Below are 57,132 nucleotides of genomic sequence, written 5' to 3'. Positions count from 1 at the left end.
GAGGGGATTTCCCCTCCTTATTTTAGTAATTGCTGAAATAATGTATTTACTTGTTGGGCAGTGGCAGGGGAAGTTACTTTTGCGATCTGTTTTAAGAGCTCTAGTCGCTCGTTGTTATCGTAAATATTAATATTTTTACCTTTCATAAGTAAAACGATTTGGTCAGCTTGTGCAGTCGTAATAGAAACTTCATATTCTTTGCTATATTTTAATAACTCTTTTGTAGAAATATGATTTAATTTTTTATTAACAATTTGTTTAATGAGGTTCATCTTGTTATCCTCCTTCACGCGTTCTTCTATCGAAATATATGAGCATATAGCTTGTACATATTCGTATAGAGTTTCTTTTTTCATGAGGAAAAGAAGCGTATGTTATAATATAAGGACAAAACTACAGAAAAAGAGTAAAGGGAGGACCTATGGAGCAAAAGCAACATCGAAAAGAAAGTGTTATTCATCTCATTTATCGTTTAGTTATGATTATTTTTGGGGCAGCATGCGCAGCGGTAGCGATTGAACTATTTTTAATGCCAAATAAAATTATTGATGGTGGAATTATTGGTATTTCTCTTATATTAGATTATCTTACTCCTAATATTTGGTGGTTAAGTTTTTCTACTTTAGTCGTTGTTCTCAATATCCCATTTATGTATTCGGGTTATAAGCAAATTGGAAAAACATTTATGTTATCTTCGGCATTTGGTATTGTAGCGTTAGCATTCATTGAGTCAACGTTACATGCGGTGCCACCGTTTACAACAGAGCCTATTTTAGCGACTGTGTTTGGTGGTCTTATTTTAGGTCTTGGTGTAGGACTTGTAATTCGTCATGGTGGATCGTTAGATGGAACTGAAATTATGGGGATTTTATTAACGAAGAAATTACCGTTCTCTGTTGGTGAATTCGTAATGTTTGTGAACTTATTTATTTTTGCATGGGCAGCATTTGTGTTTGGTGTGGAACAAGCGATGTATTCTGTAATGACGTACTATATTGCATTTAAAACGATCGATACAGTAATTCAAGGGCTAGATGAAACGAAAGCAGTTTTAATTGTATCTGATCAATATGAGGAAGTATCAAATGCGATTTTACATCGACTCGGCCGTGGAACTACAAAGCTTGTAGCAAAAGGTGGTTACACAGATAAAGAAAAAGAAGTTATTTATGCAGTTGTAACGCGTCTAGAAGTGACGAAGTTAAAGTCAATTGTGCATGAAATTGATGAAAATGCGTTTGTTACGATTATGAGCACGCAAGAGACAAATGGTGGTAAGTTTAAATCGGCTATTCACTAAACGTATATAGGAATATTTTTCGAAAGCAGAGAATTTTTCTCTGCTTTTTGTTATAATAGTAAGGTTTCTTGAAAAAATAGATATATTTTAGGCAGATTGGTTTACAACTATAATAAGCTGTACTATAATTCAAATAGATATAAATCGGAATCATTCTGAATTAAAATAGGTGAGATGCTATGAATAATATATTAGAGATTGAAGGTTTAACATTCCGATACGAAGATCGGAATGTGTTAGAAAATATTAATTTGCAAGTTCCGAAGGGAGCTTTTTTAGGTTTAGTGGGACCGAATGGTTCAGGTAAATCAACTTTACTTAAGTGTTTATTAGGCGTTTTAAAGCCAAAAGAAGGAAGCATTCGTGTGTTTGGCGTTGATAGTAAGAAGTTTAAGGAATGGAATAAAGTTGGTTATGTATCCCAAAAAGCAAATAGTTTCAATTCTGGTTTTCCAGCAACTGTTTCTGAAGTTGTGTCAATGGGACTTGTTTCGAAAAAAGGGCTTTTTCGCTTTTTCACAAAAGAGGATAAGAAAAAGGTAGAAAAAGCAATTGCTGATGTAGGGATGAGTGAGTTTCAAGGTCGTAATATTGGAGAGCTTTCTGGTGGACAGCAACAGCGTGTATTTATTGCTCGTGCGCTCGTTAGTGATCCTGAATTGCTTATTTTAGACGAGCCTACTGTTGGAATCGATGTAAAAAATGTGGAAAGTTTTTACGAAATATTAGAGGATTTAAACAAAAGGCTCGGGATCACATTAATTCTTGTTACTCATGATATGGGAGCTGTTACCGAAAAAGTAACACATGTTGCATGCCTAAACCAACATCTACATTTCCATGGAAATGTAGAGAAGTTCCGAGAGTTAGAAGATGCAGAAATGTCCGTCTTATATGGACATCATGTTCATCGTTTAGAACACGAACATGAGCATCACGGGAGGATATAATGATACAAGATTTTTTACAATATGACTTTTTACGTAATTCTTTATACGCAGGTATTTTAATTGGACTTGTTGCACCGCTAATAGGTGTGTTTGTTGTTATTCGTCGTTTATCTCTTATTGCGGATGCATTAAGTCACGTGACGTTATCAGGTATTGCAGCAAGTTTATTACTTGAAAAAACCATTTTTACAGGTGGATTTTTAAACCCCTTATATATGGGGATGTTTTTTTCAATTGGTGGAGCGCTATTAATCGAAAAGTTAAGAACTGTATATAAGCACTATCAAGAATTAGCAATTCCGATTATCCTTTCGGCAGGGATGGGAGTTGGAGTTATTTTCATTTCACTTGCAAATGGATTTAACACAGACTTATTTAGTTATTTATTTGGTAGTGTCAGTGCTGTAACAAGTACGGATTTAATTATTATTGGGATTGTAGCAATTGTTGTTGTTGCGACAATTATTTTATTATATAAAGAGCTGTTTCTACTATCATTTGATGAGGAATACGCAGTATCAACTGGTTTAAGAGCGAAATGGATTCACTTTATTTTCATTATATTAGTTGCTCTTGTCATTGCAGTATCAATGCGTGTAGTAGGGGTTCTTCTCGTATCATCATTAATGACGTTACCAGTTGCAGCAAGTATTCGTATTGCTAAAGGATTTAAACAAACAATTTTCTTTTCCATTTTATTTGGTGAAATTGCAGTAATTGGTGGAATGTTTGCTTCGTATCAACTTGATCTAGCACCAGGTGGTACAATTGTTATGATAGCAGTTCTTATTTTAATCGGTGCGATTTTATGGAAGAAGAAAAAAACTGCATAAAGTAGGGATAGGTATGAATCTAACAGAAGCTTTACGCCTAATGAAGGAAAAAGGATACAAACATACTGGAAAAAGAGAAGAGATGCTCAGATTATTTGCAGCACATAATCGTTATTTAACTGCGAAAGACGTTTTAGAGCATATGAAAGACGATTATCCAGGGCTTAGTTTTGATACGATTTATCGTAACTTAACAGTTTTTGCTGAGATTGGTGTTTTAGAACAAACGGAATTAAATGGTGAAAAACATTTTCGTTTCACTTGTTCTATTATGGAACATCATCATCATTTTATTTGTTTGGATTGTGGGGGGACGAAAGAGATTACTTCCTGCCCAATGGATTTTATGAATAAAGATTTTACTGGTTATGAAGTAACGGGTCATAAGTTTGAAATATATGGTCGTTGTCCAAAATGTGCAAAGTAAAAGCTCGTCGGTTATATAACTGACGAGCTTTTTTACGTAGAAAAGAAGGTTGCTCACAAATATTGTGGCAACCTTCTTTTTATTGTTCTTGTGTCTCTTTTTCTTTTTCTCGTTCAGCAGCCATTTCAGCAGCAATTACGTCGATTTCTTTTTTCAGTTCTTCTACCATTGTTTCTTCTGGTACTTTACGAACGACTTGCCCTTTACGGAATAATAATCCCTCTCCACGTGCACCAGCAATACCGATATCAGCTTCACGAGCTTCACCAGGACCATTTACAGCGCAACCAAGTACTGCAACTTTAATTGGTACTTGAAGTGTAGAGATGTATTCTTCCACTTCGTTAGCGATGCTAATTAAATCGATTTCAATACGACCACAAGTTGGACAAGAGATAAGTGTCGCTGCGTTAGAAGCAAGACCGAATGATTTTAATAATTCACGAGCAACTTTTACTTCTTCAACTGGATCAGCACTTAATGAAATACGTAGTGTATTTCCGATGCCTTTACTTAAGATTGCTCCAAGACCAGCGGCACTTTTTACAGTTCCAGCAAACAATGTTCCAGATTCTGTAATACCTAAATGTAATGGGTAATCAAAAGCGCGAGCAGCTTTCTCGTATGCTTCTATTGCTAAGTTAACATCAGAGGCTTTCATAGATACGATAATATCGTGGAAATCTAAGTCCTCTAAAATTTTAATATGATGTAGCGCGCTCTCAACCATACCATCTGCAGTTGGGTACCCGTATTTTTCTAAAATGTGACGCTCTAATGAACCAGCGTTTACACCAATACGGATTGGAATACCGCGCTCTTTTGCTGCATTTACAACAGCTTCTACTTTATGGCGACGACCAATATTACCTGGATTGATACGTACTTTATCGATGCCACCTTCAATTGCTTTTAAAGCAAGGCGATAATCAAAATGAATATCAGCAACAAGTGGAATGTTGATTTGTTTTTTTATATCAGCAATAGCATCTGCTGCGCGTTCATCTGGAACGGCAACACGAACGACTTGACAGCCAGCTTCTTCTAAACGCTTGATTTCAGCAACTGTTGCTTCAACATCATGTGTTTTTGTTGTTGTCATACTTTGTATAATTAATTCATTATTACCGCCGATTGTTAAATTACCGACTTTAACTGGACGTGTTTTTGTACGATGAGTCATTTCATTCACGAATAGATCGCTCTCCTTATAAAAGAAGTTTCTTATTTAGTCCCTCATATCAATAATAGTATACGTGATATAGGGCTATAGAAACCGAAGTGCTCGGTTTCACTTTTACTATTGTATCAGCGCCTTTATGTAATTGACAAGGATTAAGTGATGGCTTATTGATATAACGGGAATTTATAAGACTTTCCAATTTGTATTTTTGTAGCGGATGTACTTTTGTTTAATTGTTTAAAGTCGTCAATGACTTTTTCTATGGAAGGAATTTTTTTCTTGTTAATTTGTTCTGTAATAGAAAGAACTGTCTCGCCAGTTTTTACTTCAATTGTTTTATAAGATGTATCCGTTTCTTTTTCTGTTTTATTCTCTTTATTTTGTTGGCTGTCTGTGTTTTCTTTTTTAATCGTTTGGGCAGCAGTTGTTTTTTTATATGAACTTAACATCGGTAAAGTACCGATTTTTATATCGTAATAAAATATATAACCGAGAACAAGCACGAATAGGAATATACCTAACCTCTTCATATTCTTCACTCCTTTGCTAGGAATATATGCTTGTCCAAAAAAAAAATGCCTATTTAGGCATTTTTTTATTTTTCTTTCGGTTGGGGTACCTCTTTAATCGTTAAGTATAGAACGATTAAAACAACAGCGATATAAATGAATGTTGCCCCAGGTACGACGATTTTGAATAAATCCATAATCATGAAGAAAATGGTTGGGATTGTGTAGCTGTATGCAGTTAGTGTCCAAACTTGTTTATAGGATAGTTTACGTTGACCGCTCATAGCAGAACCGATGAACGCAAGTAAAGTCACGCCTACAAAAGTGATGAATAATTGGAATAGGTACACTAAGAATCCAATAACAAATAATAAAATTGGATAAATATTATCGAATAAAGAAATAAATTCTTGTAGATCTTTTTTCTCAAGAGATGCACCTAACAAATCGTTATAAGAATACGTTTGTGTTTGACCATTTCCCATAGAGACTACTTTATCTTTTAAAACAAATAAACCTGTTTTATTTTGATATTTTTCTAGGTCTGTTGAATTTGGATCAAATACGAAAAGTGCATTTCCTTCTTCTTTTTCAATAGGCTGATCAATATCGGCTTTTAGTTCGCCATTTTCAATTTTAAAATCAGGTAAATCTTTATCGATGACTTGATTTACCATGCCTACACCATCTTGGATAAAACTACCGTACAAAAAAGTTCTTGGAATAGTAGTAATTAAGCAAAGTAGCATAATATACAAAATGGTTTTACCGATTTTTTGAAAACGGAATAGCGCCATATCTTTAGGCGAGTATATGCTTTTTACGAATTGGGTAAATATGGACATAGATTCACTTCCTTTATGTATGTATAAAATCATTGTAACGTAGGAATCTAGAGAATCTCAAGATATATTATATTTACATATAGTGGAGATAACTAAATTTCTTTTTATTAACTTTCTTCTTTTAAATAAGAAAAATACAATTGACACTTTTCTTTTCTATATGGTAAATTTATCTTACATTTCTTAAAGGGCATATCCGATAGGAATTCCTTTATTTGATATGTTGTTACATACATAATTGTGGACCCTTAGCTCAGCTGGTTAGAGCAGACGGCTCATAACCGTCCGGTCGTAGGTTCGAGTCCTACAGGGTCCATATCCATTTCGCATGTTTATTATGTTAGCAGGAAGCTTCCTTGTAGAAGGAAGCTTTTTTTACGGAATATATGAGCATTTTAATTGAAAAGAAGTGGGAATTTTGCTACTTTAATGATAGCAAGACAATGTGATTTATTTGTTTGCACCCTATGGCAATTAGGGTAGAATGAAGTTGTATGTCACTTAAGTGGCAATACATAAACTGGGAGGAATATAACAATGGCAAAACACGAATTACCAAATTTACCTTATGCGTATGATGCTTTAGAGCCTCACTTTGACAAAGAAACAATGAACATCCATCATACAAAACATCACAACACGTACATTACAAACTTAAACGCTGCTTTAGAAGGTCATGCAGAATTAGCTGACAAAAGCGTAGAAGAATTAGTTGCAAACTTAAACGAAGTACCAGAAGCAATCCGTACAGCAGTACGTAACAATGGTGGCGGACATTCTAACCATACATTCTTCTGGACAATCCTATCTCCAAACGGCGGAGGACAACCTGTAGGTGAACTTGCAACTGCAATTGAAGCAAAATTCGGTAGCTTCGATGCATTCAAAGAAGAATTCGCAAAAGCTGGCGCAACTCGCTTCGGTTCTGGTTGGGCTTGGTTAGTAGTAAACAATGGTGAGCTAGAAGTAACAAGCACTCCAAACCAAGATTCTCCTTTAACTGAAGGTAAAACGCCAGTTATCGGTTTAGATGTTTGGGAGCATGCTTACTACTTAAACTACCAAAACCGTCGTCCAGACTACATCGGTGCATTCTGGAACGTTGTAGATTGGAACGCTGCTGAAAAACGTTACCAAGAAGCAAAATAATTGTAATAAATATAGAAAAAAGCTAGGGGAGAACCCCTAGCTTTTTTTCTATGCTTTCCTTTTACATAATTGGGCTTGTCTTTGGAAGACTAGAACATGAAGTAAAGGAGAGTTGTGTATGAAGTGGAAACATATAATTGGTGACGTTGAAGTGAATCGGGATTTAGTGTTATTGCTCCTTATAGGAGGTTTATACACGCTCGCAATTTCTTTATCGAATACGTTTGTAAATATTTATTTATGGAAACAAACACAAAATTATGTGAATCTTGGCTTGTATAATTTGGCCAGCGTTATATTACAGCCTCTCACATTTCTTGTAGGGGGAAAATTAGCGAAACGTATCGATCGCTCGATTTTATTACGAATAGGAGTAGGAACGCTCGCAATTTTTTTTATTGTTGTCTTAGTAGCGGGGAAAAGTGCTTCTCAGTATATTTTATTAATGGGGGCTCTTTTAGGAGTAGGATACGGTTTTTACTGGTTGGCTTTTAACTTATTGACATTTGAAATTACAGAACCAGAAACAAGAGATTTCTTTAATGGGTTTCTTGGACTTCTTACATCCTTCTCTGGGATGATCGGACCAATAGCAGCAGGATACACAATTTCACGTATGGAGAAATGGAGTGGTTATACTGTTATATTCTTTCTTTCATTAGTTCTATTTGCAATTGCTGTCGTCTTAAGCTTCTTTTTATCTAAAAGAGAATGTGAAGGGCGTTATGAAATCGTGCAAGTATTGAAAGAACGACGGATTGATAAAAACTGGGGAAAGATTACACGAGCTCATTTTTTCCAAGGATTGAGAGAAGGAACGTTTATTTTTGTCATTTCAGTATATGTTTATTTAGCAACTAATAGTGAGTTCGCATTAGGGAAATATAGTTTAGTGAACTCTGCTGTATCCTTTGTATGTTATTACTTAGTTGCTCGTATGTTAAAGAAGGAGTGGCGAAAAAAAGCAATTTTACTTGGAGGCATTATTTTATATGCTGTCGTCTTTTTAGTTATTTTCAATGTTACATACACGAAATTACTTATTTATGCGGCATGTATTGCGATTGCATATCCTATTTTACTTGTTCCGTACGGATCAATGACATATGACGTAATTGGTAGAGCGAAAAATGCGAGAGAATGGCGTGTGGAATATGTCGTTGTTCGGGAGCTGTGGTTAAACGCCGGAAGAATCTGTTCCATTTTAAGTTTTTTATGTGCTGTACTATTCTTTCCACCTGAAAAAAGTTTACCTTACTTATTATGTATTTTAGGTGCTGGACATTTTCTTATTTATTTTGCAGTTAAAAATGTCAAATATGATGAGGGAAATGCGAGTAAAACAAGTGTTGTAACGCAAGGAAACGCGCAAAACCAAACTGAACCAGAAGGTTAACTTCTCGTTTGTTTTATGCTAGAATAGAAAAAGATGTAAGACAGCAGTGAGGACACCTGTATGAAGGTGTCCCTTTCACATTACATAGCTGTTGGTAGAGGGGGTTTGTATGAGCAAGAAGCAGAAGCAAAATAAGAAAAAGACCCACGTTCCTTTTCGGTTAAACGTGCTGTTTTTCTGCGTGTTTTTAATGTTCTCCGCGGTTATTGTAAGGCTCGGATATGTACAAATTGTTCGCGGTGAAGAATATAAGAATGAAGTGGAGAAGAAAGAAAACTCAACGATAAGTAATCCTGTACCGCGTGGGAAAATATTTGACCGTTATGGGCGACCTGTAGTAGATAATGCAGCCATTCGTACTATTACATTTACAAAAATGAAAGGATCAACTGCAGAGGATCGCTTAGAAACAGCGAAAAAGCTAGCAGATTTGATTGAAGTACCGACAGATAAATTAACAGATCGCGATAAAAAAGATTATTGGCTTGCTATGCATAAAGAGGAAGCTAAAGAAAAAATTACGAATAAAGATCGTCAAGAGTTTAAAGATAAAAAAATTGATGATAAAGAATTAGACGAGCGTCAGCGCAGTCGTGTAACAGAAGAAGAGATTAATCAATTATCCGCAAAAGATCTAGAAATACTAGCGATTAAGAGTAAGATGGATGGCGGATATGCAATGACACCTCAAGTTCTTAAGAAAAATGCAACAGATGAAGAATATGCGATTATTAGTGAAAATTTAGCACAATTGCCGGGAGTAGATACAAGTGTTGATTGGGAACGAAAATATGCATATGATGGTGATTTGTTCCGAAGTGTACTTGGTGGTGTAACAACTTCTGACGAAGGTTTACCAAGAGAAAGACTAGATTACTATCTTGTTCGTGATTATAATCGAAATGACCGAGTAGGAAAAAGTTATCTTGAACAACAGTATGAAGATAGTCTGCACGGTACGAAAGCAGAAGTTAGAAATGTTACAGATAAAAACGGTAATATTTTAGAAACCATTAATGTATCAAAAGGACAAAGTGGTAATGACCTGAATTTAACGATTGATATGGAATTACAAAAGCGCGTGGAGGATATTCTTACGAAGAATTTAATGAGATTTAAAGGAAGCGAACCTCTTTTAGATCGCGCATTCGTTGTAATGATGAACCCAAAAAATGGTGAAGTTTTATCTATGGCTGGGAAACAATTAGTTAACGAAGATGGTCAAACGAAAGTAAATGACTTTGCATTAGGTACCATGACAAGTTCTTATCCGATGGGATCAACTGTAAAAGGTGCAACAGTACTTACTGGATATCAAACTGGTGCGATTCAACCAGGATCGGTGCAATTGGATGAACCAATTAAATTAAAAGGTACACCTACGAAGTCGTCTTGGAAAACGATGGGATACATTAATGATCTTACAGCTTTAAAAATGTCTTCTAACGTTTATATGTTTAAAACAGCGATGAATATCGCCGGTGTTCAGTATGTGAGAGGTGGTACGTTAGATATACCTCAAAAAGCATTTGATACGATGCGTTATTATTTCGGACAGTTTGGACTTGGTGTAAAAACAGGAATTGATTTACCGAATGAATCTGCTGGTCAGATGGGTAGAAGTAGTCAACCAGGTTTCTTACTAGATTTATCAATTGGACAGTATGATACGTATACACCGCTTCAATTAGCGCAATATATTTCGACGATTGCCAATGGCGGATATCGTATGCAACCACAAGTTGTAAAAGAAATTCGTCAACCGGCAGTGAAACCGGATGAAGTTGGGAAAGTTGTTCAATCTATGGAACCGAAAGTATTAAATCGTGTTGATATGCCAGAATCGCAAATTAAACGTGTTCAAGAAGGATTTAGACAAGTGTATAATGATTCAGGTGGTACAGCTACAAAATACTTTACAGGTGCAAAATATAAAGCGGCAGGGAAGACAGGTACCGCGCAAACTGTGTATGGCGGAGATAAAGAGATTGGTAGAAAGGCAAACGGTGAACGTGTGGAAACATATAACTTAACATTAGTAGGTTATGCGCCACTTGAAGATCCAGAAGTAGCATTCTCTGTTGTCGTTCCGTGGGTACATGATGATAAGACTGGTATTAATGGATATATTGGTCGTGAAATTATGGACGCTTACTTTGATTTGAAAAACAAAGAAGTAAATGGTGAAGCTCCAAAAGATGATAAAGACAATAAAAATAAAGAGCAAGATGATGAATAAAAAAGTTGTAAAAAAGCACACTATCTGAAAAGATAGTGTGCTTTTTTTTATGGTTTATGCATATCGTGTAATAAATGTGGACAAGTATACAACATTGAAAAAACGCGGCCGTATAAATGATACTTGTATATGGTGGGATAGGGGATAAATATTTTATAGGGGAATCATCAGAGGAAATGAATAGCTACTACTGAATTAAAATTGTATCCCGCTATTAACGGGCAGTAAGACTCCCATCTCAAAATTCAGCGAAAGCAAAGAAGTTAGGTGGGGGTCGGGCTGTCCGTAAAAGTCCGATTGGTGAGGGCTGATTAAAGTTTCACTTTATCGTATGTTGATTTTTGTGGAACTTTACAAAACTTTTACAAACAATTAAAACCGAATTAATAGTTTAGCAGTATTCTTATATCTGTAATCCTGTTATTTCCGGTTACTTCTAGGAGGAAGAACACGTGAAATGGATGCGTACACCGATTATAATTTTCGTACTATCGATATGGTTCCTCTGTTTTGAAATGTCTACTGCATTTGCTTTAAATGATATGGGAGAAGTGAGAGTTGATGGATCCTCAACGGTTTTTCCTATTATAGAAGCAGTAGCGGAGGAATATACAAAGGTGCATCCAGACGTGAAAATTTCCATCAGTGTTTCTGGAACTGGAGGAGGATTTAATCGTTTCAGTAAAGGAGAAGTAGATATAAATAATGCTTCGAGAGTAATGAAACAAGTCGAGAAAAATGAGATGAAGAAAAACTCTATTCAGTTCACACCTTTTGAGGTCGCTAACGATGGTCTTACAATTGTTGTGAATCGGCACAATACATGGGTAGACGATATGTCAGTAGACGAGTTACGTTTACTGTGGAGTGAAGATGGAAGAGAGAAGCGATGGTCACAAATTCATTCAACATGGCCACGTGAACAAGTGAAGTTTTATGCACCAGGCGTAGACTCTGGTACTTATGATTATTTTCAAAATGTCATCTTACAAAATCATCGCATTGTAAAAAAAGTCTCTTTGTCTGAAGATGATCAAGTTATTATGCAAGGGGTAATGAATGATAAACATGCCATTGCTTTTGTAGGATATGCTTATTATATGGCTAATCGAGATAAGGTGAAAGCAATAAAAGTGAATGGTGTATTTCCGACGAAAGAGACCATTCAGTCAGGGAAGTATAAGCCGTTATCTAGGCCGCTACTTACTTATGTGAATAATGCATCTATCCGAAATAAAATGAATGTAGCAAACTATGTTGAGTTTATGATTCAGCATGTTGGTAACCTCGCTGAAGAGGTCGGGTATGTAAAATTACGAAAAGAAAAATACAATGAACAGCTGCGTATGTTAACAGAAATAATAAGGTAATGTCAGGGTGGAAAGGGGTTTTCATCTTTGGCTCATAATGACAAAAGTCAAATTACATTTTCTGTACAACATTTGATTGAAAGAAATACAAAACAAAGAAAAAAAACGCAGCGAATCAATCGAATAATGCCTTTGTTACTAAAAATAATTGCTAGCGTTTCTATTGTTACGACACTTGGAATTGTTTTTACGCTCTCTAATGAAACAATCATGTTTTTTCAAAAAATATCATTGTACTCCTTTTTGACGGAGAAAGAATGGTTACCGTTTTTTGAAAATCCTAAATTCGGTATATTACCACTTATATGTGGAACGTTCCTTGTAACAGCAATTGCTATGTTTGTAGCAATTCCTATTGGTTTAGCGTGTGCCGTATTTTTAAGCGAATATGCTTCAAATAGTGCACGGAAAATATTAAAGCCGATGTTAGAGCTATTAGCAGGTATCCCGACAATTGTATATGGTTTTTTTGCATTAACAATTGTTACGCCGCTTTTACAAAGGATTATACCAGATTTACAGTTTTTTAATGCGATTAGCCCAGGAATCGTTATCGGATTTATGATGATGCCTACAGTTGCATCTCTATCTGAAGACGCGATGAGAGCTGTGGCGAAAGGGACGAAAGAAGCTTCATTAGCACTCGGAGCGACGCGGTTTGAAATGGTAAAACAAGTGGTGTTTCCGTCCGCTTTTACAGGGATTATGGCAGCAATTATATTAGCGGCTTCGCGTGCAATTGGTGAAACGATGATTGTTGTAATTGCGGCAGGATCCACACCAAATGTATCGCTTGATCCGACACATTCTATTCAAACGTTAACAGCCTATATTGTGCAAGTAAGTTTAGGTGATGCTCCGCATGGAACGATTACGTATTACAGCATGTATGCTGTAGGTGCAACATTATTTTTGTTTACTTTTATTATGAACATCATTTCGCAGTCAATTATGCGCCGTTTTAGGAGGATGACATAATATGCGGATGTTGAATCATAAAAAAATACAAAAAAATATGGCATCACGCTTTTTAAAAGATCGAATTTACAAATTGTTATTTTATATAGCAATTTTATTTTCAATCGTAATTTTGTTTGTGTTACTGTTTCAAATTGTTGAAAAAGGTATAAGCTATCTTTCAATAGATTTCTTTACAAATTTCGCTTCGCGTAATCCGAAAGAAGCTGGTATTGCTGCAGCTTTGTCAGGGACAATATTATTTATGAGTATTGTTATACCTGTTTCTTTTATATTTGGAGTTGGAAAAGCTCTTTATTTAGAGCAATATGCGAAGGAATCTCTATTTAAAAAAATAGTAGAGATTAATAATCAAACGTTAGCAGGAGTACCATCCGTTGTATTTGGATTGCTTGGTTTAACTATTTTTGTATATGCTCTTCATTTAGGAGAGAGTATAGTTGCAGCAGCACTGACGATGAGTTTACTCGTCTTACCAACAGTTGTTGTGGCGAGTCAAGAAGCAATCCGATCAGTACCAAGTGCATTATTAGAGGGTTCTTACGGATTAGGTGCTACGAAGTGGCAAACGATGTATCAAATTGTATTGCCATATGCTTTCCCGGGGATTATAACGGGCTGTACGTTAGCGATATCAAGAGCAATTGGAGAAGCAGCACCACTATTAGTTATTGGGGCACTTGCGTTTGCAAATTATGTTCCATTTAGTATGTTTGATAGATTTACAGTTTTACCAATTCAAATTTTTAATTGGATGAGTAGGCCACAAGAAGAATTTCAGTATGTAGCAGCAGCTGGGATGATTGTTTTGTTAGGTTTGTTGCTATTTATCAATATATTTGTTTTATGGTTACGAAATCGAAAATAAGTTGGAAGTGGATGAAAGGGGAATTCAAATGGTAGCAACAGTAGTAAATGTACAGGTGAAAAACGAAGAGAAAATCGAGACTGCGCCAAAGAAAGTAGTATTTGATACGAAAAACTTAAATTTATGGTATGGGGAAGACCATGCTTTAAAAGATATTAATTTAAGTATTCATGAGAATGAAGTTACAGCAATTATCGGTCCAAGTGGCTGTGGTAAATCAACGTACTTAAAAACGTTCAATCGCATGGTAGAGTTAGTACCGATCGTTCGAACTACAGGTGTAATTGAATATAGAGAACGCAATATATTTGATAAATCATATCCAGTTGAAGAATTAAGAACGCACGTAGGAATGGTGTTCCAAAAGCCAAATCCATTTCCAAAATCTATTTATGAGAATGTAGCATACGGTCCAAAAATCCATGGTATTCGTGACAAAAAGACATTAGATGAAATTGTTGAGAAAAGTTTACGCGGAGCAGCGATTTGGGATGAGTTAAAAGATCGTTTGCACGATAATGCATACGGTTTATCTGGTGGACAGCAACAGCGTCTATGTATCGCACGTTGCTTAGCTATTGAGCCAGACGTTATTTTAATGGATGAGCCAACATCGGCACTAGATCCAATTTCAACATTAAAAGTAGAAGAATTAATTCAAGAGTTAAAAAAAGACTTTAGTATTGTTATCGTAACGCATAATATGCAACAAGCAGCGCGTATTTCAGACAAAACCGCTTACTTCTTAAGCGGGGAAGTTGTGGAGTATACAGATACAAACAAATTATTTACGACGCCTTCAGATAAGCGTACAGAAGATTATATTACAGGTCGCTTTGGTTGATATCGTTGCAAAGCTAAGAGAAAATGCCCTCTTAACAGAGGGCATTTCTTATTTTTATCTCACTTTAATAGGGAAGTAATACCTTCTCTTTATCTTAAGGTTTATTACAAGCGTAAGAGGTTATGTAGGAGATTTATCCCGCTATTTGCGGGCAGTAAGACCCCACCTCAAAATTCAGCAAAAGCAAAGAAGTTAGGTGGGCGGGTGGCCTGTAAAAGCCCGATTGATGAGGGGTGATTAAAGTTTCACTTTGTATATAATGGCACATAATATTGAGGGGGAAGAAAAAATGGTAAGAGAACAGTTTCAAGGTGATTTAAAAGTGTTACAGCAAAAGGTGATTGAGCTTGGCGAATTAGCGAATGCGGCTTTATTGATTGCTATGGAAGGTCTGCATACAAGGGATGTAGAGAAAGCGTTAGAGGTCATTGATGGTGATTACCGTATGGATAATTTAGAAGAGGAAATAAACGATCTTGCGCTTATGCTCATTACGAAGCAGCAACCTGTAGCAAGTGACTTAAGAAGAATCTTTATTTCAATTAAAACAGCGACAGATTTAGAGCGTATTGCAGATCATGCTGTTAATATTGCAAAGGCTACAATTCGTCTTGGGGAAAAAGAAGTGGCTGTTAGTTTGCACAACCTGGATGAAATGTTTGCGGTTGCAAATAAGATGTTGCATTTAGCGTTAGAAGCATATGAACAAGAAAATTTAACTTTCGCGAAACAAATTGCTGAAATGGATGATTCCGTTGATGAAATATATGGAAAAGCAATTCGTGAGTTTATATCTTCAGTTCCGCAACAACCAGAAGCAATTACGCAAATTACACAATTATCATTTGTGGCGAGATATATTGAGCGTGTAGCAGACCATATTACAAATATTGCTGAAAATGTATTTTATTTAGTAAAAGGAAAGCATTATTTATTGAATGAGTAGGAATGAAAGTAGGTGATGAGAAATCACCTGCTTTTTTTAGTCAAAACATGACAAAAAAAGCTCGTTGTTTCCTTTAGTTTATGATGATAAGATGTATCATAATGTAATGGGAAAATTAGTATATATGTTGTTCGTTAATAAGTATTATTTATCAATTAATAGTAAGCGCTTTCTTGTCGTTTTAAACGTACGTTTTTATAGGTGGGAAATTTAATTATAGGGTCTTTTAAATGAGGATTCGTTTAACTAATCAAGTTTATGCTGCTAGTTCATGTGGGATAGAGAATATACATATGGTATATGGAGCTACTGAACATTATATAAGTGGAGGCTGAAGTATATGAAGGGGGTTATTTTAGCTGGAGGAAAAGGAAGACGCCTTAGACCATTAACATGTAATACTCCAAAGCCGATGTTACCATTATTAGAAAAACCAGTTTTAGAATACAATATTGAGTTATTACGCCAGCATGGTATTCGTGAAATTGCAATTACTGTTCAATATATGAGTACGACGATTAAGCGATATTTTGGTGATGGTAGTAAATGGGGAGTTAACTTGTATTATTTTGAAGACTCTCCTCCGCTTGGTACAGCAGGGAGTATTAAACAAGCAGAACAATTTTTAGATGAAACATTTGTTGTAATAAGTGGGGATGCATTAACTGACTTTCAATTATCAGAAGGAATTAGGTTTCATGAACAAAAGAGAAGAATGGTAACAATGTTTGTGAAAGAAGTAGAAAATCCACTCTCATTTGGATTGGTTGTAATGAATAAAGACCAGGAGGTTACACGATATATAGAAAAGCCGGGCTGGAATGAGGTAGTATCTAATGTTGTGAATACAGGCATATATATTATGGAGCCAGAAATCTTTTCTTACATACCGCCTAGACAATTTTTTGATTTCAGTCATGATGTGTTTCCGTTATTGGCAAACAAAAATGTGTTATTCGCATATTTGTCAGAAGGTTATTGGTTAGATATCGGCACATTTAATCAATATCGACAAGCACAATTTGATTTGTTAACGAAAAAGTTACAAGTACCTATTCCTTATACGGAAGTATTACCGATGGTATGGATGGGAGAAGGGGTGACGATTGGGAAAGGGACAAAAATTCATGGCCCCTCTTTCATTGGAGAAGGAGCAAAGATTGGTACAGGAGCTGTAATTGAGCCATATTCTATTATTGGAAAAAATAGTATCGTTTCAAATTATTCTCATCTTCAAAAAAGTATTGTTTTTGCAAATGCCCATATTGGAAAGTATTGTGAACTATTAGAAACGACAATAGGAGAGCGTACAATAGTTGAAGATGACGTTACACTGTTTCAAAAAAGCATTGTAGCGGATCACTGTCATATCGGGAGAAGTACGATAATTAAGCAAAAAGGAAAACTATGGCCTTATAAGGCGATTGATAGTCATTCGATAGTAGGAGCGGCTGGTATTCAAGAGAGTGAAATGAGTGCAGGGTGGTTACAAAAAAGCCGCATTGTAGGAAGAGGGAATGTTGAAATTACTCCCCAGTTTATCGTGAAGATTGCGATGGCGTATGGCTCTCTTTTTACAAAAGGAGAAAGTATATTAATTGGAAGTCAAGAAAATATAGAAACAACCTCTTATAAAAATTTATTTTTACATGCTATTCATGGTATAGGGATTCATACGATGGAATGCAAAGAAATGAACGAGTCACTTTTTCAATATAGTGTTCATCATTTGCAATGTGCAGGTGGGGTTTTCATTCAAGTGGAGAATGAGAATGAGATTGTTATAAAGTTGTATGGTCAAGCTGGCATGCCGTTAACGTATAAGCAGCAAAAAGAGATAGAACAAGTATATATGTCCGAATTGTTTTATTACGTGCATGAGAAAGAGATGGGGCGAAATAAGCTGGTTCATGTTTCTATGAATGAGTATATAGAAGTTATATTGGGGCATATTGATATCGAGAAAATACAGATGCAGAAGTTTCATCTTCTTATTAATAAGAGAAATGATACGTTGCAACATTTACTTATGCTCTTTCTACAAAGACTTGGTTGTACAGTTACATGGATTTATGCAAGCGAACAAAAAGATCATGTGAAAGCTTTGATGAAATCAAGTAAAGCGAATATGGCTCTTATGTTTTCTGAGCAAGGAAATCATTTCGAGTTATACGATAAACATAGTAATATTTACCAGGGTACAGATTTGGAAGAGGTAGATATTCCAGATTTCTTACTCGAATCTACAGGAAATATTTACCCAATGTCTTTGAAATTAGGAGAATGTTATCTTCTGTTTTATACGCAGGATGAAAGGAAGTCGTTTCAAGTAAGGTGGAAGCGAGATATTTTATATCGAATTGGAAAATTATTTGAGCTAATAGCATTGCAAGGAAAAACGTTTCTGAGCATAGTAGAGCAATCACCTCCGCTCTATTTACTTTATGATGAAGTGGTATGTTCATGGAATGAAAAAGGGAAAATTATGAGGAAATTATTGGATGATATTGAAAGGAAGGGAGAAGGTATATTTGAAGGAGTACAGTTCAAATATACTGAAAAAGAGTGGTCTTATATCGTTTCTGACACAAAACAACCAAAATTTTTAGTGTATTCACATGCTAGAAACCCAGTAATAGCAAGGGAAAACATGAAAAATCTTATAGAAAAAATTAGACAATATCAAAAGGTGTAGAATTTTTATTTTAAAAGTGGTATTATAGTATAGTCTGATTTAAGTTATTAGTACTGGAGGGAAATAAGAATGCGTGTGAATATTACTCTAGCATGTACAGAATGCGGAGATCGTAACTATATCTCAAAGAAAAATAAACGTAACAACGCTGAGCGTATCGAGCTTAAAAAGTATTGCAAGCGTGACAAGAAGTCTACGTTACACCGTGAAACAAAGTAAGCAGTAGGAATATTTTCCTACTGTTTCTTTTTTTATTCGATTCCTATGTTAAAAGTGATACACTATCATCATAGAGTAAAGTGTCACTGTAAGGAGGAGAATGTGTGAAAGAAGAGAAAGTGCGTTTGCGTAAACAAATAATAGAACACATGAATTCTTTATCAGAAGAACAATATACAACTTTATCAGAACAGATTGCATTTTCGTTGTATGCGGAAAAAGAGTGGGTTGAAGCTAAAACAATTGGAATTACTCTCTCAATGGAAAATGAAGTGAATACATATCCTATTATCGAAAAAGCTTGGGAAGAAGGAAAGAAAGTTGTAGTTCCTAAGTGTAATAAAGGAACAAGAACGATGTCCTTCCGGAAAATTAGTGGTTTTGATCAATTAGAAACGGTGTACATGAATTTACGTGAACCGATTCCTGGACTTACGGAAGAAGTGAGTGCGGATGACATTGATCTTCAAATTGTGCCAGGCGTAGCTTATACAGAGCGAGGAGAACGGATTGGATACGGCGGGGGCTATTATGATCGTTATCTCGTGCATTATAAAGGGAAAACGCTATCATTAGCATATGATTTTCAAATGGTAAAACACATTCCGGTAGAGTCATTTGATAAAAATATAGAAAAAATTATTACAGAAAAAGGAACAATGCTTATAAATGAGCTTGTATAGACAAATAAAAATTGACGAGACTTTTTCTTCTTGATTATAATAAAATATGTGAACGTTTTCTTATTATAATTTTTATAGTAAGTGAGCATAGAGGGTGATGAAATGGTATCTATTTATGATATTCAGCAATTGCTAAAGAAATTTGGTACGATTATTTATACGGGAGATCGAATTGCAGATTTACAATTAATGCAAGATGAATTGCGTGAATTAAATCAATCACAGCTAATCGATCCACAAGACTATCAAACAGCTTTATTTTTATTGAAGCAAGAAATTCAAAAAGAGCTAAATAAGAATTAGATAAAGGTAGGTAAGCAACATGGAAGAGAAATGGTTAGTTGGTGTTGACCTTGGTGGTACAACGATTAAATTAGCATTTATTAATGTATACGGCGAAATTTTACATAAGTGGGAAATCCCTACAAATACAGGTGAGCAAGGAAAACATATTACACTTGATGTTGCGAAAGCAATTGATAAAAAGCTAGAAGAATTAGGCGAATTGAAGAGCAAGTTAATTGGTATTGGTATGGGAGCTCCTGGCCCTGTACATGTGGCATCTGGAATGATTTATGAAGCGGTTAATTTAGGGTGGAAAAACTATCCGCTAAAAGATTTATTAGAAGTAGAAACAGGATTACCTGTTGTTATTGATAATGATGCAAACTTAGCAGCGCTTGGTGAAATGTGGAAAGGTGCTGGTGAAGGTGCAAAAGATTTAATCTGCATGACACTTGGTACGGGCGTTGGTGGTGGTGTAATCGCCAATGGTGAGATTGTACACGGCGTGAGTGGTGCTGCTGGTGAGATTGGACATATTACAGTAGTTACAGAAAATGCTTTCCCATGTAATTGCGGGAAGTCTGGTTGCTTAGAAACAGTAGCATCTGCGACAGGTATTGTACGTGTTGCTATGCAAAAAATACAAGAGACTAATAAAGAAAGCATGTTGCGTTCTATGTTAGCTGAAGAAGGACGTATTACATCAAAAGATGTCTTTGAAGCACTTGGACAAGGTGATGAATTAGCAGGCGAAGTAGTAGAAAAAGTAGCTTCTTATTTAGGGTTAGCTGTAGCGAACCTATCTAGTACGTTGAACCCAGAGAAAATTGTTATTGGTGGAGGCGTGTCTAAAGCTGGAGATGCGCTATTAGAACCAATTCAACGCTATTTCGAGCAATACGCTTTCTCACGTGCTGTAAAGAGCACGAAGTTAGCTATTGCAACACTTGGTAATGATGCAGGTGTTATCGGAGGAGCTTGGCTTGTAAAAAAGCACAAATACGAAGCGAAGATGATATAAGTTTTGAAATATGAAAAGAGGAAGGGGGAACCCTTCCTCTTTTTGTGTGAAATCTCGATGAAGAATAAAGTGTAAACGAATTAAGCTGCTGGTGGATACCCGTTATATAGAACAGTCATGATCGTAAACCATCCGAAAACGAGTACAGTTGCAATTGCAAAGCCGCTCGCGAAAAAGTTTTTTTCACGAAGTGTTCTAAGCGTAGCAAATACAGCTAACAGAGTGACAAGTGTAAAAATAATAACAAGGCCCATGCAATATCCTCCTCTGTCTACCCATTTCTTATTATGAGTTTTTGGAATATTTACTCTTTTATATTGTACATGTTTTAAAAATGATTGTCGAGATAGCATCCTTTCTTTTCCTAAGAGAAAGAAATGTTGTATCATTAAAAGTAAGTTTAATAACTGGAGGAGATTTTCATATGAAATGGATACAAATGCCGTTAGGCCCATTACAAACAAATGCTTATATTTTAATGAACGATCAAAAAGAGTGCATTATCTTTGACCCTGGTCACGAAGGTGAAAAGCTCGTTACATATTTACAAGAAGAACAATTAAAACCATTGGCTGTTTTATTAACGCATGCTCACTTTGATCATATCGGTGCTGTTGATGCGGTAAGAGACGCTTTTCATATTCCTGTATACGTACATAAAGAAGAAGCAGATTGGTTAGGAGATGCAACTGTAAACGGCTCTCAAATTTTTATGATGAACCGCAGTATTACAGCAAAACCAGCGGATCATATTATTGATGCAGAAGGTACATTAACAATTGGATCATTTAATTTTGAAATTTTTGAGACGCCAGGACATTCTCCAGGAAGTATTTCTTATTATAGTAAAGAGGCAAATGCTGTATTCTCAGGAGATGTATTGTTCCAAATGAGCATTGGAAGAACAGATTTGCCTGGTGGAAGTTTTGCTGAATTAATTGGAAGTATTGAAGAGAAATTATTTGTATTACCAGATGAGACAGCGGTGTTATGTGGACATGGTCCAGAAACAAGCATTGGTTTTGAAAAAGAAAATAATCCGTTTTTACAATAAGGAATCATTATGGGAATGGAGCTCATTTTAAGAGAATGGATGAGGAAAGAAAAGGATTATTCAATTTCATATAGTACGTATATGAACCTTGTATTGTATACAGAAGGTCATGGATATTATATGAAAGAACGTGAAAAGATTGGAAGACAAGGGGATTTTTTTACAAGTAGCAATGTATCCTCTGTTTTTGCAAAAACTTTTGCTAAACTTTTTATTCGTCTTGTTGAAAATGGTGAAGTTGCTTCGAATATTTGTGAGGTTGGTGGGGGAACTGGAAAGTTCGCCTATGATGTTTTACAAGAATGGAAGCAATTATCTCCAAAAACCTTTATTGATTTAAACTATTCAATGATTGAAGTGAGCCCTTTTCATAGGAAATTACAGCAGGAGCACCTTGGCTCATTTTCTAATGTATCGTACTATACCTCTTATAGTGAAATGGGAGATTCTTTCGAGGGAATTCTTTTTTCGAATGAGTTGTTTGATGCATTTCCTGTTGAAATAATTGAGAAAAGAAATGGTATGTTGTATGAAGTGCGTATTACATATACAGAGGAAGGAAGTCTTTCAGAAATATGTAGGCCGTTAGATAAAAGAATTGGTCGATATTTATTGAAATATAATATTCATATTGCTGAAGGGCAACGTTTTGAAGTACCACTTGTGATGGAGGAGTATATAAAAGAAATTGCGAAATGGTTTCAAAAAGGTATATGTATTACAGTTGATTACGGATACACAAAAGAAGAATGGATGCATCCAGCACACCGTGAAGGAAGTTTGCGAGGTTATTATCAGCATAAGCTAATACGTAACCCACTAGCGCATCCAGGTGAAATGGATCTTACTACTCATATTCATTGGGACGAGCTAAAGGAGATGTTTAGTCTGCAAGGAATGAGTGCAGTATGGCATAAGAAACAATCTGAGTTCTTGTTAGCTGCAGGGATATTAGAACAGCTTACGAGCCATCAAGATATGAATCCTTTTTCTGAAACGCAAAAACAAAATCGAGCAGTTCGTTCTATGATTTTGAATGGAGGAGTAGGGAGTGCGTTTGATGTTGTTATACATACAAAAGATATGCAACATTTACATTTGGAGCGGTATGTAACAATATAAAAAACAAGACACAGTATATACTGTGTCTTGTTTTTTAATACGACTTATGTAGTATTATATATTTCCTCTCATGATATATATTTATATTAAAGATATGAGATAAAAAATATAGAATACGTTCTTTTTCTTCGATTATTAGTCCCTAACCTAATAATACGCGAACGAGTTGAATTATTGTTTCGTTCTCTACTTTGTAATAAATTTCTAATCCTTTTCTTTCACTAGAAACGATTTTAGCGCTTTTTAATTTTGCTAAATGCTGTGAAATTGTAGATTGTGGCATGTTTAAGCCAGTGTACATTGTAGAAACGTTGCTTGGACCGCGCTCAATTAATCCTTTTACGATACATAAACGAACAGGATGAGCCAGCACTTTTAATAATTCTGCATTACTTTCATATAGTTCTAATTCTTTTTGAAAGGTTTCTAACATGTTCTTTTCCACCTCCGTGTGAGCTATTATACCAAACTATACATACCAAAAATTTAAAGAAAAGAAAATAGTTGTTGCAGAAAAAAAGTCCTAAAGTAAAGAAATTGTAAGAAAAGAGACCATGATGTAAATAAAATAGGTAAATTAGCACGTTTTTGTAAAATGACATTTTTGGGTGAAAATTTCGATGCGTTTTAAAAATTGAAAGATATAGATATATTTGTAACACAATTTTATCATGATTTTCTTATTCTTTCAAATGAATATACGAAATTTTTAAAATAATATGACAAAGGAATTATAATGATATATATAGAATATAAAACAGGTTAAAAGAAAAGAAGCTGAATGTAATTCGCTTCTTTATGGTGATCATGAAATATTTGATTACGGCTGATAAATCTTAGGATAATCAAGTCATTAGTCATTTATTCTAAAATTCATCTTTTAGCAACGTTAAAAATCTGTGATTCCATATGTTCTCGTAAAAATCAATTGTCTCTTTTGCGGACATAAAAGGATTATTCAACGTAGAGGTTGTTTTCTGTACCATAAAGTTTTCGTATCCCAGTCCGTGGGCAAACTTAATCGTAGCATCCATACAGTACTCTGTTTGGGCACCGCAAAATTCAATGCGATTTACAGATAATTGATCTAAAATTTCTTTTAAGTTTGTTTTATAAAATGAATTTGCATGTGTTTTTCTTACAAAAAAATCTTGTTCTTGAACATCAAGATCGGTATGAATAGCCCAAAGTTCTTTCTCGGGTACTAAATCATCATCACAATGTTGAACAAAAAGGATTGGTTTATTTAATTTTCTGTATGAAGAAATTCTTTTATTTACTTTTGTTAGTAAGTTCTGTAAATCAAATAAATGCTCTCCGCCATAACATACGCCATTTTGTAAATCGATAACGATTAAAATATCTGCACAAGTATCCATTATTTTTACCCCTTTTTTATTTCTTAATATATCAATTAATCCATTATTTAGAAATAGATGATATACTTTTATTTTTTATGGACTATAAGAAAAATTTCAAATGACTATAACTAAATCGCATAAAAAGAAGATATGAAAACCTATTCTCATATCTTCTTTTTTCTCTATGCATTTACAGGTTCTTCTACATAAGAAAGGGCATTTTCAAAATCGGATATTAAATCGTTAACATTTTCAAGACCGACTGATAACCGAAGTAATGAATTAGAGATTCCTCTTTCATCACGAGCTTCTTGCGACAGTGCTGCATGTGACATTTTTGCTGGATAAGAAAGAATTGACTCTACAGCTCCTAAACTAACTGCAAAAACAGGTAATTTTACTTTTGATAAAAATTGGCGGAGTGCATCTTCTGACTGCAAAGTAAATGATAAGACTGCTCCAGCTGATGTTGCTTGAGATTGTTGAATATCAAATCCGAGATGTGTTTGTAATCCCGGATAATAGACATTTTGTACTTTAGCGTGCTCTTGTAAATAATGTGCAATTTTATTGGCATTTTTAGCTGAATGCTCGAGGCGTACATGTAATGTTTTTAGACCGCGAAGTACGAGAGAACAATCTTGAGGTCCTAAAATAGCGCCGAATGCATTTTGTAAAAATCCAAGCTTTTGAGCGAGTTCTGCATCTTTTACTACTGCTAATCCGGCAGTAACATCACTATGCCCAGCAATAAATTTTGTGGCACTATGAAGAACAACATCAGCTCCAAGTTCAAGTGGTTTTTGGAATAGTGGTGTCAAAAATGTATTATCAACAAAAGTAAGAGCCCCAATAGATTTTGCAAGTTTAGAAACCTCGCGAATATCTGTCACCTTTAAAAGTGGATTAGAAGGTGTTTCTACATAAAAGAGCTTTGTATTTGGTTTAATGCTTTGTTTTATTTCTTCTAAATTGGTCATATCAACAAATGTATGTGAAACACCGTAACGGGAGAGTACCTCAGTTATCACTCGGTAAGTGCCTCCGTATACATCTTCTGAAATGAGTACGTGATCACCTTGTGAAAGAAGGAGGAATGCAGTGGAAATCGCTGCAATGCCTGATGCAAAGGCGAATCCCTTTGTTCCACCTTCTAATAAAGCAATGATATCTTCAAGAGCTTCACGAGTTGGATTTCCTGACCTGCTATAGTCATATTTTCCGAACGTATCTACATCAAACTGGTGAAAAGTTGATGTGTTATAGATAGGAACGTTCACAGCTCCTGTTTGCGAGTCATGTTTATATTGGTTGTGTAGTAAGAGTGTATCTATAGAATAACTCATATTCTTACACCTTCTTTTACAAGTTTAATGGCTTGCTTTAAGTCTTGAATTAAATCGTTACTATTTTCAATGCCAACGGAGAATCGAAGAAGACGATTACATACACCGTTTGCTGTTCTAATTTCTTCAGGAATATCAGCATGTGTTTGCGTTGCTGGATAAGTCATTAAACTTTCTACACCACCAAGACTTTCGGCAAATGTAATTAAGGATAAAGATTGTAAGAATGGATTAATCCAAGCTTCATCTTTAAGGCGAAATGAAATCATGCCGCCTCTTCCAGGATAAAATACATCTGTCACCCCGTCTTCATCATTTAAATATGCAACAACTGCTTTCGCATTTTCTTCATGCTGTCTCATGCGAAGCGCTAACGTTTTCATACCGCGAATTAATAACCATGAGTCAAATGGGCTTAAAACTGCACCTGATGCATTATGATAATGAGCGATTTCTTCACAAAGTTCCTTTCCTTTTGCAACGACAAGTCCGCTTAGTACATCGTTATGTCCCCCTAAATATTTCGTTGCGCTGTGAAGTACAATGTCAGCACCTTCTGTTAATGGTTGCTGTATATAAGGTGTGTAGAATGTGTTGTCTACAATAAGAAGTAGTCCGTGCCTTTTCGCTACAGTTGCGACAGCAGCAATATCAGTAACTTGCATTAATGGATTAGTTGGAGTTTCTATGAAAATAGCCTTCGTTTCAGTTGTGATAGCTTGCTCAATTTGTTTAATAGATTGTGTATTTACGTATCTACATCGAACATTCCACTTTTTTTCATGTTCAGAAAATAATCGATACGTTCCACCGTATAAATCTTCAGATACAATAAGTTCGTCTCCAGAGCGGAATAGAGAAAGGACGAGGAGAACAGCCGCCATCCCTGAACTACAGGCATAACCTTGTTCGCCATATTCTAAGTCTGCGATTGCCTGTTCTAAAAGACCTCGAGTTGGATTGCCAGTTCGTGAATAGTCAAAGCCAGTAGATTTACCAATTCCTTCATGACGATAAGCGGTTGATAAATAAATTGGTGGATTAACCGTTCCAGTTGTAGTTTCACTGCGATTGCCGATTTGTGCTAGTTTTGTTTCGATTGTTGACATGTGAAAATTCCTCCTTTTTAAATTGAAACATTAAGTGAATATAAAATAAAAAAAGCCTTCTAAGAAGAAGGCTTTCGGTTTGAATAGAGTCTTCTTCTCATCTGTCAAATCTTTCACAATTTGCTGGAATTAGCACCTTATTAACAAAATGTTAATGGTTGCTGAGGCGTCACAGGGCCAGTCCCTCTACCTCTCTAGATAAGAATGTTCGTATGAAATTTTTATTATGTTTTTAACTTTACAACAAAAGATAATCGAATTGCAACTTTATTTTAAATATTTTTTATTTTTCCGCAAGTGTCATTGACTTTTACTTTTGTGCATGCTAAATTTATTAAAAAATTAACAAACATTGTTAAAAGGGGAACGCATTTCCTTTTAGCTACATAAATAAAATAATAAAGACAACTCTTATTGAGAGCGGTGGAGGGAAAGGCCCTGTGAAACCCGGCAACCTTCAAACGAAATGTTTGAAACGGTGCTAATACCTGCAAAACGAATGTTTTGCATAATAAGAGGAGGAACGATTATGTCCCCCTCTTCAAAGTGAAGAGGGGGTTTTTATATTGATAGAAATGAGGGAGATTCGTGAAATTACTAGATTTATTATCAAAAGGAATTGTAATAGGTGATGGTGCGGTTGGGACGTTATTGCATTCACATGGCTTGCAAAGTAGCTTTGAAGAATTGAATGTATCTGATCCAGACTTAATTATATCGATTCATAAACAATATGTAGCTGCTGGAGCAGATGTAATTCAAACGAATACGTATGGAGCAAATGAGGCGAAATTACGTATGTACGGCTTAGAAAATCAAGTTACAGAAATTAATAGAGCGGCAGTAAAACTGGCGAAAGCATCTGTTACAGATAAAAATGCAATTTTAGGAACAATTGGTGGTATGAAACATATCGGAGCCGTTACAACGACTGATATGGAAAGGGAGTTTATGCTACTTGAACAGGCAGGGGCTTTACTAGAAGAACAGGTTGATGGATTACTATTAGAAACTTTTTACGATGAATTTGAATTACTTCATGCTGTTAAAGTATTGCGTAAGCAAACGAACATTCCAATTGTTGCTCAATTAGCGTTACATGAAGCAGGTACGACTCAAAATGGAAATGATGTCAATGAAATATTAAAGCAACTTATAGATTACGGTGCAAATGTTGTTGGATTAAATTGTCAACTAGGGCCGCTTCATATGACGGAGGCTTTCAAAATGATATCGATTCCGCAAAATGGCTATTTATCAGCATACCCAAATGCAGGTCTCCCGAATTATGTGGAGGGACGTTACGTATATGAGGGAAGCCCAGCTTATTTTGAGGCGATGACGCCGAGATTTATTGAGCAAGGTATTCGGTTATTAGGTGGTTGTTGTGGTACGACTCCAGAACATATTCAAAGTATGAAGCACGCTGTTGCGAATGTTACACCTGTAATAGAAAAAGACACCATTCAAAGGCCGAAAGTTGTTCATACGCATGAGAAACGTTCGAAGGCTCACGTCACTCTAGCAGAGAAAGCGAAAAAACAAACGACAGTTGTAGTGGAATTAGATCCACCGAAAACGTTAGATACACAGCGGTTTTTTGAAGGAGCAAGAGCTTTAAAAAGAGCGGGAGCAGATGCTATTACTCTAGCAGATAATTCATTAGCATCGCCTCGTATTTCTAATATGGCAATGGGTGCGTTATTAACGAAGCATGATATCCCGGTATTGACACATTTAACGTGTAGGGATCATAACGTCATTGGACTACAATCTCATTTGTTAGGTTTATCGGCGTTAGGGATGGAAGAAGTGTTAGCTTTAACTGGTGATCCAGCGCGCGTTGGTGATTTTCCTGGTGCAACTTCTGTATACGATTTGTCCTCTATTGAGCTCATTAAAATGATTAAAGAAATGAACGATGGACGTTCAATTTTAGGGAAATCAATTGGATCGGCGACAAGGTTTTCTGTAGGCGGCGCATTTAATCCTCACGTGAGGCACTTAAAAGCAGCGGTTAAGCGAATGGAACGAAAAATAGATGCTGGAGCGGAATATTTTTTAACTCAGCCAATTTACGATATCGCGTTAATTGAAGAAGTGTATGAAGCGACAAAGCATTTGGAACAACCTATTTTTATTGGAATTATGCCGTTAGTAAGTAAGCGGAATTCAGATTTTCTTCATTTTGAGGTACCGGGTATTACTCTTCCAGAAGAAATAAGAGAGAGAATGGATGGACACGAAACGAAAGAGGCGGCAATTGAGGAAGGGATTCGCATTTCGCAAGAATTGATCGACGCAGCGATGAAATATTTTAATGGTATTTATCTTATTACACCATTTTTAAAATATGAAATTACAGAACATCTTGTTAAATATGTAAGAGAAAAGCAAGAAGTGAAAGAAGGTATTAATTGATGAAGTGTATAGAAGAAAAATTACAAAATAGCATTTTAATATTAGATGGTGCAATGGGAACAATGATTCAGCAAGAGGATTTAACTGCTGAAGATTTCGGAGGAGAAGAGTACGAGGGCTGTAATGAATATTTAGTAGAAACAAGACCAGACGTTATTTTAAAGATTCATAAAGCTTATATTGAAGCTGGAGCGGATATTATTGAAACAAATACATTTGGGGCAACGAATATTGTACTAAGTGATTATGAGCTGTCTCATTTAGATGAAGAACTAAATGAAAAGGCAGCACTTTTGGCGAAGCAAGCTGTTAAAGAAAGCGGTAAGGAAGTATATGTTGCGGGAGCGATGGGACCAACAACGAAAGCAATTAGTGTTACTGGTGGTGTGACTTTTGAAGAATTGATTGAGGCTTATACAAGGCAGGCACGAGGATTATTAAAAGGAGAAGTTGATGTATTACTCGTTGAGACGAGTCAAGATATGCGTAACGTGAAAGCAGCTTATATTGGAATTCAAGCTGCTTTTGAAGAACTGAAAAAAACGGTTCCTATTATGATTTCAGGAACGATTGAGCCAATGGGAACGACTCTGGCTGGGCAAACAATTGAAGCTTTTTATTTATCAGTAGAACATATGAAACCATTATCTGTTGGGTTAAATTGTGCGACTGGTCCGGAGTTTATGAGGGACCATATTCGTTCACTATCTGATTTATCGGAGTGTTACATTTCTTGTTATCCAAATGCAGGTCTTCCTGATGAAGATGGACATTACCATGAGTCTCCATCTTCTCTCGCTGAAAAGGTGAAGCGATTTGCTGAAGAAGGATGGGTTAATATTATCGGTGGTTGTTGTGGCACGACACCAGAACATATAAAAGCAATGAAAGAAGCACTAGCATCTTTTAAGCCTCGTGACCATCATGAGAGAGAAGGACATGGAATTAGTGGATTAGAGGCACTGCAATATGATGAGTCTATGAGACCGTTATTTGTAGGTGAAAGAACGAATGTTATTGGATCACGTAAATTTAAACGATTAGTAGCAGAAGGGAAATTTGAAGAGGCTGCTGAAGTGGCAAGAGCGCAAGTGAAGAAAAATGCTCATATTATTGATATTTGTATGGCAGATCCTGATCGTGATGAAATAGAAGATATGGAGAAATTTTTGACAGAAGTTACGAAAGTGTTAAAAGTACCGATTATGATTGATTCAACGGATGAAAATGTTATGGCAAGAGCACTTACTTATATTCAAGGAAAAGCTGTTATCAACTCTATTAATTTAGAAGATGGAGAAGAGCGTTTTGAAAAGGTAACACCGCTTCTTCGTAAGTATGGTGCTGCAATTGTAGTTGGTACAATCGATGAAGATGGTATGGCAGTAAGTGCTGAAAGAAAATTAGAAATTGCAAAAAGAAGTTACGAATTATTAACGACGAAATATGGGATACGCCCGTCAGATATTATTTTTGATGCACTTGTGTTTCCAGTAGGGACAGGTGATGAAGAATATATTGGTTCAGCGGCAGCGACTATAGAGGGCATTCGCCTTATTAAAGAAGCGTTACCAGAGTGTTTAACGATTTTAGGTGTAAGTAACATATCATTTGGTTTACCACCGGCTGGACGTGAAGTATTGAATTCCGTCTTTTTATATCATGCTACGAAGGCTGGATTAGATTACGCGATTGTTAATACGGAAAAATTAGAACGCTATGCGTCGATTCCAGAGGAAGAAAAACACCTTGCAGATGCATTACTGTTTGAAACGACGAAAGAGACGTTAGAAGAATTTACAAACTTTTACCGAGTCGCTAAAAAGAAAGATGTCGTTGTGCAAGAAACGTTAACGCTAGATGAACGACTAGCAAATTATATTGTAGAAGGTACGAAACAAGGATTACACGAGGATTTAAGTCTTGCACTTGAAGAAGGAAGAAAACCTCTTGATATTATTAACGGTCCGCTTATGACAGGGATGGATGAGGTAGGACGACTATTTAATAATAATGAACTTATTGTTGCTGAAGTATTGCAAAGTGCCGAAAGTATGAAAGCTGCTGTAAGTTATTTAGAGCCACATATGGAATCTAGCGATAGTGCAAAAAAAGGGAAAGTATTATTAGCAACTGTAAAAGGTGATGTGCATGATATTGGGAAAAATCTCGTTGAAATTATTTTAGCGAATAACGGATATGAGATTATTAATTTAGGAATTAATGTACGTTCGGATCGAATTGTTCAAGAAGTACAAGAAAAGAAGCCGGACATTATAGGCCTTTCAGGTTTATTAGTAAAATCAGCGCAACAAATGGTAACGACTGCTGAAGATTTAAAAGCAGCAAATATTGATGTGCCCATTGTTGTAGGTGGTGCAGCGTTAACGAGAAAGTTTACAGATAATCGAATTTCACCATCATATAAAGGGCTCGTTTGTTATGCGAGTGATGCGATGACGGGGCTCGATATTATTAATAAGCTTCAAAAAGAAGAAGAGCGTGAGAAGATGAAACAGGATAAAAAAGAACGTCATCTTCATATCGTAAAAAAAGAGGAGAAGAAAGTAGAAATTCCAGCAGTAATTGAGCCATTACCGAAGGCTGAGGTTATGGTGCCTGATTCAACAAAACGAATTGTATTACGCGATATTCCGGCTCTTCATCTCGCTCCATTTTTAAATAGACAAATGTTACTGGGGCATCACCTTGGATTAAAAGGAAATGTGAAGAAGCTTTTGAAAGAGGGAGATAAGAGAGCACATGAATTAAATGATTTAATAGATGAATTATTGCAGGAAGGACAATCTTGGTTAAAGCCGAAAGCAGTGTATCAATTTTTCCCAGCGCAAAGCGACGGACAAAACATTGTAATATATGATCCAGAAGATCATACGCGTGTTATAGAGCGTTTCACATTCCCTAGACAAGGAAAGGCTCCCTATCGTACTTTAGGCGATTATTTGCGCCCAATTGGAGATGAGATGGACTATGTTGCTTTCTTATCTGTTACGGTTGGGGAAGGAGTTCGGGACATTGCTGAAGAGTGGAAGGCGAAAGGTGATTACTTACGTAGTCATGCCATTCAATCGTTAGCGCTTGAATTAGCAGAAGGACTTGCTGAAAAAACACATATGCTCATTCGTGACCGCTGGGGCATTCCAGACTCACCTGAACTGACGATGGAAGAACGTTTCCGTACGAAATATAGAGGAATACGCGTGTCATTTGGTTATCCGGCGTGTCCAGAACTTGCAGATCAAGAAAAGCTATTTCGCTTAATTCATCCAGAGGAAATAGGTATTTCATTAACAGAAGGATTCATGATGGAGCCAGAAGCGTCCGTAACGGCTATGGTATTTTCTCACCCTGAGGCAAGATATTTTAGTGTATTATAGTCTAGAAGGGGGAGACGTATGAAGAAAATAGTCTTTACAGGTGGCGGTTCGGCAGGACATGTAACACCTAATTTAGCCATTATCCCATATTTACAAGAAGACAACTGGGATATCTCTTACATTGGTTCTCATCAAGGTATTGAGAAAACGATTATAGAAAAGGAAGGCATTCCCTACTATAGTATTTCGAGTGGAAAGCTACGTCGTTATTTTGATTTGAAAAATATAAAAGATCCTTTTCTTGTAATAAAGGGTAACTAACTGTTACGATTTATTTAACCAATTATAACGAAAGTTAATTAAATATATCAGTAAGCCCTGCTAGTCAAGTGATTGGCTAGTAGTGAGGGTTAACTGCGGGCAATCCCTAAAGCTGATTGAACTACAACGTGGCTAGAAATGGCGAGCGTGAATGTTGCGAAAGCAGAAAAAATCAATCAGATCGTGCAAGGTTAAATCCTAAACACTAGAACAATGGGTCTTCCGCCTCGAATCATCTAAGTCAAAAGCGATAAGATGAACGTTCAACGACTATCTCGTATAATTGACGAGAGTACATCACAAGCCTATGGTGATGGAAAAATCCTCTATCTCTAAAGAGATAAACATATAGTCTGCGCTCATGTGAAAACATGAGAAGTTCATAAGAGAACTGGCTAAGGAATTGCGCCCTTAGTTGAACGAGATACATTTAATTAAATCTATCAAACCTCATTGAATCTATCGAACGCATGTGCTATTGTGGGTTCAATGAGGTAAGAATAATAATGAAATTTTCACGAGTTAGTCAAGTATCAGAATTAACAGGTTTGCATCCGAGTAGTCTTACGAGAATGCTGGTGGAACACGCTACGATTCAGAAGAACAAATCTTTCATTAAAGGAGTTACATTCTGATGATATTAGCGAAGAAAGTCAGAATGATTCCAACGCCTGAACAAGAAAAAGTGCTTAGAAACCATGCTGGTGCTGCAAGATTCGCTTATAACTATTGTAAAAGAATGAGTGATAGGTATTATAAGCTATTTGGAAAATCTGTTTCACAGTTAGCTTTACAGAAACGATTTACAAAGATCAAGAAGCGAAAGAGATATGAGTGGTTAAATGACATCAACGCACAAGTTCCCAAACAGGCTTCAAAAGATTTTGATACGGCGAGAAAACATTCGTTCAAAAAGTACAAAAATGGTTATCACACTTCTTATAAATCCAAAAAAGATTTAATCCAAGGATTTTATGCCAATTATGAAAGACTGGTTATAGGAAAGAAAGTAGTTCATATTCAGTCTATTGGAGAAGTGAAAACAAGCCAACAACTACCAAGGAATAAAAAACCATCCAATCCAAGAGTTACCTTTGACGGTCGTCACTGGTGGATGAGTGTAGGGTTCCAAGAAGACTTTGAATCACAAGAATTAACCGATGAGTCGATTGGTGTGGATGTTGGTTTAAAAGAGCTTTTTGTAGCTTCTAATGGTACGAAAGAACGAAATATAAACAAAGATGCCAAGGTTAAAAAATTTTTGAAAAGGAAAAAGTCAGCGCAAAGAGATATGTCTAGGAGATTTAAAAAAGGTGTGAAAATTCAATCTGCTGGATATGAAAAAGCGAAAGCTGAGCACCTGCGGTTATCTAGGAAAATTATGAATATCCGAAATAACCATATCCATCAAGCAACAGCTAAATTGGTGAAAACCAAACCAATGAGGATTGTTGTGGAAGACTTATCTATTTCAAACCTGTTAAAAAACAAAAAACTATCGAAAGCATTTTCATTTCAAAAATTAAACTTCTTCTTTCAATGTTTGTCATACAAGTGCGAGAAGTACGGCATTGCGTATGTAAAAGCTGATAAATGGTTCGCTTCAAGCAAGATTTGCTCATGTTGCGGAGTGAAATACGACCATTCAGTTCAACCAGAAGGACAGTGGAGTTTAAAGATTCGTGAATGGCGTTGTGCTTCATGCAATAGCTATCACGATAGGGATGTAAATGCTGCGATAAATTTATCAAGATGGGTAAAATAAATGCTTGATAATAGGAGGTAACGATACTGCCTCGTGTGGAGTGTTATACCCCTCGTCCCTTTGGGGCTGCGAGAACACGATGAAGCACTAACTCGTGTAAATTTGATTGAATTGTATAGATTTAGTTAAGTTTATCGTATCGGTGTTATGGATGCGTATGTAAGGATTCGAAAACTAAAACCAGATGTGATTTTTTCAAAAGGCGGTTTCGTATCTGTACCAGTCGTAATTGGAGGATGGCTAAATAGAGTACCAGTTTTATTACATGAATCTGATATGACGCCAGGACTAGCAAATAAAATTGCGCTTCGTTTTGCTTCGAAAATATTTGTTACATTTGAAGAAGCAGCGAAACATTTACCGAAAGAAAAAGTAATATATACGGGATCTCCTGTACGTGAAGAAGTGCTGAAGGGAAATCGAGAAACAGGTTTAGCATTTTTAGGTTTTTCACGTAAAAAGCCAGTTATTACGATTATGGGAGGTAGCTTGGGCGCGAAAAAAATTAATGATACGGCTCGAGAAGCATTACCAGAACTTCTTAAAAAGTATCAAATTGTTCACCTTTGCGGAAAAGGTAACCTTGATGAAAGTTTACAAAATAAAGAAGGATATAGACAATTTGAATATGTACATGGAGAACTGCCAGATATATTAGGGGTAACAGATTTTGTTATTTCACGCGCGGGTTCCAACGCAATTTTTGAATTTTTAACATTACAAAAGCCGATGGTTTTAATTCCATTATCGAAATTTGCAAGCCGTGGAGATCAAATATTAAATGCAGAGTCCTTTGAAAGGCAAGGGTATGCCTCCGTATTATATGAAGAAGATGTAACTGTAAAATCTCTTATAAAGTATGTCGAAGAATTGAATCAAAATAATGAGAAGTATAAAACAGCACTAAAAAAATACAATGGAAAAGAAGCAATTAAAACAATTATTCAAAATATTTCAGAGGCATGATGAAACAATCATGCCTCTTTTAGTAGGGTGAAAGATTCCAAGAATTGATATTTTTATGTTACAATAAAGTGAAACTTTAATCAGTTGGGGGCATCCTCCATCTAACTTCTTTGCTTTCACTGGAATTTGAGGAGGGGGTTTTACTGCCCTCAAATAGCGGGATAACAAATGGGTTAATAGGGAAATTCCAATTAATGAAGCGTGAAAATACGAATGGATTAGGAGTGACTGTGTTGGAGCTAAGTCTCTATGAAAATACTGCACTTATTATATGCTTTGTGTTGTACGTTGGTAGTGTTATTGTTTATATTTCAAGGAAATTTTCGCAAGAAAGAGAGCTTGAAAAATCAGAGATAACAGCTGAACTAGAAATGTTAGCTGATGAAAGTTATAAAAAACAAAAAATAAAAGAAGACCATGAAGCATCCCATCATTTAAACGCAAATAAGTTTTAAAGATGGGGATTTTTTTTGAAGTTGTTATTTATTATAGCTATAACAAATAACGCTAAAAAGGAGTTTCCCTATACATAATGAAGGAGTGTATATAAATGAATTTTTATATCGCCTCAGGTTTCCAAAATAAACATCTAGTATGTTCCGTAGCAAATGAACTGAAACATGCAGGATGGCACCATACATATGATTGGACCAAAAACGAAAGAGCAGTGAATCAAGAACAATTAAGAGAAATTGGTCAGGCAGAAAAAAATGCTGTAAAAGAAGCGGATGTGTTTTTACTTATATTAGATGGCGGAAACGGGAGCCATACAGAGTTTGGAATGGCGATTGCACTAGAGAAAACGATATATGTATATCATGCAGGAAACCCGCTCCAAACAACGTTCTATCACTTGCCAGAAATAAATATTTTTGAAGGAGATGTAGCTGAGTTTGCATCTTATGTTATGAATCATGTGAAATAATAGTAACTACCTAAAAGGTTATAAAAGTGATCTTTTGGGTACAGTGATGATAAGAAACGTATATAAAGGAGTACATAATATGAAATTAGAAAATGGATGGGAAACGAGCTTTTTAGAAGTCGTACAAAATAGTGAATTTAAGAAAGAGGCACTTCTTAGTCAATTGCTTTGTCAGGATAGTGAAGAAGTAGAAGAGCTTGTGGATGATTACGGCTACGAAGAACTTGTTGAACGTGAACATGATGATGAGTTAGCTGAAATCTTAGGAGAAGAACTTTTTAGTGAGATGGAACGCCAAGTATTCTTATCTTCAAACCCAGAAGAAAAACTTATTGCATTCGTCAATGGATTAGGTTTTCATGTGTTAGATTGGATCGTTCTTCTTGAAACAGAATTTGGCATTGATAGTGCAAACTTTACATCAGATGCTGTAAAGGTGTTAGAAAAGCGTTTCAGACAGTTTCCGTACATAGAGGACAATACAATTTTTGATATGACATTTGGAGAATCGATGGATGTATTAGAATCTGTTACAGGATTACAACTAAAGGAAAAGATGAACATATAATGAAAAAAGAACGTGATTCAATCACGTTCTTTTTTTACATAATAATAATTTTATCATCTAGTTTTGTCTGCCCGGTAAGAAGTGCGTTTAAATATTCCACTTTTCTTATACAAGCTTGTATATGTCTTTCAACCTCTTGTAACTCTGCTTGGTGATGTGTTTCAATTGGATGAATTTGTACGTTGAATTTTTCAAATTGACTACTATATGTTATTTCTGCATAGCCGCTCATAATATCGGTTTCGTTATGAAATAAAAATTGCCTCGTTTTGTCACAGAATGATACATCCTGAAAGCCATATACTTTTAATGCTTCAATTACTTTTTTAATCATTTTTGTATTCATTTTTTTAACCCTCTTTACGAAGTTCTACTTTTATATTATAACATAAAAAATTACATAGAAAGCGCTTCCAAGTGTATTTTATTATAAACTTTACGTTTCAATCACAAAAATGAAACAAAGAAAAAATAATTGTAAAGAAGGAAGGACTCTTTTATTGTTTCGTCATATATATAGAGAAATAGTGCAATGAAAGGAAATTTTCCGAGGTGGAGATCGTATTTCCAATTTGAGCGCAGTAAAAGAGGTGAGAATCTTGAACTTTGATATTGTAGGACAAAAAGCATATATAAAAGATGGACCGCATCGGAACCGAATTGGAATTGTAAAGAAAAACGAGACAAAATTAGCATCGCAGTTTGCTATTGTAATTGGAGAACAAATTATTGATGTAGAGCTAAAGGATATCGTGTTAGTTGGAGTAGACGTAGGACAATTTCATAAATGGTGCGAACAAAATGGTTATTTGTGAAAAGGACGGGCTGTGAGATAATGAAATATATTTGAGGAAAGAGAATATATTATTGTATTCTCTTTTTCTATGTTTAAGGAGGCGAAAATGAAATATAAAGAACAGGAGTTTACGTTGGAGTTAAAAGAGAACATTCAATGTATGGAGAAGGAAATAGAGCGAATGTCACTTAAATTGTATAAAGAGTATTCGCATTTATACATAGAAAAAAACATGGAATTAGATATGGGATTTGCAAGAGAAAAAGAGAATCCCTTTGAGGTGGGTTATTATTCAACAGTTGCTATAGCTATATTAGATGAAGAAAAAGAGATGATTAAATTTCACAATATTCCAATTTAGGAATGTGAAAGAATCTTTTTAGGAATGCCAATTCAATCAAACATTTTGGGTAGTAAGAAAGTAGGAGAACTCGCTGATGAATCTTGTTATGAGATTGAGGAAGAGTTAAAAGAGCAATTAGAAGAATACTTGGAGTGATAATTCTCAAGATAAGATTTATAAAGAGGGAACGGAATAAAAAAGACGCTAACAATTGTATGTTAGCGTCTTTTTTTCATTATGAAGCAATTTCACCAGTTTTTGTATCATCTTGATTGTACGTATCTTGATCTAATTCACCAAGCCATTTACTTGAAATAAGACCTGCTGTCATAGAACCACTTACGTTAAGAGCTGTACGACCCATATCGATTAATGGCTCAACCGAGATAACTAGAGCAACAATACCGATTGGTAAGTTCATTGTAGATAGTACGATTAAAGCTGCGAATGTTGCACCGCCACCAACTCCGGCAACACCGAATGAGCTAATAGCAACAACAGCGATTAAAGTTAAAATAAATTGTGGTTGTAATGGATCAATTCCTACAGTTGGAGCGACCATCATTGCAAGCATTGCTGGATAAATACCTGCGCAACCGTTTTGTCCGATAGATACCCCAAATGAAGCTGCGAAGTTTGCAATTCCTTCGGAGATACCAAGCTTTTCTTTTTGAGCTTCAATATTTAATGGCATCGCACCAGCACTAGAGCGAGATGTGAATGCAAAAGTTAGTACAGGGAACACTTTTTTCAAATATTGAATTGGATTTAAACCAGACAATGCAATTAATAATAAGTGAATGATAAACATTACGATAAGTGCTACATAAGAGGCTAACACAAAGTTACCAAGCTTTAAAATAGCATTTATATCGCTACCAGCAACTGTTTTTGCCATAAGAGCTAATACGCCGTATGGAGTAAGGCGTAAAATTAATGTTACCATACGCATTACGATTGCATATACAGCATCAAGCATTTTCTTAAATAGCTCTGCTTGTTCTGGATATTTTCGTTTTACACCTATAAAGGCAATGCCGATAAAGGCTGCAAATATTACGACAGAAATTGTTGATGTTGGACGAGCGCCTGTTAAATCAAGAAACGGATTTGTAGGCAATAGCTCTAATAATTTATCTGGAATTGTTGTCTTTTCAATAGAAGTAAATCTTTCTTCAACTAGTTTCAGACGAGCAGATTCTGCATCACCTTGTTGCAAGCCTGTTGCAGATACATCAAATCCTGCACTTGCAGCGATACCGACAGCTGCAGCGATACCTGTAGTAAGAATTAAAATTCCTATAATAAGACCACTAATTTTACCAAGGTTTTTCGTTAACTGTAATTTTGTAAATGCTGAAATAATAGATACTAAAATAAGTGGCATAACGATCATTTGAAGTAATTTCACATAACCGTTACCAATTAAGCCAAACCAAGTATTTGATTCAATAATTACTTTAGAAGTTGGCTCATAAATGAATTGTAATATAAGACCGAATAAAATTCCGACTCCTAAAGCGGTAAATACACGTTTATTAAAAGATACATGCTTACGTTGCATATAATATAATACGCCAACTAAGATGAGCATGACTGCAACGTTAATTCCGACAAGCAGTGTATTCATGTTGATTCCCCCTAATTCCAATCTGTTATATAGAATATAAGGTAATAAAACCTATAAGTCAACTAGGAAATTCCGGGATTAAAAAAAAGATGGCAAAATGCCATCTTTTAATGTCCAGCCCCAGGGACAAGTAAAAATGTCGTGTAGTATGTAAATCCTATGAAGAAAACAGTTAAATATGCCCCGAATACGTATATATACATACGCTCTGTTAATTTTAAATAGCTTAAAAGTACGAAGAAACCTGTTTGTCCTAAAAATAGTAGTGCAGCCTGTTGCATATCTCCTACGTAAAACATAACCGAGAAAATTCCAGTCCAAAAGCCGAGAACGCGAAACATGCGATCCATGCTATTTCCCTCCTTTTCTAGAAAAAGTAAAACCTCTTTTCATTATAGTTTATTTTTCTTACTATTGTAAATATTCGTTCATATAAAAAGAAGCCAATTATTATTGGCTTCTTTTTATATGATAAATTAAATTGTTAGTTTATAATTACAAGATTTACATCCATCTAATAGACTATCATGTCGAGTTAATTCCATGTTAGGGAATAGGATTTCAAAAATGCCTTTCATCATATCTCCGTGCATGTTACAAATTTCAGTTGGATGATGAACAGCAACTTCTTTAAATGGACAATTGTGTACATCATAGAAAATTTTTGTTCCATCTGCACTTAATTCAAATGCAGGTGATAAGCCGGCTGTTGAGAAAGCTTCTTTTGCAATTTGAACTTTTTGCTCTACTGTTAAAGCATCTTCACTCACATTTAAACGTTGCATATGTTGTTGCATTAATTCGGCCCCGAATTGTTTTCCTGTTTCGTATAGCGCTTTTTCACCAGCAGCGCCAAGGCTAAGTAAAGAATTAAATGCGATTCTTGCTAACAATTGATAATCACGGAATGGAAATTGTAATTGGATAACATCTTCAGATAAGACATACAATCTGCTCGGTCGTCCGCCTTTTCCAGTTTTCTTCGTTTCCGATTTTAGCATATGAACATCTTCTAGTTTAGATAAATGTAAACGCGCTACGTTTGGATGAATGTCAAACTCATCTGCAATTTCTTGTACCGTTACGTAACTATGTTTTTGCGAAATATATTTATAAATGTAATAACGAGTTGGGTCAGATAATACACCTGTAATTTTTAAAGCTTGTTCCATGAGGATCTCCACCTTTATCACTTTATCCAAGATAATAACATTATAATACAGATAAACATGAGTATAGGTAATTTCAGACAATAATTCGGAAATTGTTCATAATTTCACAAACATATTTTTCCTTTTTGTTCTAGTCAAAATACAAAATTCCAAATTTTTATTGTGCATGTTTTCATGCTATATACATAGTGAGGAGGGAAAAGTGATGAATGGGATTGAAATTTTTGCGAATACAATTTTAAAAGAAGCGTGTAGGGTACAAGCGTCAGATTTACATATTGTGCCCCGGCAGAAGGATGTAGCGGTGCAACTACGTATAGGAAAAGATTTAATGACGAGACATTGTATTAAAAAGGAGTTTGGAGAAAAACTTGTCTCACATTTTAAATTTTTAGCATCTATGGACATAGGAGAGAAACGGAAGCCACAGAATGGTTCGTTGTATTTGCAAATTGATGGACAAGAAGTGTATTTACGCCTTTCAACACTTCCAACAGTATATCAAGAAAGTCTCGTTATTCGCCTTCATTTACAAGCATCTGTGCAGCCCTTATCACATCTTTCGTTATTTCCAAGTACGGCAGCAAAACTACTCTCGTTTTTACGCTATTCACAGGGGCTACTCGTGTTTACTGGACCGACTGGTTCTGGGAAGACAACGACAATGTATGCATTATTAGAGGTAATTAGAAAAAAGAAAACACGTCGCATCATTACACTTGAAGATCCGGTTGAAAAAAGAAGTGACGATGTATTACAAATTCAAATAAATGAAAAAGCGGGTCTCACATATGAAACAGGATTAAAGGCTATTTTACGTCATGATCCAGATATTATTTTAGTCGGTGAAATCCGTGATGAAGAAACAGCAAAAATAGCTATAAGAGCAAGTTTGACAGGACATTTAGTCATGACAACGCTGCATACGAATGATGCGAAAGGAGCAATCATTCGTTTCATGGATTATGGTATAACGAGGCAAGAGATTGAACAGTCTTTATTGGCTGTAGCTGCACAGCGACTTGTCGAATTGAAGTGTCCGTTTTGCAGAGGAAAGTGCTCAACTTTATGTAAATCAATGAGGCAAGTAAGGCAAGCAAGCATTTATGAGCTGCTATATGGATATGAGTTAAAACAAGCGCTTAAAGAAGCAGATGGAGAATGTGTTACTTACAAACATGAGACTTTAGAATCGTCAATAAGAAAAGGATATGCTTTAGGTTTTTTAGAAGATGATGTTTATGTTTAAGAAAACTTGGAGTTTAAGTGATCAAGTAGTATTGTTGAAACGTTTAGGAGAATTACTAGAAAAAGGCTACTCTCTTTTACAAGCATTAGAATTTTTACAGTTTCAATTACCTGTAGAAAAGAAAGTACAATTGCAGCACATGATTGAGGGGTTAAAAGATGGGAAAAGTCTACACGATTCTTTTCATCAGTTAAAGTTTCATCAGGACATGTTAAGTTATTTATTTTATGCCGAGCAACATGGTGATATTTCTTTTGCTTTGCAACAAGGAAGTGCACTTCTTTATAAGAAAGATAAGTATAGGAGAGACATGATGAAAATCATGCAGTATCCTATGTTTTTAATGTTTTTTCTACTAATCATGCTTTTTATTTTCAACCTCATTTTATTACCTCAGGTTGAAATGGTTTATAGTTCGTTCGGTTCTAATACACCACTACTTACAGAACAAATTTTAAGTGCAATAAAACTGCTACCTTACATTATTTTAACCGTTATTTTAACTGTTATTATTGGATGTAGTTTGTATATGTTGTATTTTAGGAAACTTCCACATATTAGCCAGGTAAAAATCATGCTTCGTATGCCCCTCATCAAAACATTTCTTATTTTAAAGCATTCACATTATTTTGCTACTCAGTTGAGTGGTTTATTAAATGGTGGACTATCAGTATGCGAAGCTTTAACAATAATGATGGAGCAAAGATATCATCCGTTCTTTCAATATGAAGCGAGCCGGATTGAAAGACAATTAATTGGAGGAGAACGGTTACAATCTATCATTGCTAAAAGTGGGTATTACGAGAAAGAACTTTCTTATGTTATTACGCATGGACAAGCAAACGGCAATTTAGCGATTGAATTAGGTGACTATAGCGATCTTATTATGGAAAAGATGGAACGGAAAATTAAACATATGTTAGTTATCATTCAGCCTATTTTATTTACATGTATTGGAGGAATCGTTGTCCTTATGTATTTAGCGATGATTATGCCAATGTTTCAAATGATGAATTCTATTTAGGGGGCATTTGTATGCAGAATGAGGAAGGATTTACTCTGTTAGAGATGCTATTAGTAATGGTTGTCATAACTATATTATTACTATTAATTATTCCAAATGTAGTTACACAGCGTTCATCGGTCCAAGGAAAAGGGTGTGCAGCTTACGTGAAATCTATAGAAGCACAAATACAAGTATATCAATTACAACATAATAAAATTCCATCGTTAAAAGAACTGACAGATGAAAAGTATATTACAACTGATAAGTGCCCGAATGGCGAATCTATTCATATTTCAGATGATGGCGCAGTATCAATTAGGGCATTGTGAAACAACAGGGGTTTACTTTTTTAGAAATGTTACTCGTTTTATTTGCTATTTCTGTATTAAGTGTAGTTACGTATTTTAGTGTTCATTCCTTATACGAGCGACAAAAAGTTGAACAATTTTTGAGACAGTTTTCAAATGATATTTTGTATATGCAGCAATTAGCGATAAATCGTCAAAAGCACTATACATTACGTTGGCATAAAGATAGAAATATGTATGCTATAAAAGAGTCAGGTACAAAGTATTATATCGTCAAGCGGGAGTATGAAGAAGATATACAAATTGATTTGCATACGTTTCCAAATCCGATGACATATAATCCAAGTGGAAATATTAATAGAGGTGGTACGATTATAATTTCATATCGAAATTATAAATATGAAATTGTATTTCAGCTTGGAAGAGGGAGATTTACGTATCGTGAAATGTCAAAAAGGATCCATAATGGCTGAAATGATTGTATCGTTAAGTATTTTAATGATGGCTGTATCGTTACTACTACCGCAAACAGTATTAGTTATGCAAGAAAGAAAAAATATACAAATTCGTTATAAGGCATCTGGATTATTAAAAAAGGAAGCAATTATATATATGTATGGAAATGAAGAAAAGCGAATAATAGAAAAGAATATAAATGGAATTGTGTATTACACATATTGGGGAGGCAATGAAGTTTGTACCATGTGGAGAGATGTGAAAGACAGAGTGATGGAACAATGCTTTTATGTAGGAGAAAAAATAAATTAGAATTTGGTTTTTCATTAATAGAAATGATTGTATGTCTGTTTCTATTATCAATATTTTTTTGCTCTTTCCCCGCCTACATTTCATTGAAATGGAAAATAAACAGTCAAAAGGATTAAATGATTGGGAGTGGGATGTATTTTTAGGTCAAATGCAATTGGAGTTTCGTGAAGTATCATCTGGAGAACAGCTAGCATTTGAAAATGGAGAAAGTATTTTACGATTTCGATCGCGTAATGGGAGTGAAGTATCGTATGAAAAAGAGAATAGTCGTCTTATAAGAAAGGTAAATAGGCGCGGGAGGGAAGTTGTTTTACAAAATATTGGAACGGTTTCTTACAAACTAACACCTCATGTACTCATTATAAATGTGAAAGATACTAGCGGAAAAATATATGAAGGTGTAGTTATGCGATATAGTGAAATGGAAATGAATGTATGAGAGGGCAAAATGGGTTTACAATGCCTGGAACACTCATCTTTCTTATTTTATTAACTTCTTTTTTTATATACGAAACAAATATGTTGTTTACAGATAAAAATTTTTATATAGAAATAGAACAAAAGTTTTTACTGGATGAACTACTTAACCGATCTATTACAGATATAAAAAAAGACTTACAGCAAAAAGAAAAAGAAGGTGCATTTTTCTTTCAGTATGAAAAGGGAGAAGTGAGTGGAAATTATATCTTTGAAAATGATTTAATTCTCGTTGCGTTGCATTGTACACTCAAACAGGAAGCTTTCTATACGGTGAGCTTTCGGTATAGAAAGAAGGATGGAAAAATAGTCGATTGGATAGAAGGATAATATGTAAAAATAAGAAGAAAAACCAGGGATTTCTATTGTAAATTGAATTGATTTTTTAGAAGAAATGGATAAATATAACGATTAAAAGTTTAAATTTTCTCAAAAAAGAGAAAGGTAGAAAGAATGTGATATATTCATGCTATCCAATCATTATTTTTAGGGAGAATAGGGAAATGACAAACAACAATCAAATAGGTGAAAATAAGGAACAAACTATTTTTGATCATAAAGGAAATAAGATTATGACAGAGGATAGAGAAATACACATTATTTCAAAATTCGAAGAACCTCTTATTGTCGTATTAGCAAATGTACTAAGTGATGAAGAGTGTGGTGAATTGATTGAAATGTCTAAAAATAAAATGAAGCGGTCTAAAGTTGGTTCATCACGTGATGTAAATGATATTCGAACAAGTAGCGGTGCATTTTTGGAAGACAATGAACTTACTTCAAAGATTGAAAAACGAATTTCATCTATCATGAATGTTCCTGCGTCGCATGGTGAAGGATTACACATTTTAAATTATGAAGTGGATCAACAATATAAAGCACACTATGATTATTTTGCGGAACATAGTAGATCAGCTGCTAACAATCGTATTAGTACGCTTGTAATGTACTTAAATGATGTAGAAGAAGGCGGGGAAACGTACTTCCCGAAATTAAATCTTTCTGTACATCCTAGAAAGGGAATGGCAGTATACTTTGAGTATTTTTATCAAGATCAATCACTAAATGAGCTTACGTTACACGGAGGGGCACCTGTAACGAAAGGCGAGAAATGGATTGCAACGCAGTGGGTGAGAAGAGGTACTTATAAGTAAAAGCGAGTGTTACGTTTTGTTCTTCATAGTATAAGAACAAAACGTTTTTTTATTAAACAAAGTAGCATCTTTCGTTATAATAACAATTAATAAATGACGATTGAGAGGACAGAAAATGAAATCTATATACATAACCGGCTACATGGGAGCAGGGAAAACAACAATTGGAAAAGCGTTAAGTAAAGAACTTCAAATGGATGTTGTAGATACTGATCAAAAAATCGAAGAGAAGCAAGAGAAGGCAATTCGTGATATTTTTGCCGAAGAAGGCGAAACGGCTTTTCGGGAATATGAAAGCGAAATGTTACGTTCGCTACCAGTCCATAATGTCATTATTACAACTGGTGGGGGAATTATTGAACGAGCGGAAAATCGCAAGTGGATGAAAGAGAACGGAACTGTCGTGTATTTATATTGTGATCCGCATGTAATTGCAGAAAGGCTTCGTGAAGATACGAAACGTCCATTATTTCAAAAGAAAGATATAGATGCATTTGTAACGAAATTTGAATTACGCCGAGCTTATTATGAAGAGGCTCATATTCATATCGATACGACAAATAAGTCTGTAAAGCAAATTATGAATGAATTAAAGGAAAAGATTAATGTATAAAAAAGTGGACATACTAATCAAGTAGAGGTGATGATAATATGTCTACTAATGATTATGTTCGCTTTGTGACGCAGCAGTTTGTGTCGTATATGGATGCTCCAAAAGAAGATCGAAAACAAAAGAAAGAACAACGCCGTGCTGAAAAAGAGCCATTTATGAATAAGTGGTTTGGTGTTATGCCGCTGAGTGCTGCTTTGTTTTATCGAAATGTAAAAAGTAAAAGAAAAAAATCAAGTTAAATTTTAGTTATATGTCTAGCAAAATAAAGATGCCCTAGTGTCGTAATACACTAGGGCATCTTTGTTTACTGCACGGATTCTTGTTCTTCCGTAACGGCATGTATTTTATTGTTCACCCATACGAACCCTATTCCGATACAAATAGAAATGCCCCAGCCGACAGCGGTCATAATCGCTCTCATTTCACCATAGCCATCTACACCAAAAACAGAGATGAAATAAATTTTTAAAAAGCTTTTTAATATAAATTGTAGCCCGAAAAATAACGTTAAATATTGCAGTGCTGGATAGATACGACTATCACGATAAAGCTCACGACTTTTATCACGGTCATGACCTTGAAGTGCGGCAATATCTGCTGCGAAATATAACATAAGTGGTTTTTTTATAAAAATTGTACATATGACGATAATACCGAGTACGATGTGATAATACGCATCGTTCCATAACATTCGTTCAGCTGACCCAGATAATAGATCTACCGTTGTATTAGAAATGAGTGTAATTAAAATAAAGAACCCTGTCACGTTAAACTGTTTTTCTTTTTTAAAGGTATACAGTGTATAAATAATCCCCGGAACAGAGGAAAGTAACATCGCGTAATAAGGATCGATATAAGGTTTTGCAAATTTCCAAATGAGGAATGGGATTACGAGATAAAAGACAAGATCTAATATAGCTTTTTTATTTTGATTCATACAAAGCCTCCTTAAGTCATACATATATTTTATAATATAATTTCTGAAAATTGTATAAGGTTTAATGGGAAAAGAAAAAATATATCAATTTTTGAGGGATTAGTAGATTGAAAAAAATTGCCCCTAGCGTAGTAAGTTTTTTTAGTATATAATAAAGGAAACGCTTTCATTTTTAGTTTGTTCACAAAATGGACGGAAAATCACATATTTACTATCGATATGTTGCTTTATAATGAAACTAATTAAATATACATGCATACAATATTGTGAAATAAATAACATAAATAATCTATATAAATGTAAACGTTATCAAAAGAGAGAGGTGGAGACAATGAGTAAATTTTTCTTCAATCATAATCCAGCAACAGTAGAGGATGGAAGGCTTGTTAAATATGCTGAAATTATTTATGGAGAAGGTGGCCGTTCTGTATTAGAAAATTTAATGGTGAAGGCATCTATCAGATTGCGTGATCGTTATCCGAATAAATCTGACGAGCAGATCTCGAACCTAGTAAATAAAGGCATCCATGATATGTTTCAAAAATATGTGAGCGAGTAAGAGTAGCCAATGGCTGCTCTTATTTTTTTGTATAAGGATTGTAACTCTAGCTGAAAATAAACATGTATTTTGAAAAACGCAAAAAGGAGTGGGAAAGATGAGCAATGGAATTGGACGTTCGAAAGAAAATCTTCCAACTGATGCAAATCATGTGAGCGCAAAGGATCGTGCACAGCAGAAACGTATGGCACAGAAAAAACAGCAAGAGCGTAGTGGCGATAGCGAGTAGGGTAGAAAATAGCTCAAAAGAAGCTCCTTCTAAAGCAGAAGGAGCTTCTTCAAGATAGAAAATGATTCGCGGTAACATAAAAAAGGCCACCGTTAATAATTTGCACTGTAATACGTGGTTCATACTGTTCTTGCAGAGCTTGTTTTTCAATTTCATAGCTCTCAGGAAGTTCGTCACTTTCTTCATAAAAACGGTTTAAAAGGTCTAGATCATGATTCCAACGCACTCTTGCTTCTTTTGCCCACGTATGGTCATCTTCTGCAATTATATTTTTTAAAGCGTCTTCTATGCGTTGTAAACCACTTTGAGGTTTAATGATGGGCGAGAGCGTAAAACAAAAATCAGGTATTTTTGGTGTAAGTTTAATGTTTGTTAATGTTTCATGAAAGTTTGCCATCATTGTTCCAGAAATGAGATGAATGCCAATCGAGTGAAGGATGTCTTTTTTTCGATCACATTGATAGGAAACTTTTATATTAATACCGAGCCAAGGGTGGAGCGGTGTATGTGTTGCCCCATTATGTCTTACATCCTCATATAAACGTATGTAAGAGCCTAATTCTTTTGTCGTTTGGAAAATTTGATGTAGACGTGGTGAACCGTAGTGAATAAGCTCACCATCATTTTCTTCATTTTCTGGATTTGTAATAAGAGTAAGGCGCATCGGATTCGGTACGCCTCCTGTTTTCTCAAGATAGTGCCAATAAAAAGGGCGATTCATTAATAATTTATCCATCTCAATTGTTAACTGTACATCTAATAAATGAGGAGAACGTTCTAAAATTTCACAGTTATTCGCCTCAAAGAAATTGTATAAGTAATTATGAATTTCATGTTGCTGCATAGCCTTGCACCTCAGCTTCATTTCGTTTCGCAAAGTCGATAATAGATGTTAAGTTTTCCATCTTAATTCTAATTTCACCTTCGCTTTTTGATTGCGCGAAAATTTCTTGAATGTGCGCGTCGATGTTTTTCATATTAATTCTCGTTAAAATTTCATCGAGTTCACCGATAACACGCTCGAATAAGTTGATTTTTTCATATAACAGTTTCAGAATATGTTCTTCAACAGTATGCTTTGTAGCTAAGTTATAAATATGAACATCATTCTTTTGACCGAGACGGTGAATACGTCCGATTCTTTGCTCAAGACGCATTGGATTCCATGGCAAATCATAATTGATCATATGGCTACAAAACTGTAAGTTAATGCCTTCTCCGCCAGCTTCCGTTGCAATTAACACTTGGGCACGATTTTGGAAAAGTTCCTTCATCCAATCTTTCTTCCCGCGTTTAAATCCGCCGCGGAATGGGACAGAAGAAATACCGTGTTGTTGTAAAAACCATTGTAAGTACATCTGTGATGCTCGGTATTCCGTGAAAATGACGACTTTATCGTCAATTTCTTTTATAAGCTCTAGAGCTTTAGTTGCTTTCGAGTTGAAAGGAATATGATTAATTTTGTCCATTAGCACATCGATATGTGGATCTTTTATATAATGTTCATTTTCTTTCTGTCTTTTTTCTACATGCTTTTTCAATGAATAGTAAACAGCCTCACGACTACTGCACGCTTCCCGTTTTAAAGTTAACGATGAGAAAGCAGATGTGAAGGCGTCTTGCCCTCGCCAATTTTCGATATCATTATATAGAGCTTGTTCTTGTTCATTAAACTCAACAAAAATTGTACGTACATGTCTCTTCGGCCAATCGATACCGGTATTATGTCGTCTATTTCGCACCATTACTTTGTTAATGAGAGCTTTTAAGTCTTCATCTGATTCGGCTGAACGATTTTTGGAAGCGTAATATTCTTCAAAGTTGGATTGATTGCCTAGATGTCCTGGTTTTAATAAAGAAACAAGGTTAAAAATTTCATCAATTTTATTTTGAACAGGAGTAGCGGTTAGTAATAAACAAAACTTCTTTTTTAATCGTTGTGCAAATTCATAGTTTTTTGTTTTATTATTTTTCAGTTTATGTGCTTCATCGATAATAATAAGGTCATATTCTAAGTTCAACACGATATCGCGATGTGGTGAACGTTTCGCAGTATCAATTGATGATACGATTACGTCAGCTTGTTCCCACGAGTAGCTTTTCTTTTGTGCTACAGCGGGAATGAAAAACTTTGTATTCAGCTCGTATGCCCATTGTGATACGAGAGAAGCTGGGACAAGTATAAGTACCTTTTTCACAAGCCCGCGGACCATGTATTCTTTCAAAATAAGTCCAGCTTCGATTGTTTTTCCAAGACCTACTTCATCTGCTAGAATCGCTTTACCATTCATTTGTTCAATCACATTTTGAGCGACTTCTAATTGATGCGGAAGCGGTGTGAAATGGGATAAATGTTTCGGTGCTTGTAGTCCATCAAAAGTAGGAACAAGTAACGATTTTTCTGTTTCATAAGCTAAGTGATATAAATCCCAGTTTGTCCAAGGACCATCTTCATCAATTCTATTTAAAAAATTGTTTTGCCACGTCCGATCTACGGAAATATCGACATTCATTACGACTCTCCCACCTTTTATAAACTAAAGTAATTATTTTTTAATGTATGATGATTTGCCTTAAAAGAAGGCATAATTATCGTTATTAAAGGCTATATGATAGACAATAATAAAGTATTAAATCTCAAAAGCTGTATTTATTGTGTTTTAACATAAAAAATTCTAAATTATTTTTTATGCTAGAATATTGATGAAATATAGCGAATGATGTTAGGATAATGGTGTGAAATGTGTGGAATCTTTCGTATTTTATCCAAGAAAGTGATTTTTTATTTACGCTTTCATAAAAAAATATAATGAGATTCCGTATATCCTATCTTTTCAGAATGAAAATGTTTAGAAAAGGGAAGCAACTTTTATTGATTTGTCAAAGCATAAGGGGGAGAGAGCATGATTACATTACAACGTACACCGTTATTTGATGTATACGCGAAGTATGGTGGGAAAACAATCGACTTCGGTGGTTGGGAATTACCAGTTCAATTTTCAAGCATTAAAGAAGAACACGAAGCTGTACGTACAGCTGCAGGTTTGTTCGATGTGTCTCATATGGGAGAAGTTGAAGTAAAAGGTGTAGATAGTTTAGCATTTTTACAACGTGTTGTTACAAATGACGTATCTACCTTAAAGGTAGGGGGCGCACAATATACAGCTATGTGCTACGAAAATGGTGGTACAGTAGATGATTTATTAATCTACAAACGTGGTGAAGAAGACTATTTATTAGTAATCAATGCATCAAATATCGAGAAAGATTACGAATGGTTAGCAAGTCATGTAATTGGCGATGCGACAGTAGTCAATGTTTCTAGTGAAGTTGCACAGCTTGCAATTCAAGGACCAAAAGCAGAAGGCATTTTACAAAAAGTTGTGTCAGAAGATTTGAAAGAAATTAAGTTCTTTAAATTTAAAAACGATATTCTTGTAGATGGAATTCCAGCACTTGTATCTCGTACAGGTTATACAGGTGAAGATGGATTCGAAATTTACTGTAAGAGTGAAGATGCTGCAAAACTTTGGGAGAAACTTCTTGAAGTTGGAGCAGAAGAGGGCTTAAAAGCATGTGGTTTAGGTGCTCGTGATACACTTCGATTCGAAGCAACATTACCACTTTATGGACAAGAATTATCAAAAGATATTACACCGATTGAGGCTGGAATTGGCTTTGCGGTAAAAACAAATAAAGAAGCAGACTTCTTTGGAAAAGCAACGTTAAAAGAGCAAAAAGAAAACGGTGCGCCTCGTAAATTAGTCGGCATCGAAGTAATCGAACGTGGAATTCCTCGTACGCATTACCCTGTATTTATTGGTGAAGAAAAAATTGGGGAAGTAACGAGTGGTACACAATCTCCAACGTTAAAGAAAAGCATTGGTTTAGCACTAATTGATGTAAAATACGCAGCAGTTGATACAGAAGTAGAAATTGAAATTCGTAATAAACGCGTCAAAGCAGTAGTTGTTCCAACACCATTTTACAAACGTTCAAAGTAACGGGGAGAGGGGTAGATTTCATGTTGCATCGTTATCTTCCAATGACAGAAGAAGACAAAAAAGAAATGTTACAAACGATCGGCGTTCAAACGATCGATGAATTATTCTCTGATATTCCAGAGAGTGTTCGTTTTAAAGGGGATTTAAAAATTAAAGAAGCAAAATCAGAGCCAGAGCTTTTAAAAGAGCTATCTCAAATGGCTAGTAAAAATGCTAACTTAAAAGAATACGCTTCTTTCTTAGGAGCAGGCGTATACGATCATTATGCTCCAGTAATTGTAGATCATGTTATTTCTCGCTCAGAATTTTATACAGCTTACACACCATACCAACCGGAAATTTCACAAGGGGAATTACAAGCAATCTTTGAATTCCAAACAATGATTTGTGAATTAACAGGAATGGATGTAGCAAACTCTTCTATGTATGACGGGGGTACAGCTTTAGCTGAAGCGGCAATGTTAGCAGCTGGCCATACTCGCAAAAAGAAAATTCTTGTATCTAGCGCGGTTCATCCAGAATCAAGAGCAGTACTTGAAACGTATGCAAAAGGTCAAAATCTTGAAGTTGTTGAAATTAATCATAAAGATGGTGTAACAGATTTAGACGTATTACAAAGTGAAGTAGATGATACAGTTGCTTGTGTAATCGTTCAATATCCAAACTTCTTCGGACAAGTTGAAAAATTAGCTGATATTGAAAAAATCGTTCATCAACAAAAATCATTATTTATCGTTTCTTCAAATCCATTATCATTAGGCGCATTAACACCACCAGGGAAATTTGGTGCTGATATTGTAATCGGTGATGCACAACCATTCGGTATTCCAACGCAGTTTGGTGGACCGCACTGTGGTTACTTTGCAACAACGAAAGCATTTATGCGTAAAATTCCAGGACGTCTTGTTGGACAAACTGTAGATTCAGATGGTAAACGTGGATTTGTATTAACGTTACAAGCACGTGAACAGCATATTCGCCGTGATAAAGCGACGTCTAATATTTGTTCAAACCAAGCGTTAAATGCATTAGCAGCTTCTGTTGCAATGACGGCACTTGGCAAACAAGGTGTGAAAGAAATGGCACGTCAAAACATTTCTAAAGCACAGTATGCAAAACGTCAATTTGAGGCGAAAGGCTTCACAGTAACATTTGCTGGACCATTCTTCAATGAGTTTGTTGTAGATTGCAAACGTCCAGTGAAAGAAGTAAACGATGCATTATTACAAAAGAATATTATCGGTGGTTACGATCTAGGCCGTGATTATAAAGAGCATGAAAACCATATGCTTGTAGCAGTAACTGAGCTTCGTACAAAAGAGGAAATTGACACACTTGTAAACGAAATGGGGGCTATCCAATGAAGAATCAAGACCAAGCACTTATCTTTGAAGTGAGTAAAGAAGGACGCATAGGATATAGCTTACCCAAATTAGATGTAGAAGAAGTGAAACTAGAAGATGTGTTTGAGAGCGATTATATTCGAGTAGAAGATGCAGAGCTACCAGAAGTATCTGAACTTGATATTATGCGCCACTATACAGCACTTTCAAACCGTAACCACGGTGTTGATTCTGGATTCTATCCACTTGGATCTTGTACGATGAAATATAATCCGAAAATTAATGAGAGTGTAGCTCGTTTCGCAGGATTTGCAAATATTCATCCACTGCAAGATGAAAAGACAGTACAAGGTGCAATGGAATTAATGTATGACTTACAAGAGCATTTAATTGAAATTACAGGTATGGATACTGTTACTTTACAACCAGCAGCTGGTGCACACGGAGAATGGACAGGTTTAATGTTAATTCGTGCATACCATGAAGCGAATGGTGACTTTAACCGTACGAAAGTAATTGTACCTGACTCTGCTCACGGAACGAACCCGGCATCTGCAACTGTAGCTGGTTTTGAAACAATTACAGTAAAATCAAATGAAAATGGCCTTGTTGACTTAGAAGACTTAAAACGTGTTGTAAACGAAGAAACAGCAGCGCTTATGTTAACAAATCCTAATACATTAGGTCTATTCGAAGAAAATATTTTAGAAATGGCAGAAATCGTCCATAATGCAGGCGGTAAGTTATACTATGATGGTGCAAACTTAAATGCGGTATTAAGCCAAGCACGCCCAGGAGATATGGGATTTGACGTTGTGCATTTAAACCTTCATAAAACATTTACAGGTCCTCACGGCGGTGGTGGCCCAGGTTCTGGTCCAGTAGGTGTGAAAGCGGATTTAATTCCGTACTTACCAAAACCGATTTTAGAAAAAACGGAAAATGGTTATCACTTCAACTACGACCGTCCAGAAGCAATTGGTCGTGTGAAGCCATTCTATGGTAACTTCGGAATTAACGTTCGTGCATACACGTATATTCGCTCTATGGGTCCAGATGGCTTGCGTGCAGTAACTGAGTATGCTGTATTAAATGCGAACTATATGATGAGAAGATTAGCGCCATTCTACGATCTTCCATTCGATAGACATTGTAAGCATGAATTTGTATTATCAGGTCGTCGTCAAAAGAAACTTGGCGTACGTACATTAGATATTGCAAAACGTCTGCTTGATTTCGGTTACCATCCACCAACAATTTACTTCCCATTAAATGTGGAAGAATGTATTATGATTGAGCCGACAGAAACAGAATCAAAAGAAACATTAGATGGTTTCATTGATAAGATGATTCAAATCGCTAAAGAAGTAGAAGAAAATCCAGAAGTTGTACAAGAAGCACCGCATACGACAGTCATTAAACGTTTAGACGAAACGATGGCTGCACGTAAACCAGTGTTACGTTATGCAAAGCCAGCTCCTGTACAAGTTTGATTAGAATAACAAAAGAAGAACTCGCTGCGGCGGGTTCTTTTTTTGTATGGAGAATTTGTGCAGAAATAGTGAAGAAAATGTTAAAAAATTATATTTTTTGTTTCCTAATGGTGTAAAGGTGTAGTTTTATAGGTAGTTTTGTTGAAAAAGTCGGTTTGATAAAAGTATTTATTTTTGTTAGAATTTTATTGAAATTAAGAAGATGTGATGAGGCAAAAATTACTCATTTTTATGTATATGTGAAAAAACGAGCAAGACGGGGGTGAAAGTGTGGGATATCGATGTTATAGAATGGTATACCATTTAGAAAATGGAGAAACAATTAAAGATGTAAAAGAATTTTGCTATCGAGACCAAGGGAAAGTGTTAGAAAGAGTAGCAAATCGTGTAATGGATAATAGAGAAGTGACGGCGATTGATAAACAAGGAACAATCATTTCAATAGCATGTGAGGACATTGTAAAGGTGGAACTTGATTACATAACAGAAAGTTAACCTTGAGTCATATCGAATTATTCGATAAAATAAACTGTTGAATGGTGAAGTGAGAAGAGAGGAGTTTATCATGGGTAGTACAAGACACTTTTATATGTTTATCTTAGCGTTTGTTCTTGTTGTGGCATTAACGATTTACTTAATCGTTGACAGCAGCTGGTACAACACGGTTCATCCGGCATTCCTTCTGTTTATGTATATAGGAATTGCAGTAGTAAGTTTCGGAATGAGAGACGAGATGTTAGATCGCTTTGAAAAGTGATACATATACGAAAGACCAACAGGAAAATGTTGGTCTTTTTTTCTTGCCAAAAATAGGATGCTGTGTATATACTGTATATATAAGGTATATACAGTATATACACACACTGGAGGAAAACATGAATATTATTATTTCGAATTTTTCCCAAGACCCTATTTATGTGCAAATAAGAAAACAATTAAGCCAGCTTATTTTAAATGGTGGTTTAAAGGGTGGAGACCAATTACCGTCTATTCGTAGCTTAGCGAAGGAATTGCAAATTAGTGTAATTACAACGAAGCGTGCGTACGAGGAGCTTGAAAAAGAAGGATATATAGAAACTGTTGCTGGGAAGGGGACTTATGTTTCACGTAAAAATAATGAACTATTAAAAGAACAGCGGCTACGTCTATTGGAAAGTAAGGCTGAAGAAATCGTAAAAGAAAGTAAAGTTTTGCAGCTTTCACTTGAAGAATTGCAGCAGATGATTGCGTTTTTATATAAGGGGGAATGAGAGAGATGTTAGAGTTAAAAAACGTTTGTAAAAGTTATGAAGATTTTGCAGTGAAAAATATAAGTTTTGCATTATCACGAGGATATATTATGGGGTTTGTCGGACCAAATGGTGCTGGGAAAAGTACAACGATCAAAATGATTATGAATTTAATTAGAAAAGATAGCGGCGATATAAAAATTTTTGGTAAAGACAATAAGAAAGCCGAAAAGGACATAAAACAAAATATTGGTTTTGTATACGATGAAAATCATTATTACGAAGATTTAACGTGTGAACAAATGAAACGTATTATTGCACCGTTATATAAAAAGTGGAACGAAAATCAATACCAATCGTATATGCAAAGATTGCAAGTTCCAAAGTATAAAAAAATTAAAGAGCTATCTAAAGGGATGAAAATGAAGTTTGCGATTGCAATCGCGCTTTCACATCATGCCGAATTTATTATTATGGATGAACCGACAGCAGGATTAGATCCAGTTGTTCGGAGCGAATTACTTGATATGTTGCAAGAAATTGTAATGGAAGATGAAGTATCTGTATTATTCTCAACCCACATTACAACGGATTTAGAACGTATTGCAGATTATATTACGTTTATCAACGATGGAGAAATTATATTTACTGGTGAAAAAGATGAATTAATGGAGAACTACGTAATCGTAAAGGGAAGCAATGATTTATTAGAACCTGTTTAGAATCTATGGTATAATCTGTACAAAAAAGGATATTTTCTATGATACATAATTATACAAGTAACGT

General features: G+C 35.4%; 61 protein-coding genes, 1 tRNA gene, 5 pseudogenes and 2 riboswitches. Of the genes and pseudogenes, 50 read left to right on the top strand and 17 right to left on the bottom strand.

From position 1 onward, the window contains the following. Positions 1-17: 17 nt before the first annotated feature. Positions 18-272, bottom strand: coding sequence for a DUF2624 domain-containing protein (locus tag ACQRBL_RS21345; protein ID WP_001048958.1), 255 nt, complete (start codon positions 270-272; stop codon positions 18-20). A gap of 149 nt (positions 273-421) precedes the next feature. On the opposite strand from ACQRBL_RS21345, the gene ACQRBL_RS21340 reads away from it, so the two are divergent. The 4 genes from ACQRBL_RS21340 to ACQRBL_RS21325 all read left to right on the top strand — a co-directional run bounded on the left by ACQRBL_RS21340 (position 422) and on the right by ACQRBL_RS21325 (position 3,510). Then, entirely contained in the window at positions 422-1,300 is an 879-nt protein-coding gene (locus ACQRBL_RS21340; protein WP_000435960.1) for a YitT family protein, read from the top strand. A 179-nt stretch (positions 1,301-1,479) separates the two neighbouring features. Beyond that, the gene (locus ACQRBL_RS21335; RefSeq protein ID WP_001059662.1) at positions 1,480-2,250 is read left to right on the top strand and encodes a metal ABC transporter ATP-binding protein; all 771 of its coding nucleotides are present in this window, start codon (positions 1,480-1,482) and stop codon (positions 2,248-2,250) included. Beyond that, positions 2,250-3,083 (top strand): metal ABC transporter permease, encoded by an 834-nt coding sequence (locus ACQRBL_RS21330; protein WP_023523063.1) that lies wholly within the window; start codon positions 2,250-2,252, stop codon positions 3,081-3,083. Before ACQRBL_RS21335 ends, ACQRBL_RS21330 begins: the two co-directional genes overlap by 1 nt. A 13-nt stretch (positions 3,084-3,096) precedes the next feature. Then, complete coding sequence (locus tag ACQRBL_RS21325) at positions 3,097-3,510, top strand: Fur family transcriptional regulator (RefSeq protein ID WP_001054516.1); 414 nt, start codon at positions 3,097-3,099, stop codon at positions 3,508-3,510. A gap of 79 nt (positions 3,511-3,589) precedes the next feature. On the opposite strand, the gene ispG is transcribed toward ACQRBL_RS21325, so the two are convergent. From ispG to yqgB, 3 genes are all read right to left on the bottom strand, one after another. Beyond that, positions 3,590-4,693, bottom strand: coding sequence for a flavodoxin-dependent (E)-4-hydroxy-3-methylbut-2-enyl-diphosphate synthase (gene ispG / locus ACQRBL_RS21320; protein WP_153578351.1), 1,104 nt, complete (start codon positions 4,691-4,693; stop codon positions 3,590-3,592). Between the two features lie 164 nt (positions 4,694-4,857). Further along, entirely contained in the window at positions 4,858-5,223 is a 366-nt protein-coding gene (gene yqfZ, locus ACQRBL_RS21315) for a protein YqfZ (protein ID WP_000825415.1), read from the bottom strand. 65 nt (positions 5,224-5,288) lie between these two features. Beyond that, positions 5,289-6,047 (bottom strand): protein YqgB, encoded by a 759-nt coding sequence (gene yqgB / locus ACQRBL_RS21310; RefSeq protein ID WP_000021895.1) that lies wholly within the window; start codon positions 6,045-6,047, stop codon positions 5,289-5,291. A gap of 242 nt (positions 6,048-6,289) precedes the next feature. Between yqgB and ACQRBL_RS21305 the strand changes: the two genes are divergently transcribed. The 14 genes from ACQRBL_RS21305 (at position 6,290) to glcK (ending at position 20,740) form a co-directional block, all read left to right on the top strand. Then, positions 6,290-6,363: transfer RNA gene (locus ACQRBL_RS21305), tRNA-Ile, on the top strand. Between the two features lie 221 nt (positions 6,364-6,584). Next, complete coding sequence (gene sodA, locus ACQRBL_RS21300; protein ID WP_411995633.1) at positions 6,585-7,196, top strand: superoxide dismutase [Mn]; 612 nt, start codon at positions 6,585-6,587, stop codon at positions 7,194-7,196. Between the two features lie 118 nt (positions 7,197-7,314). Continuing rightward, complete coding sequence (locus ACQRBL_RS21295) at positions 7,315-8,592, top strand: MFS transporter (RefSeq protein ID WP_023523062.1); 1,278 nt, start codon at positions 7,315-7,317, stop codon at positions 8,590-8,592. Between the two features lie 109 nt (positions 8,593-8,701). Continuing rightward, a complete protein-coding gene (locus ACQRBL_RS21290) occupies positions 8,702-10,831 on the top strand; it encodes a peptidoglycan D,D-transpeptidase FtsI family protein (RefSeq protein WP_023523028.1) in 2,130 nt (709 codons plus the stop codon). 461 nt (positions 10,832-11,292) lie between these two features. Further along, positions 11,293-12,201, top strand: a complete 909-nt coding sequence (locus ACQRBL_RS21285) for a PstS family phosphate ABC transporter substrate-binding protein (RefSeq protein ID WP_153596372.1) — start codon at positions 11,293-11,295, stop codon at positions 12,199-12,201. Between the two features lie 27 nt (positions 12,202-12,228). After that, a complete protein-coding gene (gene pstC, locus ACQRBL_RS21280) occupies positions 12,229-13,179 on the top strand; it encodes a phosphate ABC transporter permease subunit PstC (protein WP_000940904.1) in 951 nt (316 codons plus the stop codon). 1 nt (position 13,180) lies between these two features. Then, positions 13,181-14,047: a phosphate ABC transporter permease PstA gene (pstA, locus tag ACQRBL_RS21275; protein ID WP_411995632.1), complete on the top strand. Its 867-nt coding sequence runs from the start codon at positions 13,181-13,183 to the stop codon at positions 14,045-14,047. A gap of 28 nt (positions 14,048-14,075) precedes the next feature. Continuing rightward, the gene (pstB, locus tag ACQRBL_RS21270) at positions 14,076-14,891 is read left to right on the top strand and encodes a phosphate ABC transporter ATP-binding protein (RefSeq protein WP_411995631.1); all 816 of its coding nucleotides are present in this window, start codon (positions 14,076-14,078) and stop codon (positions 14,889-14,891) included. Positions 14,892-15,180: 289 nt separating this feature from the next. Then, positions 15,181-15,837: a phosphate signaling complex protein PhoU gene (phoU, locus tag ACQRBL_RS21265; RefSeq protein WP_411995630.1), complete on the top strand. Its 657-nt coding sequence runs from the start codon at positions 15,181-15,183 to the stop codon at positions 15,835-15,837. A 340-nt stretch (positions 15,838-16,177) separates the two neighbouring features. Further along, on the top strand, positions 16,178-18,532 hold the full coding sequence (locus tag ACQRBL_RS21260) for a sugar phosphate nucleotidyltransferase (RefSeq protein WP_000679345.1): 2,355 nt from the start codon (positions 16,178-16,180) through the stop codon (positions 18,530-18,532). 69 nt (positions 18,533-18,601) lie between these two features. Continuing rightward, entirely contained in the window at positions 18,602-18,751 is a 150-nt protein-coding gene (gene rpmG, locus ACQRBL_RS21255; protein WP_001265616.1) for a 50S ribosomal protein L33, read from the top strand. Between the two features lie 104 nt (positions 18,752-18,855). After that, complete coding sequence (locus ACQRBL_RS21250) at positions 18,856-19,434, top strand: 5-formyltetrahydrofolate cyclo-ligase (protein ID WP_023523022.1); 579 nt, start codon at positions 18,856-18,858, stop codon at positions 19,432-19,434. 102 nt (positions 19,435-19,536) lie between these two features. Next, entirely contained in the window at positions 19,537-19,737 is a 201-nt protein-coding gene (locus ACQRBL_RS21245) for a YqgQ family protein (RefSeq protein ID WP_000253699.1), read from the top strand. A gap of 19 nt (positions 19,738-19,756) precedes the next feature. After that, complete coding sequence (gene glcK / locus ACQRBL_RS21240) at positions 19,757-20,740, top strand: glucokinase (RefSeq protein WP_000391701.1); 984 nt, start codon at positions 19,757-19,759, stop codon at positions 20,738-20,740. Between the two features lie 80 nt (positions 20,741-20,820). Here glcK and ACQRBL_RS21235 read toward each other — a convergent pair whose 3' ends face one another. Next, entirely contained in the window at positions 20,821-20,994 is a 174-nt protein-coding gene (locus tag ACQRBL_RS21235; RefSeq protein ID WP_000524852.1) for a DUF2759 domain-containing protein, read from the bottom strand. 170 nt (positions 20,995-21,164) lie between these two features. Here ACQRBL_RS21235 and ACQRBL_RS21230 point away from each other — a divergent pair, with 170 nt between their 5' ends. Together ACQRBL_RS21230 and ACQRBL_RS21225 are read left to right on the top strand one after the other, a co-directional pair. Next, positions 21,165-21,794 (top strand): MBL fold metallo-hydrolase, encoded by a 630-nt coding sequence (locus ACQRBL_RS21230; RefSeq protein WP_000871225.1) that lies wholly within the window; start codon positions 21,165-21,167, stop codon positions 21,792-21,794. Positions 21,795-21,803: 9 nt separating this feature from the next. Continuing rightward, on the top strand, positions 21,804-22,916 hold the full coding sequence (locus tag ACQRBL_RS21225; protein WP_023523021.1) for a class I SAM-dependent methyltransferase: 1,113 nt from the start codon (positions 21,804-21,806) through the stop codon (positions 22,914-22,916). 142 nt (positions 22,917-23,058) lie between these two features. On the opposite strand, the gene ACQRBL_RS21220 is transcribed toward ACQRBL_RS21225, so the two are convergent. The 4 genes from ACQRBL_RS21220 to metI all read right to left on the bottom strand — a co-directional run bounded on the left by ACQRBL_RS21220 (position 23,059) and on the right by metI (position 26,732). Then, positions 23,059-23,349: an ArsR/SmtB family transcription factor gene (locus ACQRBL_RS21220; RefSeq protein WP_000894377.1), complete on the bottom strand. Its 291-nt coding sequence runs from the start codon at positions 23,347-23,349 to the stop codon at positions 23,059-23,061. Between the two features lie 433 nt (positions 23,350-23,782). Further along, positions 23,783-24,295, bottom strand: a complete 513-nt coding sequence (locus ACQRBL_RS21215) for a cysteine hydrolase family protein (protein ID WP_000379154.1) — start codon at positions 24,293-24,295, stop codon at positions 23,783-23,785. A 164-nt stretch (positions 24,296-24,459) separates the two neighbouring features. Then, positions 24,460-25,623, bottom strand: a complete 1,164-nt coding sequence (gene metC, locus ACQRBL_RS21210; protein WP_023523020.1) for a cystathionine beta-lyase — start codon at positions 25,621-25,623, stop codon at positions 24,460-24,462. Then, entirely contained in the window at positions 25,620-26,732 is a 1,113-nt protein-coding gene (metI, locus tag ACQRBL_RS21205) for a cystathionine gamma-synthase/O-acetylhomoserine thiolyase (RefSeq protein WP_411995629.1), read from the bottom strand. The genes metC and metI overlap by 4 nt, the downstream gene beginning before the upstream one ends. A 94-nt stretch (positions 26,733-26,826) precedes the next feature. Continuing rightward, a riboswitch (SAM riboswitch) is annotated at positions 26,827-26,937 on the bottom strand. Positions 26,938-27,140: 203 nt separating this feature from the next. Next, positions 27,141-27,250, top strand: a riboswitch (SAM riboswitch). Positions 27,251-27,320: 70 nt separating this feature from the next. On the opposite strand from metI, the gene ACQRBL_RS21200 reads away from it, so the two are divergent. The 9 genes and pseudogenes from ACQRBL_RS21200 to ACQRBL_RS21160 all read left to right on the top strand — a co-directional run bounded on the left by ACQRBL_RS21200 (position 27,321) and on the right by ACQRBL_RS21160 (position 37,036). Then, positions 27,321-29,153, top strand: a complete 1,833-nt coding sequence (locus tag ACQRBL_RS21200) for a bifunctional homocysteine S-methyltransferase/methylenetetrahydrofolate reductase (RefSeq protein ID WP_411995628.1) — start codon at positions 27,321-27,323, stop codon at positions 29,151-29,153. Next, entirely contained in the window at positions 29,153-32,551 is a 3,399-nt protein-coding gene (gene metH / locus ACQRBL_RS21195; RefSeq protein ID WP_411995627.1) for a methionine synthase, read from the top strand. The genes ACQRBL_RS21200 and metH overlap by 1 nt, the downstream gene beginning before the upstream one ends. 18 nt (positions 32,552-32,569) lie before the next feature. Next, positions 32,570-32,806: pseudogene (locus tag ACQRBL_RS21190) on the top strand (glycosyltransferase); the annotation flags it as partial. Positions 32,807-33,318: 512 nt separating this feature from the next. Next, a complete protein-coding gene (locus ACQRBL_RS21185; protein ID WP_000672787.1) occupies positions 33,319-33,447 on the top strand; it encodes a hypothetical protein in 129 nt (42 codons plus the stop codon). Next, positions 33,447-34,577, top strand: a complete 1,131-nt coding sequence (locus ACQRBL_RS21180) for an RNA-guided endonuclease InsQ/TnpB family protein (protein ID WP_023523017.1) — start codon at positions 33,447-33,449, stop codon at positions 34,575-34,577. The genes ACQRBL_RS21185 and ACQRBL_RS21180 overlap by 1 nt, the downstream gene beginning before the upstream one ends. A gap of 141 nt (positions 34,578-34,718) precedes the next feature. Then, positions 34,719-35,543, top strand: a pseudogene (locus ACQRBL_RS21175) (undecaprenyldiphospho-muramoylpentapeptide beta-N-acetylglucosaminyltransferase); the annotation flags it as partial. 194 nt (positions 35,544-35,737) lie between these two features. Next, positions 35,738-35,998, top strand: coding sequence for a DUF3966 domain-containing protein (locus ACQRBL_RS21170; RefSeq protein WP_000817964.1), 261 nt, complete (start codon positions 35,738-35,740; stop codon positions 35,996-35,998). 95 nt (positions 35,999-36,093) lie between these two features. After that, positions 36,094-36,468, top strand: coding sequence for a nucleoside 2-deoxyribosyltransferase (locus ACQRBL_RS21165; protein WP_001012331.1), 375 nt, complete (start codon positions 36,094-36,096; stop codon positions 36,466-36,468). Between the two features lie 79 nt (positions 36,469-36,547). Beyond that, complete coding sequence (locus tag ACQRBL_RS21160; RefSeq protein ID WP_000764263.1) at positions 36,548-37,036, top strand: hypothetical protein; 489 nt, start codon at positions 36,548-36,550, stop codon at positions 37,034-37,036. Between the two features lie 34 nt (positions 37,037-37,070). On the opposite strand, the gene ACQRBL_RS21155 is transcribed toward ACQRBL_RS21160, so the two are convergent. Continuing rightward, the gene (locus tag ACQRBL_RS21155) at positions 37,071-37,382 is read right to left on the bottom strand and encodes a hypothetical protein (protein ID WP_001093240.1); all 312 of its coding nucleotides are present in this window, start codon (positions 37,380-37,382) and stop codon (positions 37,071-37,073) included. A gap of 253 nt (positions 37,383-37,635) precedes the next feature. Here ACQRBL_RS21155 and ACQRBL_RS21150 point away from each other — a divergent pair, with 253 nt between their 5' ends. Together ACQRBL_RS21150 and ACQRBL_RS21145 are read left to right on the top strand one after the other, a co-directional pair. Continuing rightward, positions 37,636-37,851 carry a DUF3912 family protein gene (locus ACQRBL_RS21150; protein WP_001008326.1) on the top strand — a complete coding sequence of 72 codons (216 nt, stop codon included), beginning with the start codon at positions 37,636-37,638 and terminating at the stop codon, positions 37,849-37,851. An 87-nt stretch (positions 37,852-37,938) separates the two neighbouring features. Further along, positions 37,939-38,331 (top strand): annotated as a pseudogene (locus ACQRBL_RS21145) (hypothetical protein). Positions 38,332-38,410: 79 nt separating this feature from the next. Here ACQRBL_RS21145 and ACQRBL_RS21140 read toward each other — a convergent pair. From ACQRBL_RS21140 to ACQRBL_RS21130, 3 genes are all read right to left on the bottom strand, one after another. After that, positions 38,411-39,805 (bottom strand): L-cystine transporter, encoded by a 1,395-nt coding sequence (locus ACQRBL_RS21140; RefSeq protein WP_001094344.1) that lies wholly within the window; start codon positions 39,803-39,805, stop codon positions 38,411-38,413. A 107-nt stretch (positions 39,806-39,912) separates the two neighbouring features. Next, positions 39,913-40,155, bottom strand: coding sequence for a DUF2626 domain-containing protein (locus ACQRBL_RS21135; protein WP_000375619.1), 243 nt, complete (start codon positions 40,153-40,155; stop codon positions 39,913-39,915). 126 nt (positions 40,156-40,281) lie between these two features. Further along, positions 40,282-40,977 (bottom strand): helix-turn-helix transcriptional regulator, encoded by a 696-nt coding sequence (locus ACQRBL_RS21130; protein WP_000434124.1) that lies wholly within the window; start codon positions 40,975-40,977, stop codon positions 40,282-40,284. A gap of 205 nt (positions 40,978-41,182) precedes the next feature. On the opposite strand from ACQRBL_RS21130, the gene comGA reads away from it, so the two are divergent. The 10 genes and pseudogenes from comGA (at position 41,183) to ACQRBL_RS21080 (ending at position 46,791) form a co-directional block, all read left to right on the top strand. Then, on the top strand, positions 41,183-42,226 hold the full coding sequence (gene comGA / locus ACQRBL_RS21125; protein WP_001013177.1) for a competence type IV pilus ATPase ComGA: 1,044 nt from the start codon (positions 41,183-41,185) through the stop codon (positions 42,224-42,226). Next, a complete protein-coding gene (gene comGB / locus ACQRBL_RS21120; RefSeq protein ID WP_023523013.1) occupies positions 42,219-43,250 on the top strand; it encodes a competence type IV pilus assembly protein ComGB in 1,032 nt (343 codons plus the stop codon). The genes comGA and comGB overlap by 8 nt, the downstream gene beginning before the upstream one ends. A gap of 11 nt (positions 43,251-43,261) precedes the next feature. Beyond that, complete coding sequence (comGC, locus tag ACQRBL_RS21115) at positions 43,262-43,561, top strand: competence type IV pilus major pilin ComGC (RefSeq protein WP_001178687.1); 300 nt, start codon at positions 43,262-43,264, stop codon at positions 43,559-43,561. After that, complete coding sequence (gene comGD / locus ACQRBL_RS21110) at positions 43,558-44,013, top strand: competence type IV pilus minor pilin ComGD (RefSeq protein ID WP_002094140.1); 456 nt, start codon at positions 43,558-43,560, stop codon at positions 44,011-44,013. The genes comGC and comGD overlap by 4 nt, the downstream gene beginning before the upstream one ends. Further along, positions 44,006-44,308 carry a hypothetical protein gene (locus ACQRBL_RS21105; RefSeq protein ID WP_000829462.1) on the top strand — a complete coding sequence of 101 codons (303 nt, stop codon included), beginning with the start codon at positions 44,006-44,008 and terminating at the stop codon, positions 44,306-44,308. The genes comGD and ACQRBL_RS21105 overlap by 8 nt, the downstream gene beginning before the upstream one ends. Next, positions 44,278-44,747 (top strand): annotated as a pseudogene (comGF, locus tag ACQRBL_RS21100) (competence type IV pilus minor pilin ComGF). The gene ACQRBL_RS21105 and the pseudogene comGF overlap by 31 nt, the downstream one beginning before the upstream one ends. Next, positions 44,744-45,115: a competence type IV pilus minor pilin ComGG gene (gene comGG / locus ACQRBL_RS21095; protein WP_411995626.1), complete on the top strand. Its 372-nt coding sequence runs from the start codon at positions 44,744-44,746 to the stop codon at positions 45,113-45,115. Before comGF ends, comGG begins: the two are co-directional and overlap by 4 nt. Before the next feature lie 173 nt (positions 45,116-45,288). After that, positions 45,289-45,939 (top strand): 2OG-Fe(II) oxygenase, encoded by a 651-nt coding sequence (locus ACQRBL_RS21090; protein ID WP_000183853.1) that lies wholly within the window; start codon positions 45,289-45,291, stop codon positions 45,937-45,939. A gap of 115 nt (positions 45,940-46,054) precedes the next feature. Then, positions 46,055-46,552 (top strand): shikimate kinase, encoded by a 498-nt coding sequence (locus ACQRBL_RS21085; RefSeq protein ID WP_097987096.1) that lies wholly within the window; start codon positions 46,055-46,057, stop codon positions 46,550-46,552. A 38-nt stretch (positions 46,553-46,590) separates the two neighbouring features. After that, positions 46,591-46,791: a YqzE family protein gene (locus tag ACQRBL_RS21080; RefSeq protein WP_000106083.1), complete on the top strand. Its 201-nt coding sequence runs from the start codon at positions 46,591-46,593 to the stop codon at positions 46,789-46,791. A gap of 65 nt (positions 46,792-46,856) precedes the next feature. Here ACQRBL_RS21080 and ACQRBL_RS21075 read toward each other — a convergent pair whose 3' ends face one another. Next, on the bottom strand, positions 46,857-47,489 hold the full coding sequence (locus ACQRBL_RS21075; protein ID WP_001073111.1) for a VC0807 family protein: 633 nt from the start codon (positions 47,487-47,489) through the stop codon (positions 46,857-46,859). A gap of 141 nt (positions 47,490-47,630) precedes the next feature. Continuing rightward, on the bottom strand, positions 47,631-47,747 hold the full coding sequence (locus ACQRBL_RS21070; RefSeq protein WP_003279814.1) for a hypothetical protein: 117 nt from the start codon (positions 47,745-47,747) through the stop codon (positions 47,631-47,633). Between the two features lie 73 nt (positions 47,748-47,820). Here ACQRBL_RS21070 and ACQRBL_RS21065 point away from each other — a divergent pair, with 73 nt between their 5' ends. Together ACQRBL_RS21065 and ACQRBL_RS21060 are read left to right on the top strand one after the other, a co-directional pair. Further along, positions 47,821-48,048 carry a hypothetical protein gene (locus ACQRBL_RS21065; RefSeq protein WP_000032702.1) on the top strand — a complete coding sequence of 76 codons (228 nt, stop codon included), beginning with the start codon at positions 47,821-47,823 and terminating at the stop codon, positions 48,046-48,048. Between the two features lie 97 nt (positions 48,049-48,145). Beyond that, positions 48,146-48,277 carry a hypothetical protein gene (locus ACQRBL_RS21060; RefSeq protein WP_000064665.1) on the top strand — a complete coding sequence of 44 codons (132 nt, stop codon included), beginning with the start codon at positions 48,146-48,148 and terminating at the stop codon, positions 48,275-48,277. A 49-nt stretch (positions 48,278-48,326) separates the two neighbouring features. Here the strand turns inward: ACQRBL_RS21060 and ACQRBL_RS21055 are convergent, their stop codons facing one another. Beyond that, positions 48,327-49,121 (bottom strand): YqhG family protein, encoded by a 795-nt coding sequence (locus tag ACQRBL_RS21055; RefSeq protein ID WP_001183963.1) that lies wholly within the window; start codon positions 49,119-49,121, stop codon positions 48,327-48,329. Continuing rightward, positions 49,108-50,790 carry a DEAD/DEAH box helicase gene (locus ACQRBL_RS21050; RefSeq protein ID WP_001100040.1) on the bottom strand — a complete coding sequence of 561 codons (1,683 nt, stop codon included), beginning with the start codon at positions 50,788-50,790 and terminating at the stop codon, positions 49,108-49,110. The genes ACQRBL_RS21055 and ACQRBL_RS21050 overlap by 14 nt, the downstream gene beginning before the upstream one ends. A 390-nt stretch (positions 50,791-51,180) precedes the next feature. On the opposite strand from ACQRBL_RS21050, the gene gcvT reads away from it, so the two are divergent. From gcvT to ACQRBL_RS21015, 7 genes and pseudogenes are all read left to right on the top strand, one after another. Beyond that, a complete protein-coding gene (gene gcvT / locus ACQRBL_RS21045) occupies positions 51,181-52,281 on the top strand; it encodes a glycine cleavage system aminomethyltransferase GcvT (protein ID WP_000631769.1) in 1,101 nt (366 codons plus the stop codon). 20 nt (positions 52,282-52,301) lie between these two features. Next, entirely contained in the window at positions 52,302-53,645 is a 1,344-nt protein-coding gene (gene gcvPA, locus ACQRBL_RS21040; protein WP_000903240.1) for an aminomethyl-transferring glycine dehydrogenase subunit 1, read from the top strand. Further along, positions 53,642-55,117 carry an aminomethyl-transferring glycine dehydrogenase subunit 2 gene (gene gcvPB, locus ACQRBL_RS21035; protein ID WP_000795702.1) on the top strand — a complete coding sequence of 492 codons (1,476 nt, stop codon included), beginning with the start codon at positions 53,642-53,644 and terminating at the stop codon, positions 55,115-55,117. The genes gcvPA and gcvPB overlap by 4 nt, the downstream gene beginning before the upstream one ends. A gap of 291 nt (positions 55,118-55,408) precedes the next feature. Further along, a complete protein-coding gene (locus tag ACQRBL_RS21030; protein WP_000262496.1) occupies positions 55,409-55,612 on the top strand; it encodes a DUF3929 family protein in 204 nt (67 codons plus the stop codon). Positions 55,613-55,682: 70 nt separating this feature from the next. Then, positions 55,683-55,874 (top strand): hypothetical protein, encoded by a 192-nt coding sequence (locus tag ACQRBL_RS21025; RefSeq protein ID WP_000535933.1) that lies wholly within the window; start codon positions 55,683-55,685, stop codon positions 55,872-55,874. Positions 55,875-55,992: 118 nt separating this feature from the next. After that, positions 55,993-56,367: a GntR family transcriptional regulator gene (locus tag ACQRBL_RS21020; RefSeq protein WP_411995625.1), complete on the top strand. Its 375-nt coding sequence runs from the start codon at positions 55,993-55,995 to the stop codon at positions 56,365-56,367. 5 nt (positions 56,368-56,372) lie between these two features. Further along, a pseudogene (locus ACQRBL_RS21015) lies at positions 56,373-57,059 on the top strand (ABC transporter ATP-binding protein); the annotation flags it as partial. Positions 57,060-57,132: the final 73 nt, after the last annotated feature.

Source organism: Bacillus sp. AF62 (assembly GCF_050312695.1).
Classification (GTDB): domain Bacteria; phylum Bacillota; class Bacilli; order Bacillales; family Bacillaceae_G; genus Bacillus_A; species Bacillus_A cereus.
Note: the sequence above shows the minus strand (reverse complement) of the source record. Positions and strands in the feature narration are given on the sequence as shown.

Bases quoted from the DNA above. Each gene is read 5' to 3' on its own strand.
- ACQRBL_RS21345 (WP_001048958.1), bottom strand. From the start codon at position 272: ATGAACCTCATTAAACAAATTGTTAATAAAAAATTAAATCATATTTCT.
- ACQRBL_RS21340 (WP_000435960.1), top strand. From the start codon at position 422: ATGGAGCAAAAGCAACATCGAAAAGAAAGTGTTATTCATCTCATTTAT.
- ACQRBL_RS21335 (WP_001059662.1), top strand. From the start codon at position 1,480: ATGAATAATATATTAGAGATTGAAGGTTTAACATTCCGATACGAAGAT.
- ACQRBL_RS21330 (WP_023523063.1), top strand. From the start codon at position 2,250: ATGATACAAGATTTTTTACAATATGACTTTTTACGTAATTCTTTATAC.
- ACQRBL_RS21325 (WP_001054516.1), top strand. From the start codon at position 3,097: ATGAATCTAACAGAAGCTTTACGCCTAATGAAGGAAAAAGGATACAAA.
- ispG (WP_153578351.1), bottom strand. From the start codon at position 4,693: ATGACTCATCGTACAAAAACACGTCCAGTTAAAGTCGGTAATTTAACA.
- yqfZ (WP_000825415.1), bottom strand. From the start codon at position 5,223: ATGAAGAGGTTAGGTATATTCCTATTCGTGCTTGTTCTCGGTTATATA.
- yqgB (WP_000021895.1), bottom strand. From the start codon at position 6,047: ATGTCCATATTTACCCAATTCGTAAAAAGCATATACTCGCCTAAAGAT.
- sodA (WP_411995633.1), top strand. From the start codon at position 6,585: ATGGCAAAACACGAATTACCAAATTTACCTTATGCGTATGATGCTTTA.
- ACQRBL_RS21295 (WP_023523062.1), top strand. From the start codon at position 7,315: ATGAAGTGGAAACATATAATTGGTGACGTTGAAGTGAATCGGGATTTA.
- ACQRBL_RS21290 (WP_023523028.1), top strand. From the start codon at position 8,702: ATGAGCAAGAAGCAGAAGCAAAATAAGAAAAAGACCCACGTTCCTTTT.
- ACQRBL_RS21285 (WP_153596372.1), top strand. From the start codon at position 11,293: ATGCGTACACCGATTATAATTTTCGTACTATCGATATGGTTCCTCTGT.
- pstA (WP_411995632.1), top strand. From the start codon at position 13,181: ATGCGGATGTTGAATCATAAAAAAATACAAAAAAATATGGCATCACGC.
- pstB (WP_411995631.1), top strand. From the start codon at position 14,076: ATGGTAGCAACAGTAGTAAATGTACAGGTGAAAAACGAAGAGAAAATC.
- phoU (WP_411995630.1), top strand. From the start codon at position 15,181: ATGGTAAGAGAACAGTTTCAAGGTGATTTAAAAGTGTTACAGCAAAAG.
- ACQRBL_RS21260 (WP_000679345.1), top strand. From the start codon at position 16,178: ATGAAGGGGGTTATTTTAGCTGGAGGAAAAGGAAGACGCCTTAGACCA.
- rpmG (WP_001265616.1), top strand. From the start codon at position 18,602: ATGCGTGTGAATATTACTCTAGCATGTACAGAATGCGGAGATCGTAAC.
- ACQRBL_RS21245 (WP_000253699.1), top strand. From the start codon at position 19,537: ATGGTATCTATTTATGATATTCAGCAATTGCTAAAGAAATTTGGTACG.
- glcK (WP_000391701.1), top strand. From the start codon at position 19,757: ATGGAAGAGAAATGGTTAGTTGGTGTTGACCTTGGTGGTACAACGATT.
- ACQRBL_RS21235 (WP_000524852.1), bottom strand. From the start codon at position 20,994: ATGGGCCTTGTTATTATTTTTACACTTGTCACTCTGTTAGCTGTATTT.
- ACQRBL_RS21230 (WP_000871225.1), top strand. From the start codon at position 21,165: ATGAAATGGATACAAATGCCGTTAGGCCCATTACAAACAAATGCTTAT.
- ACQRBL_RS21225 (WP_023523021.1), top strand. From the start codon at position 21,804: ATGGGAATGGAGCTCATTTTAAGAGAATGGATGAGGAAAGAAAAGGAT.
- ACQRBL_RS21220 (WP_000894377.1), bottom strand. From the start codon at position 23,349: ATGTTAGAAACCTTTCAAAAAGAATTAGAACTATATGAAAGTAATGCA.
- ACQRBL_RS21215 (WP_000379154.1), bottom strand. From the start codon at position 24,295: ATGGATACTTGTGCAGATATTTTAATCGTTATCGATTTACAAAATGGC.
- metC (WP_023523020.1), bottom strand. From the start codon at position 25,623: ATGAGTTATTCTATAGATACACTCTTACTACACAACCAATATAAACAT.
- metI (WP_411995629.1), bottom strand. From the start codon at position 26,732: ATGTCAACAATCGAAACAAAACTAGCACAAATCGGCAATCGCAGTGAA.
- metH (WP_411995627.1), top strand. From the start codon at position 29,153: ATGAAGTGTATAGAAGAAAAATTACAAAATAGCATTTTAATATTAGAT.
- ACQRBL_RS21185 (WP_000672787.1), top strand. From the start codon at position 33,319: ATGAAATTTTCACGAGTTAGTCAAGTATCAGAATTAACAGGTTTGCAT.
- ACQRBL_RS21180 (WP_023523017.1), top strand. From the start codon at position 33,447: ATGATATTAGCGAAGAAAGTCAGAATGATTCCAACGCCTGAACAAGAA.
- ACQRBL_RS21170 (WP_000817964.1), top strand. From the start codon at position 35,738: ATGAAGCGTGAAAATACGAATGGATTAGGAGTGACTGTGTTGGAGCTA.
- ACQRBL_RS21165 (WP_001012331.1), top strand. From the start codon at position 36,094: ATGAATTTTTATATCGCCTCAGGTTTCCAAAATAAACATCTAGTATGT.
- ACQRBL_RS21160 (WP_000764263.1), top strand. From the start codon at position 36,548: ATGAAATTAGAAAATGGATGGGAAACGAGCTTTTTAGAAGTCGTACAA.
- ACQRBL_RS21155 (WP_001093240.1), bottom strand. From the start codon at position 37,382: ATGAATACAAAAATGATTAAAAAAGTAATTGAAGCATTAAAAGTATAT.
- ACQRBL_RS21140 (WP_001094344.1), bottom strand. From the start codon at position 39,805: ATGAATACACTGCTTGTCGGAATTAACGTTGCAGTCATGCTCATCTTA.
- ACQRBL_RS21135 (WP_000375619.1), bottom strand. From the start codon at position 40,155: ATGGATCGCATGTTTCGCGTTCTCGGCTTTTGGACTGGAATTTTCTCG.
- ACQRBL_RS21130 (WP_000434124.1), bottom strand. From the start codon at position 40,977: ATGGAACAAGCTTTAAAAATTACAGGTGTATTATCTGACCCAACTCGT.
- comGA (WP_001013177.1), top strand. From the start codon at position 41,183: ATGAATGGGATTGAAATTTTTGCGAATACAATTTTAAAAGAAGCGTGT.
- comGB (WP_023523013.1), top strand. From the start codon at position 42,219: ATGTTTAAGAAAACTTGGAGTTTAAGTGATCAAGTAGTATTGTTGAAA.
- comGC (WP_001178687.1), top strand. From the start codon at position 43,262: ATGCAGAATGAGGAAGGATTTACTCTGTTAGAGATGCTATTAGTAATG.
- ACQRBL_RS21105 (WP_000829462.1), top strand. From the start codon at position 44,006: ATGGCTGAAATGATTGTATCGTTAAGTATTTTAATGATGGCTGTATCG.
- comGG (WP_411995626.1), top strand. From the start codon at position 44,744: ATGAGAGGGCAAAATGGGTTTACAATGCCTGGAACACTCATCTTTCTT.
- ACQRBL_RS21090 (WP_000183853.1), top strand. From the start codon at position 45,289: ATGACAAACAACAATCAAATAGGTGAAAATAAGGAACAAACTATTTTT.
- ACQRBL_RS21085 (WP_097987096.1), top strand. From the start codon at position 46,055: ATGAAATCTATATACATAACCGGCTACATGGGAGCAGGGAAAACAACA.
- ACQRBL_RS21080 (WP_000106083.1), top strand. From the start codon at position 46,591: ATGTCTACTAATGATTATGTTCGCTTTGTGACGCAGCAGTTTGTGTCG.
- ACQRBL_RS21075 (WP_001073111.1), bottom strand. From the start codon at position 47,489: ATGAATCAAAATAAAAAAGCTATATTAGATCTTGTCTTTTATCTCGTA.
- ACQRBL_RS21070 (WP_003279814.1), bottom strand. From the start codon at position 47,747: ATGCATGTATATTTAATTAGTTTCATTATAAAGCAACATATCGATAGT.
- ACQRBL_RS21065 (WP_000032702.1), top strand. From the start codon at position 47,821: ATGAGTAAATTTTTCTTCAATCATAATCCAGCAACAGTAGAGGATGGA.
- ACQRBL_RS21060 (WP_000064665.1), top strand. From the start codon at position 48,146: ATGAGCAATGGAATTGGACGTTCGAAAGAAAATCTTCCAACTGATGCA.
- ACQRBL_RS21055 (WP_001183963.1), bottom strand. From the start codon at position 49,121: ATGCAGCAACATGAAATTCATAATTACTTATACAATTTCTTTGAGGCG.
- ACQRBL_RS21050 (WP_001100040.1), bottom strand. From the start codon at position 50,790: ATGAATGTCGATATTTCCGTAGATCGGACGTGGCAAAACAATTTTTTA.
- gcvT (WP_000631769.1), top strand. From the start codon at position 51,181: ATGATTACATTACAACGTACACCGTTATTTGATGTATACGCGAAGTAT.
- gcvPA (WP_000903240.1), top strand. From the start codon at position 52,302: ATGTTGCATCGTTATCTTCCAATGACAGAAGAAGACAAAAAAGAAATG.
- gcvPB (WP_000795702.1), top strand. From the start codon at position 53,642: ATGAAGAATCAAGACCAAGCACTTATCTTTGAAGTGAGTAAAGAAGGA.
- ACQRBL_RS21030 (WP_000262496.1), top strand. From the start codon at position 55,409: ATGGTATACCATTTAGAAAATGGAGAAACAATTAAAGATGTAAAAGAA.
- ACQRBL_RS21025 (WP_000535933.1), top strand. From the start codon at position 55,683: ATGGGTAGTACAAGACACTTTTATATGTTTATCTTAGCGTTTGTTCTT.
- ACQRBL_RS21020 (WP_411995625.1), top strand. From the start codon at position 55,993: ATGAATATTATTATTTCGAATTTTTCCCAAGACCCTATTTATGTGCAA.